General features: G+C 60.0%; 56 protein-coding genes and 1 pseudogene (1 of these 57 running past the window's edge). 29 read left to right on the top strand and 28 right to left on the bottom strand.

Going from position 1 to position 55,367, the window contains the following annotated elements; genetic code table 11:
- From putA to AC3IUA_RS28880, 8 genes are all read left to right on the top strand, one after another.
- On the top strand, positions 1 to 287 hold the 3' portion of the coding sequence (gene putA, locus AC3IUA_RS28845) for a trifunctional transcriptional regulator/proline dehydrogenase/L-glutamate gamma-semialdehyde dehydrogenase (RefSeq protein WP_489358166.1). It extends 3,667 nt beyond the left edge of the window; 287 of the gene's 3,954 nt are visible here — the last part of the coding sequence; the start codon falls outside the window, past its left edge; the stop codon is at positions 285 to 287.
- Between the two features lie 186 nt (positions 288 to 473).
- A complete protein-coding gene (locus AC3IUA_RS28850) occupies positions 474 to 2,276 on the top strand; it encodes an acyl-CoA dehydrogenase (RefSeq protein ID WP_489358167.1) in 1,803 nt (600 codons plus the stop codon).
- 132 nt (positions 2,277 to 2,408) lie between these two features.
- Positions 2,409 to 3,548 carry a homoserine O-succinyltransferase MetX gene (gene metX, locus AC3IUA_RS28855; RefSeq protein WP_489358168.1) on the top strand — a complete coding sequence of 380 codons (1,140 nt, stop codon included), beginning with the start codon at positions 2,409 to 2,411 and terminating at the stop codon, positions 3,546 to 3,548.
- Between the two features lie 7 nt (positions 3,549 to 3,555).
- On the top strand, positions 3,556 to 4,176 hold the full coding sequence (gene metW / locus AC3IUA_RS28860; RefSeq protein WP_489358170.1) for a methionine biosynthesis protein MetW: 621 nt from the start codon (positions 3,556 to 3,558) through the stop codon (positions 4,174 to 4,176).
- 25 nt (positions 4,177 to 4,201) lie between these two features.
- Positions 4,202 to 4,636: a DUF4426 domain-containing protein gene (locus AC3IUA_RS28865; protein WP_489358171.1), complete on the top strand. Its 435-nt coding sequence runs from the start codon at positions 4,202 to 4,204 to the stop codon at positions 4,634 to 4,636.
- Entirely contained in the window at positions 4,636 to 5,229 is a 594-nt protein-coding gene (gene rdgB / locus AC3IUA_RS28870) for an RdgB/HAM1 family non-canonical purine NTP pyrophosphatase (protein WP_489358172.1), read from the top strand. The genes AC3IUA_RS28865 and rdgB overlap by 1 nt, the downstream gene beginning before the upstream one ends.
- Positions 5,226 to 6,428: a radical SAM family heme chaperone HemW gene (gene hemW, locus AC3IUA_RS28875; RefSeq protein ID WP_489358173.1), complete on the top strand. Its 1,203-nt coding sequence runs from the start codon at positions 5,226 to 5,228 to the stop codon at positions 6,426 to 6,428. Before rdgB ends, hemW begins: the two co-directional genes overlap by 4 nt.
- 9 nt (positions 6,429 to 6,437) lie before the next feature.
- Positions 6,438 to 6,761 carry a DUF3392 domain-containing protein gene (locus tag AC3IUA_RS28880; RefSeq protein ID WP_489358174.1) on the top strand — a complete coding sequence of 108 codons (324 nt, stop codon included), beginning with the start codon at positions 6,438 to 6,440 and terminating at the stop codon, positions 6,759 to 6,761.
- A gap of 174 nt (positions 6,762 to 6,935) precedes the next feature.
- Here the strand turns inward: AC3IUA_RS28880 and trmB are convergent, their stop codons facing one another.
- The 4 genes from trmB to AC3IUA_RS28900 form a co-directional block, all read right to left on the bottom strand.
- Complete coding sequence (trmB, locus tag AC3IUA_RS28885; protein WP_489358175.1) at positions 6,936 to 7,661, bottom strand: tRNA (guanosine(46)-N7)-methyltransferase TrmB; 726 nt, start codon at positions 7,659 to 7,661, stop codon at positions 6,936 to 6,938.
- A 9-nt stretch (positions 7,662 to 7,670) separates the two neighbouring features.
- On the bottom strand, positions 7,671 to 8,465 hold the full coding sequence (locus tag AC3IUA_RS28890) for a thiazole synthase (protein ID WP_489358176.1): 795 nt from the start codon (positions 8,463 to 8,465) through the stop codon (positions 7,671 to 7,673).
- A gap of 61 nt (positions 8,466 to 8,526) precedes the next feature.
- Positions 8,527 to 8,727: a sulfur carrier protein ThiS gene (gene thiS / locus AC3IUA_RS28895; RefSeq protein WP_175645494.1), complete on the bottom strand. Its 201-nt coding sequence runs from the start codon at positions 8,725 to 8,727 to the stop codon at positions 8,527 to 8,529.
- A 77-nt stretch (positions 8,728 to 8,804) separates the two neighbouring features.
- On the bottom strand, positions 8,805 to 9,185 hold the full coding sequence (locus AC3IUA_RS28900; protein ID WP_489358177.1) for a DUF423 domain-containing protein: 381 nt from the start codon (positions 9,183 to 9,185) through the stop codon (positions 8,805 to 8,807).
- A gap of 74 nt (positions 9,186 to 9,259) precedes the next feature.
- Here AC3IUA_RS28900 and mtgA point away from each other — a divergent pair, with 74 nt between their 5' ends.
- Entirely contained in the window at positions 9,260 to 9,982 is a 723-nt protein-coding gene (gene mtgA / locus AC3IUA_RS28905; protein WP_489358178.1) for a monofunctional biosynthetic peptidoglycan transglycosylase, read from the top strand.
- A gap of 188 nt (positions 9,983 to 10,170) precedes the next feature.
- Here the strand turns inward: mtgA and rpoH are convergent, their stop codons facing one another.
- The 4 genes from rpoH to ftsY all read right to left on the bottom strand — a co-directional run bounded on the left by rpoH (position 10,171) and on the right by ftsY (position 14,385).
- A complete protein-coding gene (rpoH, locus tag AC3IUA_RS28910; RefSeq protein WP_489358179.1) occupies positions 10,171 to 11,025 on the bottom strand; it encodes an RNA polymerase sigma factor RpoH in 855 nt (284 codons plus the stop codon).
- Between the two features lie 113 nt (positions 11,026 to 11,138).
- Positions 11,139 to 12,161, bottom strand: a complete 1,023-nt coding sequence (gene ftsX, locus AC3IUA_RS28915) for a permease-like cell division protein FtsX (protein WP_489358180.1) — start codon at positions 12,159 to 12,161, stop codon at positions 11,139 to 11,141.
- Positions 12,158 to 12,829, bottom strand: a complete 672-nt coding sequence (gene ftsE / locus AC3IUA_RS28920) for a cell division ATP-binding protein FtsE (protein WP_150802976.1) — start codon at positions 12,827 to 12,829, stop codon at positions 12,158 to 12,160. The genes ftsX and ftsE overlap by 4 nt, the downstream gene beginning before the upstream one ends.
- Positions 12,826 to 14,385, bottom strand: a complete 1,560-nt coding sequence (gene ftsY, locus AC3IUA_RS28925) for a signal recognition particle-docking protein FtsY (RefSeq protein WP_489358181.1) — start codon at positions 14,383 to 14,385, stop codon at positions 12,826 to 12,828. The genes ftsE and ftsY overlap by 4 nt, the downstream gene beginning before the upstream one ends.
- On the opposite strand from ftsY, the gene AC3IUA_RS28930 reads away from it, so the two are divergent.
- The 8 genes from AC3IUA_RS28930 (at position 14,384) to AC3IUA_RS28965 (ending at position 21,367) form a co-directional block, all read left to right on the top strand.
- Positions 14,384 to 14,530 (top strand): hypothetical protein, encoded by a 147-nt coding sequence (locus tag AC3IUA_RS28930; protein ID WP_489358182.1) that lies wholly within the window; start codon positions 14,384 to 14,386, stop codon positions 14,528 to 14,530. The genes ftsY and AC3IUA_RS28930 overlap by 2 nt on opposite strands.
- Positions 14,531 to 14,731: 201 nt before the next feature.
- On the top strand, positions 14,732 to 16,087 hold the full coding sequence (locus AC3IUA_RS28935) for a M16 family metallopeptidase (RefSeq protein ID WP_489358183.1): 1,356 nt from the start codon (positions 14,732 to 14,734) through the stop codon (positions 16,085 to 16,087).
- Positions 16,080 to 17,570 carry a M16 family metallopeptidase gene (locus AC3IUA_RS28940; protein ID WP_489358185.1) on the top strand — a complete coding sequence of 497 codons (1,491 nt, stop codon included), beginning with the start codon at positions 16,080 to 16,082 and terminating at the stop codon, positions 17,568 to 17,570. The genes AC3IUA_RS28935 and AC3IUA_RS28940 overlap by 8 nt, the downstream gene beginning before the upstream one ends.
- The gene (gene rsmD, locus AC3IUA_RS28945) at positions 17,570 to 18,190 is read left to right on the top strand and encodes a 16S rRNA (guanine(966)-N(2))-methyltransferase RsmD (protein ID WP_489358186.1); all 621 of its coding nucleotides are present in this window, start codon (positions 17,570 to 17,572) and stop codon (positions 18,188 to 18,190) included. Before AC3IUA_RS28940 ends, rsmD begins: the two co-directional genes overlap by 1 nt.
- Positions 18,191 to 18,247: 57 nt before the next feature.
- Positions 18,248 to 19,246, top strand: coding sequence for a hydrolase (locus AC3IUA_RS28950; RefSeq protein ID WP_489358187.1), 999 nt, complete (start codon positions 18,248 to 18,250; stop codon positions 19,244 to 19,246).
- 5 nt (positions 19,247 to 19,251) lie between these two features.
- Entirely contained in the window at positions 19,252 to 20,082 is an 831-nt protein-coding gene (locus tag AC3IUA_RS28955; RefSeq protein ID WP_489358188.1) for an AraC family transcriptional regulator, read from the top strand.
- Between the two features lie 239 nt (positions 20,083 to 20,321).
- Entirely contained in the window at positions 20,322 to 21,041 is a 720-nt protein-coding gene (locus AC3IUA_RS28960; RefSeq protein ID WP_489358189.1) for an AzlC family ABC transporter permease, read from the top strand.
- Positions 21,038 to 21,367, top strand: a complete 330-nt coding sequence (locus AC3IUA_RS28965; protein WP_150802968.1) for an AzlD domain-containing protein — start codon at positions 21,038 to 21,040, stop codon at positions 21,365 to 21,367. Before AC3IUA_RS28960 ends, AC3IUA_RS28965 begins: the two co-directional genes overlap by 4 nt.
- Before the next feature lie 148 nt (positions 21,368 to 21,515).
- On the opposite strand, the gene AC3IUA_RS28970 is transcribed toward AC3IUA_RS28965, so the two are convergent.
- Together AC3IUA_RS28970 and AC3IUA_RS28975 are read right to left on the bottom strand one after the other, a co-directional pair.
- Positions 21,516 to 22,370, bottom strand: coding sequence for a sulfurtransferase (locus tag AC3IUA_RS28970; RefSeq protein ID WP_489358190.1), 855 nt, complete (start codon positions 22,368 to 22,370; stop codon positions 21,516 to 21,518).
- Between the two features lie 33 nt (positions 22,371 to 22,403).
- Positions 22,404 to 23,075, bottom strand: a complete 672-nt coding sequence (locus AC3IUA_RS28975) for a TetR/AcrR family transcriptional regulator (RefSeq protein ID WP_489358191.1) — start codon at positions 23,073 to 23,075, stop codon at positions 22,404 to 22,406.
- A gap of 145 nt (positions 23,076 to 23,220) precedes the next feature.
- Between AC3IUA_RS28975 and AC3IUA_RS28980 the strand changes: the two genes are divergently transcribed.
- The 5 genes from AC3IUA_RS28980 to AC3IUA_RS29000 all read left to right on the top strand — a co-directional run bounded on the left by AC3IUA_RS28980 (position 23,221) and on the right by AC3IUA_RS29000 (position 27,923).
- Complete coding sequence (locus AC3IUA_RS28980) at positions 23,221 to 24,651, top strand: coniferyl aldehyde dehydrogenase (RefSeq protein WP_489358193.1); 1,431 nt, start codon at positions 23,221 to 23,223, stop codon at positions 24,649 to 24,651.
- A gap of 27 nt (positions 24,652 to 24,678) precedes the next feature.
- Positions 24,679 to 25,224: a twin-arginine translocation pathway signal protein gene (locus AC3IUA_RS28985; RefSeq protein ID WP_489358194.1), complete on the top strand. Its 546-nt coding sequence runs from the start codon at positions 24,679 to 24,681 to the stop codon at positions 25,222 to 25,224.
- A gap of 110 nt (positions 25,225 to 25,334) precedes the next feature.
- The gene (locus AC3IUA_RS28990; protein ID WP_489358195.1) at positions 25,335 to 26,930 is read left to right on the top strand and encodes a GMC family oxidoreductase; all 1,596 of its coding nucleotides are present in this window, start codon (positions 25,335 to 25,337) and stop codon (positions 26,928 to 26,930) included.
- Between the two features lie 115 nt (positions 26,931 to 27,045).
- Positions 27,046 to 27,525: a pantetheine-phosphate adenylyltransferase gene (coaD, locus tag AC3IUA_RS28995; RefSeq protein ID WP_489358196.1), complete on the top strand. Its 480-nt coding sequence runs from the start codon at positions 27,046 to 27,048 to the stop codon at positions 27,523 to 27,525.
- Between the two features lie 146 nt (positions 27,526 to 27,671).
- Complete coding sequence (locus tag AC3IUA_RS29000; RefSeq protein WP_489358198.1) at positions 27,672 to 27,923, top strand: YfhL family 4Fe-4S dicluster ferredoxin; 252 nt, start codon at positions 27,672 to 27,674, stop codon at positions 27,921 to 27,923.
- Between the two features lie 45 nt (positions 27,924 to 27,968).
- Here AC3IUA_RS29000 and AC3IUA_RS29005 read toward each other — a convergent pair whose 3' ends face one another.
- Genes AC3IUA_RS29005 through AC3IUA_RS29015 form a run of 3 tightly spaced genes read right to left on the bottom strand, consistent with a single transcriptional unit; the run spans position 27,969 to position 30,016 of the window.
- On the bottom strand, positions 27,969 to 28,304 hold the full coding sequence (locus AC3IUA_RS29005; RefSeq protein ID WP_489358199.1) for a multidrug transporter: 336 nt from the start codon (positions 28,302 to 28,304) through the stop codon (positions 27,969 to 27,971).
- A 53-nt stretch (positions 28,305 to 28,357) separates the two neighbouring features.
- Entirely contained in the window at positions 28,358 to 29,170 is an 813-nt protein-coding gene (gene mutM / locus AC3IUA_RS29010; protein ID WP_489358201.1) for a bifunctional DNA-formamidopyrimidine glycosylase/DNA-(apurinic or apyrimidinic site) lyase, read from the bottom strand.
- Positions 29,171 to 29,200: 30 nt separating this feature from the next.
- Positions 29,201 to 30,016, bottom strand: a complete 816-nt coding sequence (locus tag AC3IUA_RS29015; protein ID WP_489362515.1) for an HDOD domain-containing protein — start codon at positions 30,014 to 30,016, stop codon at positions 29,201 to 29,203.
- 194 nt (positions 30,017 to 30,210) lie between these two features.
- Between AC3IUA_RS29015 and AC3IUA_RS29020 the strand changes: the two genes are divergently transcribed.
- The 3 genes from AC3IUA_RS29020 to ilvD all read left to right on the top strand — a co-directional run bounded on the left by AC3IUA_RS29020 (position 30,211) and on the right by ilvD (position 35,067).
- A complete protein-coding gene (locus AC3IUA_RS29020; RefSeq protein WP_489358202.1) occupies positions 30,211 to 31,407 on the top strand; it encodes a class I SAM-dependent rRNA methyltransferase in 1,197 nt (398 codons plus the stop codon).
- A gap of 136 nt (positions 31,408 to 31,543) precedes the next feature.
- Positions 31,544 to 32,773 carry an MFS transporter gene (locus AC3IUA_RS29025; protein WP_489358203.1) on the top strand — a complete coding sequence of 410 codons (1,230 nt, stop codon included), beginning with the start codon at positions 31,544 to 31,546 and terminating at the stop codon, positions 32,771 to 32,773.
- Between the two features lie 452 nt (positions 32,774 to 33,225).
- Entirely contained in the window at positions 33,226 to 35,067 is a 1,842-nt protein-coding gene (gene ilvD, locus AC3IUA_RS29030; protein ID WP_489358204.1) for a dihydroxy-acid dehydratase, read from the top strand.
- A gap of 352 nt (positions 35,068 to 35,419) precedes the next feature.
- Here the strand turns inward: ilvD and AC3IUA_RS29035 are convergent, their stop codons facing one another.
- Positions 35,420 to 36,475 (bottom strand): HAD family hydrolase, encoded by a 1,056-nt coding sequence (locus AC3IUA_RS29035; RefSeq protein ID WP_489358206.1) that lies wholly within the window; start codon positions 36,473 to 36,475, stop codon positions 35,420 to 35,422.
- 241 nt (positions 36,476 to 36,716) lie between these two features.
- Between AC3IUA_RS29035 and AC3IUA_RS29040 the strand changes: the two genes are divergently transcribed.
- Entirely contained in the window at positions 36,717 to 38,108 is a 1,392-nt protein-coding gene (locus AC3IUA_RS29040) for an L-cystine transporter (protein WP_489358207.1), read from the top strand.
- 109 nt (positions 38,109 to 38,217) lie between these two features.
- Here the strand turns inward: AC3IUA_RS29040 and AC3IUA_RS29045 are convergent, their stop codons facing one another.
- Positions 38,218 to 38,730 carry a dihydrofolate reductase gene (locus tag AC3IUA_RS29045; RefSeq protein WP_489358208.1) on the bottom strand — a complete coding sequence of 171 codons (513 nt, stop codon included), beginning with the start codon at positions 38,728 to 38,730 and terminating at the stop codon, positions 38,218 to 38,220.
- A gap of 95 nt (positions 38,731 to 38,825) precedes the next feature.
- On the opposite strand from AC3IUA_RS29045, the gene AC3IUA_RS29050 reads away from it, so the two are divergent.
- On the top strand, positions 38,826 to 40,205 hold the full coding sequence (locus AC3IUA_RS29050) for a DUF2868 domain-containing protein (RefSeq protein ID WP_489358209.1): 1,380 nt from the start codon (positions 38,826 to 38,828) through the stop codon (positions 40,203 to 40,205).
- Positions 40,198 to 41,571 carry a GTPase/DUF3482 domain-containing protein gene (locus AC3IUA_RS29055; RefSeq protein WP_489358210.1) on the top strand — a complete coding sequence of 458 codons (1,374 nt, stop codon included), beginning with the start codon at positions 40,198 to 40,200 and terminating at the stop codon, positions 41,569 to 41,571. The genes AC3IUA_RS29050 and AC3IUA_RS29055 overlap by 8 nt, the downstream gene beginning before the upstream one ends.
- Before the next feature lie 111 nt (positions 41,572 to 41,682).
- Here the strand turns inward: AC3IUA_RS29055 and AC3IUA_RS29060 are convergent, their stop codons facing one another.
- From AC3IUA_RS29060 to AC3IUA_RS29105, 10 genes and pseudogenes are all read right to left on the bottom strand, one after another.
- Positions 41,683 to 42,216 (bottom strand): hypothetical protein, encoded by a 534-nt coding sequence (locus AC3IUA_RS29060; RefSeq protein WP_489358211.1) that lies wholly within the window; start codon positions 42,214 to 42,216, stop codon positions 41,683 to 41,685.
- 57 nt (positions 42,217 to 42,273) lie between these two features.
- On the bottom strand, positions 42,274 to 42,417 hold the full coding sequence (locus AC3IUA_RS29065; RefSeq protein ID WP_489358212.1) for a hypothetical protein: 144 nt from the start codon (positions 42,415 to 42,417) through the stop codon (positions 42,274 to 42,276).
- Between the two features lie 255 nt (positions 42,418 to 42,672).
- A complete protein-coding gene (locus AC3IUA_RS29070; RefSeq protein ID WP_489358213.1) occupies positions 42,673 to 43,218 on the bottom strand; it encodes a hypothetical protein in 546 nt (181 codons plus the stop codon).
- Positions 43,187 to 43,405: pseudogene (locus AC3IUA_RS29075) on the bottom strand (phosphohydrolase); the annotation flags it as partial. The pseudogene AC3IUA_RS29075 and the gene AC3IUA_RS29070, both read right to left, overlap by 32 nt.
- Positions 43,402 to 44,538: a TIGR03364 family FAD-dependent oxidoreductase gene (locus tag AC3IUA_RS29080; protein ID WP_489358214.1), complete on the bottom strand. Its 1,137-nt coding sequence runs from the start codon at positions 44,536 to 44,538 to the stop codon at positions 43,402 to 43,404. The gene AC3IUA_RS29080 and the pseudogene AC3IUA_RS29075, both read right to left, overlap by 4 nt.
- 185 nt (positions 44,539 to 44,723) lie before the next feature.
- A complete protein-coding gene (locus AC3IUA_RS29085) occupies positions 44,724 to 45,749 on the bottom strand; it encodes a putative 2-aminoethylphosphonate ABC transporter substrate-binding protein (RefSeq protein ID WP_489358215.1) in 1,026 nt (341 codons plus the stop codon).
- A 47-nt stretch (positions 45,750 to 45,796) separates the two neighbouring features.
- Positions 45,797 to 47,521, bottom strand: a complete 1,725-nt coding sequence (locus AC3IUA_RS29090) for a putative 2-aminoethylphosphonate ABC transporter permease subunit (protein ID WP_489358217.1) — start codon at positions 47,519 to 47,521, stop codon at positions 45,797 to 45,799.
- On the bottom strand, positions 47,521 to 48,597 hold the full coding sequence (locus AC3IUA_RS29095) for a putative 2-aminoethylphosphonate ABC transporter ATP-binding protein (protein WP_489358219.1): 1,077 nt from the start codon (positions 48,595 to 48,597) through the stop codon (positions 47,521 to 47,523). Before AC3IUA_RS29095 ends, AC3IUA_RS29090 begins: the two co-directional genes overlap by 1 nt.
- A 199-nt stretch (positions 48,598 to 48,796) precedes the next feature.
- On the bottom strand, positions 48,797 to 49,660 hold the full coding sequence (locus tag AC3IUA_RS29100; protein WP_489358220.1) for a LysR family transcriptional regulator: 864 nt from the start codon (positions 49,658 to 49,660) through the stop codon (positions 48,797 to 48,799).
- Positions 49,661 to 49,676: 16 nt separating this feature from the next.
- On the bottom strand, positions 49,677 to 51,941 hold the full coding sequence (locus tag AC3IUA_RS29105) for a heavy metal translocating P-type ATPase (protein WP_489358221.1): 2,265 nt from the start codon (positions 51,939 to 51,941) through the stop codon (positions 49,677 to 49,679).
- Between the two features lie 85 nt (positions 51,942 to 52,026).
- On the opposite strand from AC3IUA_RS29105, the gene cadR reads away from it, so the two are divergent.
- Positions 52,027 to 52,476 (top strand): Cd(II)/Pb(II)-responsive transcriptional regulator, encoded by a 450-nt coding sequence (cadR, locus tag AC3IUA_RS29110; RefSeq protein ID WP_489358222.1) that lies wholly within the window; start codon positions 52,027 to 52,029, stop codon positions 52,474 to 52,476.
- 124 nt (positions 52,477 to 52,600) lie between these two features.
- Here cadR and AC3IUA_RS29115 read toward each other — a convergent pair whose 3' ends face one another.
- The 3 genes from AC3IUA_RS29115 to AC3IUA_RS29125 all read right to left on the bottom strand — a co-directional run bounded on the left by AC3IUA_RS29115 (position 52,601) and on the right by AC3IUA_RS29125 (position 55,299).
- Positions 52,601 to 53,572 carry a thymidylate synthase gene (locus AC3IUA_RS29115; protein ID WP_489358223.1) on the bottom strand — a complete coding sequence of 324 codons (972 nt, stop codon included), beginning with the start codon at positions 53,570 to 53,572 and terminating at the stop codon, positions 52,601 to 52,603.
- A 48-nt stretch (positions 53,573 to 53,620) separates the two neighbouring features.
- Positions 53,621 to 54,433: a prolipoprotein diacylglyceryl transferase gene (lgt, locus tag AC3IUA_RS29120; RefSeq protein ID WP_489358224.1), complete on the bottom strand. Its 813-nt coding sequence runs from the start codon at positions 54,431 to 54,433 to the stop codon at positions 53,621 to 53,623.
- A gap of 83 nt (positions 54,434 to 54,516) precedes the next feature.
- Positions 54,517 to 55,299 carry a sulfite exporter TauE/SafE family protein gene (locus AC3IUA_RS29125; RefSeq protein WP_489358225.1) on the bottom strand — a complete coding sequence of 261 codons (783 nt, stop codon included), beginning with the start codon at positions 55,297 to 55,299 and terminating at the stop codon, positions 54,517 to 54,519.
- Positions 55,300 to 55,367: the final 68 nt, after the last annotated feature.

Below are 55,367 nucleotides of genomic sequence, written 5' to 3' on the forward strand. Positions count from 1 at the left end.
AGGCGCTTTACACTCGCCTGCCGAAAGAAGTGCAAGCGCGCATCAAACTGGTCAACGACTGGAGCAAGGACGAAGTGGTCTTCGATGCAGTCCTGCATCACGGCCATTCCGACCAGCTGCGGGCGGTCTGCCAGCAAGTGGCCAAACGTGCCGGCGCTATCGTCGGGGTTCACGGCCTGTCCCAGGGCGAAACCGGCATTGCGCTGGAGCGCCTGGTGATCGAGCGTGCACTGAGCGTTAACACTGCTGCGGCGGGTGGTAATGCCAGCTTGATGACTATCGGTTAAACCGCAATAAGACCGGGCACCCGCAATGGGTGCCTGGTTGTTTTGAAGAGCAAAGTCAAAAGATCGCAGCCTGCGGCAGCTCCTACTCGCCTCGTTCTGCCCCTCCATCACGCTCATCAATCATCCTGTTCACCCTACCCTCCCCGCGCCTAGACTCGGCCCATCCCAAAAAGAAGGTAGGCCGCCATGTCCGAGACGTTGCTCAGTTCCCGCAATCTGGCTTTCGAGCTGTATGAAGTTCTTGATGCCGAGGGCCTGACTCAGCGTGAGCGGTTTGCCGAGCACAATCGCGAGACCTTCGATGCTGCTATCGGCACCGCCCGAAGCATTGCCGAGAAGTTTTTCGCCCCGCACAACCGCAAGGGTGACGAGAACGAGCCGCGCTACGAAGACGGCAAGGCGATCCTGATTCCAGAGGTGAAACCGGCAGTCGATGCTTTCCTCGAAGCCGGCTTTCTCAACGCCGCGCGCAGTTTCGAGGCTGGCGGCATGCAGTTGCCGACCCTGCTCTCGCAAGCCTGCTTCGCGCATTTCCAATCGGCCAATGCGGCATCGACCTCGTACCCGTTCCTGACCATGGGTGCCGCGAACCTGATCGAAAGCTTCGGTACCGAGGAGCAAAAACAGCGCTTCCTGCAGCCCATGATCGACGGCCGCTTCTTCGGCACCATGGCCTTGACTGAACCCCATGCCGGCTCGTCGCTGTCGGACATCCGCACCCGCGCCGAACCGGCCGCCGATGGCTCCTACCGGCTCAAGGGCAACAAGATCTTTATCTCTGGCGGCGACCATTCGTTGTCGGAAAACATTGTGCACATGGTCCTGGCCAAGTTGCCGGATGCGCCCGCGGGGGTAAAAGGCATTTCACTGTTTATCGTGCCCAAGTTCCTGGTCAACGATGACGGCAGTCTCGGCCCGCGCAACGACGTGCTGCTGGCCGGGCTGTTCCACAAGATGGGTTGGCGCGGCACCACCTCCACCGCACTGAACTTCGGCGATAACGGGGAATGTGTCGGCTATCTGGTGGGTAAGCCGCACCACGGCCTTGGCTACATGTTCCAGATGATGAACGAAGCACGGATCGGCGTCGGCATGGGTGCGGTGATGCTCGGCTACGCCGGTTACCTGTATTCCCTGGAGTACGCTCGCGAGCGTCCGCAAGGTCGCCTGCCGGACAGCAAGGACCCGAATACTGCACCGGTCTCGATCATCCAGCACGCCGATGTCAAACGCATGTTGCTGACCCAAAAGGCTTACGTCGAGGGCGCTTTCGACCTGGGTCTGTATGCAGCGAGATTGTTCGACGACACCACCACCCTCGAGACCGAAGCCGAACGTAAGCAGGCCCACGAGCTGCTGGACCTGCTGACCCCGATTGTCAAATCCTGGCCTTCAGAGTTCTGCCTGAAGGCCAACGAACTGGCGATCCAGATTCTCGGCGGTCACGGCTACACCCGCGAATACCCGGTGGAACAGTACTACCGCGACAATCGCCTGAACCCGATCCACGAAGGCACCCACGGCATCCAGTCACTGGACCTGCTGGGGCGTAAACTCGCGCAGAACGGCGGGGCCGGGCTCAAGCAGTTGATTCGGCTGATCGCCAACACCGCCGAGCGGGCACAGACCCATGAATCCTTGACGCCGCTGCGTCAACCGCTGGAGCAACTGGTCGCACGACTGCAAACCGTCACCCTCGGCCTGCTGACCGACCTGGGTCAAGGCAAGGTCAACAGCAGTCTGGCCAATTCGGCGTTGTACCTCAAAGCGTTCGGCCACACGGTGATCGGCTGGCGCTGGCTGGAACAGGCGATCCGCGCTGAAGAAGGACTGCTCAAGGGCAATGGGGCGGATGTCAGCTTCTACAAAGGCAAGCTGCAAGCCGCCCGCTACTTCCTGACCTGGGAAGTACCAGGCTGCCATCATGAGCTGGCGATTCTCGAAGCCCGCGACGATACGTGCCTGACCATGCGCGATGAGTGGTTTTGATCGCCTGAAACCACCCAGAGGCCGGTGCCGGAGTTTCTGGAAACAGACTAATTTCCAGATGCCCCGGCCTTTGCTTGCTGCTGGGGACAGCGCTCATTAGACTTACGCCTCATTTAAGCGAGAGCAGGGTCGATGTCCACTGTCTTTCCCCACGATTCTGTTGGTTTGGTGACGCCGAAAATGGCGCACTTCAGCGAGCCCCTGGCCCTTGCCTGCGGCCGCTCCTTGCCAGCCTATGATCTGATCTACGAAACCTATGGCGAGCTGAACGCCACGGCCAGCAACGCCGTGCTGATCTGCCATGCGTTGTCCGGCCACCATCACGCGGCAGGCTTTCATAGCCCCGACGACCGGAAACCCGGTTGGTGGGACAGCTGCATCGGCCCCGGAAAACCGATCGATACCAACAAGTTCTTCGTCGTCAGCCTGAACAACCTCGGCGGCTGCAACGGCTCCACCGGGCCGAGCAGCATCAATCCGGAAAGCGGCAAGCCCTTTGGCGCCGACTTCCCGGTATTGACCGTCGAAGACTGGGTCCACAGCCAGGCGCGCCTGGCAGACCTGCTGGGCATCAGCCAGTGGGCCGCGGTGATCGGCGGCAGCCTGGGCGGCATGCAGGCCTTGCAGTGGAGCATCAGCTACCCCGAGCGCATCCGTCACTGCCTGGCGATCGCCTCGGCCCCCAAGCTGTCGGCGCAGAATATCGCCTTCAACGAAGTGGCGCGTCAGGCCATCCTGACCGACCCCGACTTCCATGGCGGGTCGTTCCAGGAACAGGGCGTGATCCCCAAGCGCGGGCTGATGCTGGCGCGGATGGTCGGACACATCACGTACCTGTCGGATGACTCCATGGGCGAGAAATTCGGCCGTGGCCTGAAGAGCGAAAAGCTCAACTACGACTTTCACAGTGTCGAGTTCCAGGTCGAAAGCTATCTGCGTTATCAGGGTGAGGAGTTCTCCGGACGTTTCGACGCCAACACCTACCTGCTGATGACCAAGGCCCTGGACTACTTCGATCCAGCGGCGAGTTACGATGACGATCTGGCGAGAACCTTCGCCGGAGCCAAAGCCAGGTTCTGCGTGATGTCTTTCACCACCGACTGGCGCTTCTCCCCGGCCCGCTCGCGGGAGTTGGTGGACGCACTGATGGCGGCCAAGAAAGACGTTTGCTATCTGGAAATTGATGCTCCGCAAGGCCACGACGCCTTCCTGATTCCGATCCCGCGCTACTTGCAGGCTTTCAGCAACTACATGAACCGAATTTCGCTTTGAGGACGCCATGAGAGCCGACCTGGAAATCATCCAAGACTGGATCCCCGCCGGCAGCCGCGTGCTCGACCTCGGCTGTGGCAATGGCGAACTGCTCACCTGGTTGCGGGATCACAAGCAAGTCACCGGCTACGGCCTGGAAAACGACCCGGACAACATTGCCGAATGCGTCGCCAAAGGCATCAACGTCATCGAGCAGAATCTGGACAAGGGGCTGGGCAACTTTGCCAGCAACAGTTTCGATGTCGTGGTCATGACCCAAGCCCTGCAAGCCGTGCACTACCCGGACCGGATCCTCGACGAAATGTTGCGGGTCGGTCGTCAGTGCATCATTACCTTCCCCAACTTCGGTCACTGGCGCTGCCGCTGGTACCTGGCCAGCAAAGGCCGGATGCCCGTTTCGGACTTCCTCCCCTACACCTGGTACAACACGCCGAACATCCACTTCTGCACCTTTGAAGACTTCGAAGCCCTGTGCAGTGAGCGTAAAGCGCGGGTCATCGATCGGCTTGCCGTCGATCAACAACATCGACATGGGTGGGCCAGTAAGCTATGGCCTAATCTATTAGGTGAAATCGGTATCTATCGCGTCAGCAGCCCTGGCCTGCAGGATCACCAGGTCGCGGTATAACCACGCTACTTCGAGGAGAACGAACATGGGTCGCTTGGCTATTTTTCTACTCACTGCCTGCCTGAGCCTGACCGCCATGGCGGCCGATGCAATCAAAGGCGAACGCAAGGAAGTGTTCGGTGACATCACCGTGCACTACAACACCTTCAACTCGACGTTCATTCAGCCGGACATCGCCAAAGCCGCTGAACTGGTGCGCAGCAAGAATCAGGGCGTAATCAATGTCTCCGTGCTCAAGGACGGAAAACCGTTGGTTTCTGACGTCAGCGGCACGGTCAAAGACCTCATCAGCGCACCCATCCCGCTGAAGTTCAAGCAGATCACCGAGCAAGGCGCGATCTATTACATTGCGCAGTTCCCTGTGGACCAACAGGAAACCCGCACCTTCACGATCAATGTTAAAACTGGCGGCAAAACCAACAGCTTCAGTTTCAACCAAGAGCTATTCCCGGGCGAATAATGAATTTCACGCAACTCGTATTGGCCAGCCACAACGCCGGCAAACTCAAAGAACTCCAGGCCATGCTCGGCGAGTCCGTGCATTTGCGCTCGATTGGCGAGTTCAGCAGCGTCGAACCGGAAGAAACCGGCCTGTCGTTCGTCGAAAACGCCATCCTCAAGGCCCGTAATGCCGCGCGCATTTCCGGTCTGCCGGCATTGGCCGATGATTCCGGGCTGGCGGTGAACTTTCTCGGCGGCGCGCCCGGCATCTACTCCGCACGCTACGCCGAAGGCCAAGGCGACGCGGCCAACAACGCCAAGCTGCTGGAGGTCTTGAAGGATGTGCCTGAAGCCGAGCGCGGCGCGCAGTTCGTTTGCGTGCTGGCCCTGGTTCGACACGCCGATGATCCGCTACCGATTCTCTGCGAAGGGCTGTGGCATGGGCGTATCCTGCCTGCCGCCAGCGGGGCACACGGTTTCGGCTACGACCCGCTGTTCTGGGTCCCGGAGCGCAATTGCTCCAGCGCCGAACTCAGCCCGAGCGAGAAAAACCAATTGAGCCATCGCGCCCGCGCCATGGCCCTGCTGCGTCAGCGTCTGGGGCTGGCATGACTAAGGATTCATCCGCGCAGCCGCTGATCTTCGGCGGTGCGCAAACGCCTCGCGCGGCCCTGCCCCAGCTGCCGCCCCTGGCCCTGTACATCCACATTCCCTGGTGTGTACGCAAATGCCCGTATTGCGACTTCAACTCCCATACTGCAAGCCCCGTGCTGCCGGAACAGGAGTATGTCGACGCGCTGTTGGCCGATCTTGATCAGGACCTGCACGCCGTCTACGGCCGCGAACTGAGTTCGATCTTTTTCGGCGGCGGCACGCCCAGCCTGTTCAGCGCCGACGCTTTGGGCCGCCTGCTCAAAGGCGTGGAACAACGTATCCCGTTTGCCAGCGACATCGAGATCACCCTGGAAGCCAATCCCGGGACCTTCGAGCAGGAGAAGTTCGTCGCTTACCGCGCCCTGGGCATCAATCGCTTGTCGATCGGTATCCAGAGTTTCCAGGAAGAGAAACTCAAGGCGCTGGGCCGGATCCACAACGGAGACGAAGCCGTACGTGCCGCCGGCATGGCCCGTCAGGCGGGCTTCGACAACTTCAATCTGGACCTGATGCACGGCTTGCCCGATCAATCCCTGGATGATGCCCTGAGCGACCTGCGCCAGGCCATTGCGCTGAACCCGACCCATTTGTCCTGGTATCAGCTGACCCTGGAGCCCAACACAGTATTCTGGAACCAGCCGCCGACCCTGCCCGAAGACGACACCCTCTGGGACATTCAGGAAGCTGGCCAGGCACTGCTGGCCGAGCACGGTTACACCCAATACGAAGTCTCCGCTTATGCCCAGCCCGGACGCCCGGCGCGGCATAACCTCAACTACTGGAGCTTTGGCGACTTCATCGGCATCGGTGCGGGCGCCCATGGCAAACTCAGCCATCCCGACGGGCGTATCGTACGCACCTGGAAAACCCGACTGCCCAAGGACTACCTGAACCCGGCGAAAAGCTTTCAGGCCGGCGAGAAATCCCTGAGCAACGAAGAGTTGCCGTTCGAGTTCCTGATGAACGCCTTGCGCTTGACCGATGGCGTCGAATCCAGGCTTTATCCGGAGCGCACCGGGCTGCCCCTGGAAAGCCTCGCTGAAGGCCGTCGCGAAGCCGAACAAAGTGGCTTGTTGCAGGTCGAACCGTCACGTCTGGCAGCCACCGAGCGCGGACAACTCTTTCTCAATGACTTGCTGCAGAATTTTCTGACATAAGGAAATCGAATGGATTTGGTACTCGACCTGCTCGCCAGCGTGTCCCGCTGGAGCCGCAGCAACCTTTCGGAAATCTCTCTGGCGCTGGTCGGCTGCCTGCTGGTGCTGTTCGGCGCCGACATTAAAGGTTGGGTCGAACAACGCCTGGGTGGCATCGCCGGCGCCTTGCGCGTACCGCTGATGGCCCTGCTGTGCATGGTCGGCAGCGGCGTCGCACTGATCTATGCCACACCCTGGATCATCAAAGGCCTGAGCCAATTCAACAACTACAGCCTGGCGCCGGTGTTGTTGGTGGTACTGGTGTTGATTGGGGTGGTTGCAGATCGCCGCTGACCCGAACACAACCCAAAACAAATGTGGGAGCGCGCTTGCTGTGGCGAGCGGGCTTGCCCGCACTGGGTCGCGAAGCAGCCCCAAAACCAGCCACCGCGCTGGATCAGGTACACCGCGCGGAATGGTTTACGACTGCTACGCAGCCGAACGGGGGCAAGCCCCCTCGCCACAGACTTAAGCCAGCTTCTCGAACTTCAAATCCCAAACCCCATGCCCTAGACGCTCACCACGGCGTTCGAACTTGGTGATTGGGCGTTCGGTCGGGCGCGGCACGCATTTGCCGTCCTCGGCCAGGTTGCGGTAGCCCGGCGCGACATCCATGACTTCCAGCATGTACTCGGCATAGGGTTCCCAATCGGTCGCCATATGCAGCACACCGCCGACTTTCAACTTGCTGCGTACCAGTTCGGCGAAAGACGCCTGCACGATGCGACGCTTGTGGTGACGGCTCTTGTGCCAAGGGTCCGGGAAAAACAGCAGCAGACGATCAAGGCTGTTATCCGCAATACAGCGGTTGAGCACTTCGATTGCGTCGCAATCGTAGACCCGCAGGTTGGTCAGGCCCTGAGTCAACACGCCATTGAGCAGCGCGCCTACACCCGGACGGTGGACTTCAACACCGATGAAATCCTGTTCAGGTGAAGCGGCAGCCATTTCCAGCAACGAATGACCCATGCCGAAACCGATTTCCAGAGTGCGTGGCGCCGAGCGGCCGAACACCTGGTCGAAGTCCACCGGTGCATCGGCCAGCGGCAGAACGAACAGCGGCGTACCTTGCTCCAGACCTTTCTGCTGGCCTTCGGTCATACGCCCGGCGCGCATCACGAAACTCTTGATACGGCGGTGCTGGCGTTCTTCGCCTTCTTGCGGCTGGATAGGCGTGTCGTTTGATTCAGTCATCAATGGCTCTTACTTGATCAGACCATCCAGCGGCGAGGAGGCGCTGGCATAGAGTTTTTTCGGCATGCGCCCGGCGAGATAGGCCAGACGACCTGCAACAATGGCGTGCTTCATGGCTTCAGCCATCATGATCGGCTGTTGCGCATTGGCGATGGCCGAGTTCATCAGCACCGCTTCGCAACCCAGCTCCATGGCGATGGTGGCGTCGGAAGCGGTACCCACGCCGGCATCCACCAGCACCGGGATGTTGGCTTCTTCGAGGATGATCCGCAGGTTGTACGGGTTGCAGATCCCCAGCCCGGTACCGATCAGGCCGGCCAATGGCATCACGGCGATGCAGCCGATCTGCTCCAGTTGACGAGCAATGATCGGATCATCGCTGGTGTAGACCATCACGTCGAAACCATCCTTGACCAATATTTCTGCGGCCTTGAGGGTTTCGATGACGTTGGGAAACAGGGTCTTCTGATCCGCCAGGACTTCCAGCTTGACCAGGTTGTGGCCATCCAGCAGTTCACGGGCAAGACGGCAAGTACGCACGGCCTCGATCGCGTCATAGCAACCGGCGGTGTTCGGCAGGATGGTGTAACGATCCGGCGGCAGGATATCGAGCAGGTTCGGTTCACCCGGGTTCTGGCCGATATTGGTCCGGCGCACGGCAACGGTGACGATTTCCGCGCCCGAGGCTTCGATTGCCAGACGGGTTTCTTCCATGTCGCGGTACTTGCCGGTGCCGACCAGCAAACGCGACTGGTAAGTACGACCGGCCAGGACGAAGGGCTTATCGCTACGAACGTTGCTCATGGGAAATCCTCTGTAGGGGTGAGGTTCTGCAGAATTCTTTGCTGATGAATGACCGGGAGCCCTAGCCGCCGCCGATGGCGTGGACCACTTCGACCTGATCGCCCTCACTGAGCGCGGTCTCGGCATGCTGGCTGCGCGGGACGATATCCAGATTGAGTTCGACCGCCACCCGGCGTCCGGTCAGGTCCAGACGGGTCAGCAGGGCCGCGACGGTTTCGCCGTCGGGCAGTTCAAAGGATTCACCGTTCAACTGAATGCGCATGCCGGATGCCGTCATCATTTTTAGGGGTCAGCATTCTAGCCCGATCAGTCAGGCCGACCCAAGCCCTGTCGGTCGCCTCAAGCGGCGAGCTGCACGCGCCAGGCTGCAAACCCCAGGCAGAACCAGCCTGTCAGGAAGGCCAGACCCCCGAAGGGCGTTACAATACCGAGCTTGCTGATTCCGGTCAGGGTCAGCAGATAGAGGCTGCCGGAGAACAACAGGATGCCGATGACAAATGAGGCGCCGGCCCATGTAATCAGCCTCCCGGGTATTTGAGTGGCCAACAGCGCGACGCCCAGCAACGCCAAGGTATGCACCAACTGATAGGTGACCCCTGTATGAAAAATCGCCAGGTATTCCGCGCTCAGGCGATTTTTCAGGCCGTGGGCGGCAAACGCGCCGAGGGCAACGCCGGTAAAGCCGAAGAAGGCAGCCAGCATCAAAAAGCCACGCAGCATGTAGAACTCCAGTCAGACTCATTCAACAGGGTCTGTATAATGGCCCGCTCAACGGGTTCGGCCAAGCCATCTCTATGCTGCGTTTATTTTTTCGTCGATTCACCAAAGCCCTGCTCTGGTTCGCAGCTGGCAGCGTTCTGCTGGTGCTGGTGTTTCGCTTCGTGCCACCACCGGGAACGGCGCTGATGGTCGAGCGTAAGGTCGAATCCTGGTTCAACGGTGAGCCGATCGACCTGCAACGTAGCTGGCAGCCATGGGAGAAGATCTCGGACGACCTGAAAATCGCAGTGATTGCCGGCGAAGATCAGAAGTTCTCCGAGCACTGGGGTTTTGATTTCGGTGCGATTCAGGCGGCATTTGCCCATAACGAGCGCGGCGGTTCGATCCGCGGCGCCAGCACCCTGAGCCAGCAGGTGTCGAAGAACCTGTTTCTGTGGTCGGGTCGCAGCTGGTTGCGCAAAGGGCTGGAAGCCTGGTTTACCGGGCTGATCGAAATACTCTGGCCCAAGCAACGGATTCTTGAGGTCTACCTCAACAGCGTGGAATGGGATGCCGGGGTCTTCGGCGCCGAAGCAGCGGCCCGACATCACTTCGGTATTGGCGCAGGCTCACTGTCGCGCCAACAAGCCAGCCTGCTGGCGGCCGTATTGCCCAACCCGCGCGCGTGGAGCGCCAGCCATCCAAGCAGCTATGTGGCGCGCCGCGCCGGCTGGATTCGCCGACAGATGGGGCAATTGGGTGGCGAGGGTTATCTGGCAGGGCTGAACGATTCGCGCAGGGCGCCTTGGGCGCAGTGATCCGAGACTGCGTCGTTCTCTGGAAAAAGATCGCAGCCTATCGGCAGCTCCGACAGAATCCGGATGCACGTCGCATCGGCGCAGGAGCTGCCGAATGTTCGGGCCGCGCTCGAACGATCTTTGGATCTTGAGACCTAAACAAAAAAGCCCCGATCAGATCGGGGCGTTTTTTTGTGTTTTCGCTGCGATCAGGCGGCGATCGACAACTTGAGCTTGTTCATCGCGCTCTTCTCGAGCTGACGAATACGCTCGGCCGACACGTTGTACTTCTGCGCCAGGTCATGCAGCGTGGCTTTCTCTTCCGCCAGCCAGCGCTGGTAGAGGATGTCGCGGCTGCGATCGTCGAGCACTTCCAGCGCTTCGTGCAGGTTGTGGTTCGAGTTGTCGCTCCAGTCGGCTTCTTCCAGTTGACGGGCCGGGTCGTACCGGTGGTCTTCCAGATAGTTCGCCGGCGACTGGAAGGCGCTGTCGTCGTCCGCTTCTGCTGCCGGATCGAAGGCCATGTCATGTCCGGTCAGGCGACTTTCCATCTCGCGTACTTCCCGCGGCTCTACGCCGAGGCTTTCCGCCACACGATGGACTTCCTCATTGTTCAGCCAGGCCAGACGTTTTTTCTGGCTGCGCAGGTTGAAGAACAGCTTGCGCTGGGCCTTGGTCGTGGCGACCTTGACGATGCGCCAGTTGCGCAGGATGAACTCGTGGATTTCAGCCTTGATCCAGTGCACGGCGAACGACACCAGGCGCACACCCATTTCCGGGTTGAAGCGCTTTACTGCTTTCATCAGCCCGACGTTGCCTTCCTGGATCAGGTCAGCCTGGGCCAGGCCGTAGCCGGAATAGCTACGGGCAATATGCACAACAAAACGCAGGTGGGCGAGCACCATCTGCCGAGCCGCCCCCAAATCCTGCTCATAGTAGAGACTCTCGGCCAGTTCACGCTCCTGCTCCGGTGTCAGCAATGGAATGCTGTTCACCGTGTGCACATAAGCCTCCAGGTTTGCGCCCGGGACTAAAGCATATGCAGGTTGCAAAGAAGTGGTCATACGAAAAAACCTCCGACTCACATAACTCGTGCAGTTCAGCACTGCGAAAATTGACCGGAAACCGAAATACAAGTTCCCTAGAAAGCTGAAAAGTCAATACAAGCAAAAAGACATTATTTCGGCGCAAGCTCCCGAAGGTGGCGTGCTACCGCAATCCATGCACCGATATACCCCAACAGGACCGCGCCAAGCAAGAGTGACAGACCATCGGCGACCGGCACACCGGCCAGCGCAAAATCACTGCCATACAGCCCGGCCAGCCCGACCACCGCATCGTTCAGCCAGTCGAGGCCGAACGCCAGTACGCCCCAGGAAAAAATCCCCGCACCGAAGCCATACAGCGCACCCATATATAGAAAGGGCCTACGCACATAGCTGTCAGTGCCGCCGACCAGTTTAATCACTTCTATCTCGGTGCGACGGTTTTCAATATGAAGACGAATGGTATTGCCTATCACCAAAAGTAATGCAGAAACCAGAAGCACGGTCAAACCGAAGACAAAACGGTCGCCCAGCTTGAGGATCGCTGCCAGACGCTCGACCCAGACTAGATCAAGTTGCGCCTGTTGCACCTTCGGCAGCTCGGAAAGTCTTTGTCTTAATGCTTCAAGAGCCGGCTTGTCGACTTCGTTCGGCGTCACCAGCACCACTCCCGGCAACGGATTGTGCGGCAATTCCTTGAGCGCCTCGCCCAGCCCGGACTGCTGCTGGAACTCTTCCAGGGCCTGGTCACGGCTGATGTATTCGGCTTGCGCGACACCCGGCAGGCCCATGATCTGTTCACGCAACTGCTCGCCTTCGGTGGTGCTGGCGTCGAGTTGCAGGTACAGGGAAATCTGCGCCGCACGCTGCCACGAACCGCCGAGACGTTCGACGTTGTTCAGCAAAAGTGACAGCCCCATCGGCAAGCTCAGGGCAACCGCCATTACCAGGCAGGTGAAAAAGCTGCCGATCGGCTGTTTGCCCAGGCGACGCAGGCTGTCCAGCAAGCTGGCGCGGTGACTTTCAATCCAGGCGTGCAGCAAGGTGCTGAAATCCGGGCCGTCGTCTTCGTCGCGTTTTTTCTTCTGCGGTTGCGGGTCGGCGGCTTTGGGCGCCACACGTTCGGAAACTTTCGGACTGCGTGTCGCACTCATACCCCGGCCTCCCCGTCGCCGATCAACCGGCCACGCTGCAGCGTCAGCATGCGATGGCGCATGCGGGCAATCAGCGCCAGGTCGTGGCTGGCAATCAGCACACTGGTGCCCAGCCGGTTGATGTCTTCGAATACGCCCATGATTTCTGCCGCCAGACGCGGATCGAGGTTACCGGTCGGTTCGTCCGCCAGCAGCAACGCCGGGCGGTGAACGATGGCACGGGCAATGCCGACGCGCTGCTGTTGACCGGTGGACAGATCGCCAGGGTACAGATCGGTCTTGTCCGAAAGCGCCACGCGTTCCAGGGCCGAATCAACGCGCTTGGTAATCTCGGCCTTGGACAGACCGAGAATCTGCAACGGCAAGGCGATGTTGTTGAATATAGTACGGTCGAACAGCAACTGGTGGTTCTGGAACACCACGCCGATCTGCCGCCGCAGGAAAGGAATCTGTGCGTTGCTGATCTGACCCAGATCCTGACCGGCCAGCAGCAGTTTGCCGGTGGTCGGACGTTCCATGGCCAGCAACAATCGCAGCAAGGTGCTTTTACCGGCGCCGGAATGGCCTGTGACAAACAAGAATTCGCCCCGACGGACTCGAAAGCTCAGCTCATGCAAGCCGACGTGACCGTTCGGATAGCGCTTACCGACCTGTTCGAAACGAATCATGAACGCTCCCGTTCGGCAAACAGTGCCTGGACAAAGGGTTCAGCTTCAAAAGTACGCAAATCATCGATGCTTTCACCGACACCGATGTAGCGAATGGGCAGGCCAAATTGCTTGGCCAGGGCAAAGATCACCCCGCCTTTGGCCGTACCGTCGAGCTTAGTCAAGGCTAGACCGGTCAGCTCGACTGTCTGATGGAATTGCTTGGCCTGGCTGATCGCGTTCTGACCCGTACCGGCGTCGAGCACCAGCAGCACTTCATGCGGCGCATCAGCATCGAGTTTGCTGATGACCCGGCGAACCTTTTTCAGTTCTTCCATCAGGTTGTCTTTGGTGTGCAGGCGACCGGCGGTGTCGGCGATCAATACGTCGATGCCACGGGCTTTGGCGGCCTGCACCGCGTCGAAGATCACCGAGGCGGAATCAGCCCCAGTGTGCTGGGCAATCACCGGAATCTTGTTGCGCTCGCCCCAGACCTGCAACTGCTCGACTGCCGCCGCGCGGAAGGTATCACCAGCCGCGAGCATGACTTTCTTGCCTTCGAGCTGCAGCTTCTTCGCCAGTTTGCCGATGGTGGTGGTTTTACCGGCGCCGTTGACGCCGACCACCAGAATCACGAACGGCTTGTTCTGCGAGCTGATGTTTAGCGGCTTCTCGACTGGTTTGAGCATGGCCGCGAGCTCGACCTGCAGGGATTTGTACAGCGCATCGGCGTCGGCCAGCTGTTTGCGCGCGACTTTCTGAGTCAGGCTCTGGATGATCACCGAGGTCGCTTCGACGCCGACGTCAGCCGTCAGCAGACGGGTTTCGATGTCCTCGAGCAGCTCGTCATCGATCAGCTTCTTGCCGAGGAACAGGCTGGCCATGCCCTCGCCGATGCTGGCGCTGGTCTTGGACAGGCCTTGCTTGAGGCGGGCAAAGAAACCGACTTTTTCTTCGCTGCTGGCGCGGGCTGGTTCGACGGTTACGGACGATGCGAGCGGTGTAGGGGGCGCTGGCACAACAGTAGCAACAACAGCAGGAGCAACAGATGCAGCAACAACCGCTGCAGGAGCTGGTGCAGGGACAGGTTCTGGAACCAAAAATGCCGCAATTACTGCCTCTGGAACATCGGGCTCGGCAATTATCGGTTCCGCTGTCACCGGCTCGACCACTGCAACCGGCTCGCTAACCAGCAGCTGTACCGCTTGCTGAATCTCTGTCGGCGCAGGAATCGGCGGGGTGATATGCGGTGCCAACACATCCTCGACCAACCCGACCGGCTCTTCTGCCACGGGCAGAACCGGCCACGGCTTATGCTCGGTGTGCGCAGTCGGTGCAGGTGCGACAGCCGCAGACTCCGCCACCGGCTGAGAGACCGGTTCGGCGACAGGCGAAACGATCGCAGCGGACACGTCTACAACCGGTGCAGCATCTACAACCGGTTCAGGGGTAGGCTCAGGATTGGCTTGCGGCTGTTCGACGACGGTTTCCTGCGGCTTTTTGCGCAGCCATCCGAACAGGCCTTTTTTCTCGCCAGCCGCAGCTGGGGTCTTCTTGTCGTCGTTGGAACCAAACATGGATGACGGCTATCTCAAGGTAGCGACGCGCCAATGTGGCGCCTCGGCAAATAAATATTCGATGCAGAACAGACTGCTTTTTACCCAGCTTGTTCACGCGCAACATTTTGTCGAGGTGCTGATCGGCACCTCAAAGGTCGACTAATACGAAGGACTGGAACGGCATCGTCGGCGAAAACCCAGAGTTTAGCTGACAAACTCAAAGCTTCTGCCGGAAACTCATACAACCTGCTGACCGATCAAAGGCCTGATAGGCGTGGCCGCCAGTAAAACGGATCAGTATCCTAGCACCCTCTCGCCCGCCGACGCTAAGACCAAGCGGGCAGCCCAACAGGTTTAAAAACGAATGAATGCTCTAGCCCGCCGCGCCGCAGGCCTGCTGTTCAGTACAGTTTGTCTGCCCCTTTCAGCATTGGCTGCCGATCCACAACCCACCCATGAGTTCACCCTCGACAACGGCCTTAAAGTGGTCGTGCGCGAAGACCATCGCGCGCCTGTGGTGGTTTCGCAGGTTTGGTACAAGGTCGGCTCCAGCTATGAAACCCCGGGCCAGACCGGTTTGTCCCACGCCCTGGAGCACATGATGTTCAAGGGCAGCGAGAAAGTCGGCCCCGGCGAAGCCTCGTTGATCCTGCGCGATCTGGGCGCCGAAGAGAATGCCTTCACCAGCGACGACTTCACCGCTTATTACCAGGTACTGGCCCGCGACCGCCTGGCCGTGGCCTTCGAGCTGGAAGCCGACCGCATGGCCAATCTGCGCCTGCCGGCCGACGAGTTCAGTCGCGAGATCGAAGTGATCAAGGAAGAGCGCCGCCTGCGCACCGACGACAAACCCATGTCCAAGGCCTACGAGCGCTTCAAGGCAATGGCCTACCCGGCGAGCGGCTACCACACGCCGACCATCGGCTGGATGGCTGACCTGGACCGGATGAAGGTCGAGGAACTGCGTAACTGGTACACGTCCTGGTATGTGCCGAACAACGCCACCCTGGTGGTGGTCGGCGACGTGACCCCGGATGAGGTCAAGGCTCTGGCCCAGCGCTACTTCGGTCCGATTGCCAGGCGCGACGTACCGCCGGCGAAGATCCCGCGAGAACTGGCCGAACCCGGCGAACGCCAGATTACCCTGCACGTGAAGACTCAACTACCGAGCCTGATGCTGGGCTTCAACGTGCCGAGCATCGCCACTGCAGTGGACAAGCGCTCGGTGAATGCCCTGCGGCTGATCTCGGCGCTGCTCGACGGCGGTTATAGCGCACGCATCCCGACCCAACTGGAGCGCGGTGAAGAACTGGTCTCCGGCGGTTCGTCGGATTATGACGCCTACACCCGCGGTGACAGCCTGTTCACGCTTTCCGCGACGCCCAACTCGCAGAAAAACAAAACCATGGCCCAGGCCGAAGCCGGTCTGTGGCGCCTGCTCGATCAGTTGAAAACCACCGCACCAACGGCTGAAGAGTTGGAACGCGTCCGCGCCCAGGTGATCGCCGGCCTCGTCTACGAACGCGATTCGATCACCAGCCAGGCCACCGCCATCGGCCAGCTGGAAACCGTCGGCCTGTCCTGGAAACTGATGGACAGCGAGCTCGACGAGCTGCAAAGCGTGACCCCGCAAGATATCCAGAACGCCGCCCGCACCTATTTCACCCGCGAACGTCTCAGCGTTGCGCATGTCCTGCCCGAGGAGACCGCCCATGAGTGAGCGCAAAAAATCACGCCTGGCCTTGATCGGCCTGGTACTCGTCGCACTGGTTGGCTCGCTGGGCTTCTACCTCAGCCGCCCGAGCGAGTCCGATGCCAGCCAGGCGCTGGATAAGGCCAAAGCCAGCAAGAAGCTGCAATCATTGGCGGAACTGGACGGCAAGGCGCCGGGGCGTCGTGCGCTGGATGTACAAACCTGGCAAACCGCCGAAGGCGCCAAGGTGCTGTTCGTTGAAGCCCGCGAACTGCCAATGTTCGACATGCGCCTGACGTTCGCCGCTGGCAGCAGCCAGGATGGCAGCGCGCCCGGCCTGGCATTGCTGACCAACGCCATGCTCAATGAAGGCGTCGCCGGCAAAGACGTCGGCGGGATTGCCGAAGGCTTCGAAGGTCTGGGGGCCGATTTTGGCAACGGCGCTTACAAAGACATGGCCGTTGCTTCGCTGCGCAGCCTGAGCGCTGTGGATAAACGCACACCTGCCTTGAAGCTGTTTGCCGAAGTGGTGGGTAAACCGACCTTCCCGGCCGACTCGCTGGCGCGAATCAAGAACCAGATGCTCGCCGGTTTCGAATACCAGAAGCAGAGTCCCGGCAAACTGGCGAGCCTTGAGCTGATGAGTCGTCTGTACGGCGATCATCCTTACGCCCACTCCAGCGATGGCACAGCGAAAAGCGTTCCGCTCATCAGCCTCGCTCAGCTGGAGGCATTTCACGCCAAGGCCTATGCCGCTGGCAATGTGGTGATCGCGTTGGTCGGTGATCTGTCGCGCGCCGAAGCCGAGGTCATTGCCGCACAAGTCTCCAGCGCACTGCCCAAAGGCCCGGCGCTGGCCAAGATCGAACCACCGATTGAGCCAAAGGCCAGTACCGGTCATATCGAGTTCCCGTCCAACCAGACGAACCTGATGCTCGCGCAATTGGGCATCAACCGTGACGATCCGGACTACGCAGCACTGTCGATGGGCAATCAGATCCTCGGCGGTGGCGGTTTTGGCACGCGACTGATGAGTGAAGTACGCGAGAAGCGCGGCCTGACTTACGGCGTATACTCCGGTTTCACCCCGATGCAGGCTCGCGGGCCGTTCATGATCAACCTGCAGACCCGCGCCGAGATGAGCGAAGGCACGTTGAAACTGGTCCAGGACGTTCTCGCCGATTACCTGAAAACCGGTCCGACCCAGAAAGAACTGGACGACGCCAAGCGTGAACTGGCCGGCAGCTTTCCGCTGTCCACCGCCAGCAACGCCGATATCGTCGGGCAACTGGGTGCCATGGGTTTCTATAACCTGCCGCTCAGCTATCTTGAAGACTTCATGCAGCAGTCCCAGAGTTTGACTGTCGAGCAGGTCAGGACCGCACTGAACAACCATCTGAGCACCGACAAGATGGTCATTGTCAGCGCTGGTCCGACCGTGCCACAAAAGCCGTTACCGGCCCCTACTGATAAACCCGCCGAGCAGCCGCTCGGGGTTCCGGAGCATTAATGGCCAGCCCATCGCGTCCCAGCAAAAAACCGCTTCACAACGTCCATAACGGCGTTAACCAATTGCGCATCATCGGCGGCGAATGGCGTAGCCGTCGCTTGAGCTTCCCCGACGCTCCGGGCCTGCGCCCGACGCCGGACCGGGTCCGTGAAACCCTGTTCAACTGGCTCGCGCCGTACGTGGCCGGGGCCAAAGTGCTCGACCCGTTCGCTGGCAGTGGCGCGCTTTTCCTCGAAGCCCTGTCCCGTGGCGCCGCCATGGGCCAGGCGCTGGACAGCAGCAACATCGCCGTGTCCAGCCTGCGCGAGCACCTGGGCACCCTGCGCTGCACCACCGGCCAGGTGCAGACCGCCGACGCCTTGCGTTATCTGGAAAGCCAGCCGGCGATGGCGTTCGACCTGGTATTTCTCGATCCGCCGTTCAACCAGAACTTGTTGCCTGTCGTCTGCGCACTGCTCGAAGAGCGCCAGTGGCTGGCCGCCGACGCCTGGATCTATACCGAAAGCGAAACCGCACCCTCGACCCTCGGCCTTCCGGCCAGCTGGCGCCTGCATCGGGAGCAAAAATCCGGACGGGTCTACTATGCATTGTGGCAACGTATGGTAAAGACAGTCGGTTAATCGACCGTCCTGAAAAAGGTGCGTACCCAGGTACGCACCGCTGCATCGAGAACAACCGTGCCCACACCGCCAGATCGTTTCACCCCTGCCCTGGGCTTGGGCAATCCGCACCTGCAAACCTTGTGGGGCCCGCTGTGGCGCAAAACCACCCATCTCGATCGACAACGTGAACGGCTGTGGCTTGAGGACGGAGACTTCCTCGACCTCGACTGGCATGCCCCTCATAGCCTTGATGCGCCTTTGGTGCTGGTATTGCACGGGCTGACCGGTTCTTCGAATTCGCCCTATGTGGCCGGCCTGCAAAAAGCCCTGGCAGCTCAAGGCTGGGGCAGTGTGGCGCTGAATTGGCGCGGCTGCTCCGGGGAACCCAATCTGCTGGCGCGCAGTTATCACTCCGGCGCCAGTGAAGACCTGGCGGCAGCCATCAGCCATCTGCGAGCCCAGCGACCCTTGGCACCGTTGTATGCAGTCGGCTATTCGCTGGGCGGCAACGTGCTGCTCAAGTATTTGGGGGAAACCGGCGACAACAGCCAACTGCTGGGCGCGGTGGCGGTTTCAGTGCCCTTTCGTCTCGACCACTGCGCCGACCGTATTGGCCTGGGATTTTCCAAGGTGTATCAGGCGCACTTCATGCGCCAGATGCTCGCCTATATCAAAAACAAACAGCGGCAATTCCAGCATGACGGTCGCCACGAAGGCCTGGCGACTCTGGCGCAGCTGGGCGCGCTGGACAATATGCGAACCTTCTGGGATTTCGACGGGCGGGTCACCGCACCATTAAACGGGTTTGTCGATGCAGAGGACTATTACCGTCGCGCTTCCAGTTGCTACTTTCTCGGTGCCATCCGCACGCCGACCCTGATCATTCAGGCCGCTGACGATCCTTTCGTCTTCCCCCACAGCCTGCCGCAAACCAGCGAGCTGTCGCCGACCACACAATTCGAATTGCAGGCTCGGGGTGGGCATGTCGGTTTTGTCGATGGAACCTTGCGCACTCCCGGTTACTACCTGGAGCGCAGGATCCCGCAATGGCTGACTGGCACAGGTCACAGGTAGCGCTTATGAACCTTGAGGGTGAGTCGGTCCGTTTCTGGCAGACCGCGCCGCTGGCAGGCGTCGAGTTATTGGCCGCCCGCTACATCGAGCAGCGTTTTGTGCCCCATGTGCATGACGGCTATGTCATCGGCCTGATCATGGCCGGCGCCCAACGTTATCGCTACCGCGGTGCAGACCACCTGGCGGGTAGCGGAACCCTGGTGCTGATCAACCCCGACGAATTGCACACGGGCCATAAAGGCACGGATGACGGGTGGTTGTATCGGGCGTTTTATCCCGACAACGAGCAGATCCTTTCGCTACTGGCCGAGCTCGAACTCCCGGCCAACAACCTTCCGGCATTTGGTGCCACGCTCTATCGCGATCCGGATCTGGTCAGCGGTTTCTGCCAATTGCACCGGTTGCTGGAAAGCCCGGCCTCGGCGCTGCAACAGCAAACGGTCTGGCGGGAAATGATGTTGTCGTTGCTGCAACGCTACGCTGGCGTGTCGACGCCCGATAACCCCGGGCTGGAACATCGCGCAGTCGCCCGGGCCAAGGAACTGCTGCAGTCTCGGCTGGCTGCACCGCCGTCCCTCGAAGAACTGGCCACAGCGGTCAACCTGTCACCTTTTCATTTCGCCCGAGTGTTCCGCCGCGCCACGGGCATGCCGCCACATACCTGGCTGATGCAGCAACGGATCGCTCGAGCGCGGGCATTATTGCGCGACGGCTGCCTGCCGCTGGAAGTGGCGACGCAATTGGGCTTCGCCGACCAGAGCCATCTGAGCCGGCAGTTCAAAAAAGTCTATGGCGTCGGCCCGGGGGCCTATCGCAGTGCCCGGCAATTACCCTAAGTCTGGCGAGGGAGCAAGCTCGCGCTCGGGCGCGAAGCGACCGTAAAGCCGACCGCTGAGTCTTACCAGACAAAACGCGATTGCAGATTTCAGGACTGCTACGCAGCCCGGCGGGAGCAAGCTCCCTCGCCACGGGTATGTTCTTGGCATAAGGGCTGCGATCGTTTGGCAACAGCGCAAGATCGTTCAAGACGGACTCAATCCGACTGCCTAAGATGCGGGCAATAAGGAGAGTCTTGATGACCCGTAAGCAGCTTTTTTCCCGAGGTATCCGCGACAGCTTTGCCATGGCCGTGGGCATTCTGCCGTTCGGGCTGATCTTCGGCACACTGGCTGGCGCCGCCGGCCTGACGTTATGGCAGGCGGTCGGCATGTCGCTGTTCGTCTATGCCGGTTCTGCGCAATTCATTGTCATCAGCCTGTTCGGGGTGGGCGCCAGCGCCGTGGTAATTCTGCTGACGACCTTTATCGTCAACCTGCGACACGTACTCTACAGCGCCACTTTACAGCCCCACGCCAGCCAACTACCGCAGCGCTGGCGGGTGTTGCTGGCGTTCTGGCTGACTGATGAAACCTTTGCCGTGGTCCAGCGTTTTTATCTGCTGCACGCAGACCCGCCGCTGGCGCACTGGTATTGGGTGGGCGTGGCCTGCTCACTGTACGTCTGCTGGGTACTCAGCTCGCTGGTCGGGGTGTTGTTCGGTCAGGCGGTACCTGACCTGGCCAGCTGGGGCCTTGAGTTCGCCATGCTGGCGACCTTTATCGGCATCGTCGTGCCATTGCTGCGCAACAAACCGCAAGTGGCAGCAGCCTTGGCGGCGGGTGCCGTGGCGTTGATGACTTACAACTGGCCCTACAAACTCGGGTTGATGGCCGCCGCGTTCAGCGGAATTGCGGTGGGCGTCGTGCTGGAGCGCCGGCAATTGGCGATGCGGTCGGAAAAGGAGCTGCGCCCATGAGTTACTGGTGGCTGATTTTCGGCATGGCAACCATCACTTTCGTCCTGCGCTACAGCTTGTTTGCCTGGCCAAACCTGAGTTTCCCACCGCTGGTTCGCCAAGGTTTGCACTACGTGCCGACTGCAGTGCTCACTGCCATTGTGGTGCCAGGCATGTTGCTGCCCGATGGCGAGCATTGGGCGCTGAACCTGAGCAATGCGTATTTGCTGGCGGGGCTGGCGGCGATTGCCATTGCCGCGTTGACCCGGCATTTGCTGGCGACCATTGGCGGCGGGTTGCTGGTGTTCTTTTTGTTGCGCTGGATGATGGGGCAGTTGCCCATTTGATCCGGTGATGGCCGAAAAGATCGCAGCCTATCGGCAGCTCCTACAGGATTGCGTACACCCGCTTATCACGGGTGTATACGGTCGGTGTAGGGGCTGCCGCAGGCTGCGATCTTTTCACTGCACACTCGATATGGAAGCGGACCTGGCTTTAATCGCCCTTCGCAACCGCCCGCTTTGGATCGGTAATCCACTCGCTCCACGATCCCGCGTACAAGCTGGCCAACGGATACCCCGCCAGACACAACGCGAACAGGTTATGGCACGCCGTTACACCGGAACCGCAATACGCCACCAGCTCTGTGGGTGAGCGATCACCCAGCTTCGCAGCGAAACGTTGTTTGAGCTGGTCCGCCGCCAGGAACCGCCCGTCGCTGCCCAGGTTTTCGCTGAATGCCGCGCATTGTGCGCCGGGGATATGCCCGGCCACGGGGTCGATCGGCTCCACCTCGCCACGGAATCGCGGCTCGGCACGAGCATCGAGCAAAGTCAGGGATGGCCGGCCGAGGCGCTTTTGCAGCTGTTCGGTGCTCAACAGCAGCGAGGTGTCAGGAGTACCGGTAAAGCTGCCTGGCGAGTTGCCAGGCGCGTCCAGACTCAATGGCAAACCGGCCGCATGCCAAGCCTTCAAACCGCCGTCGAGGATAAAAACTCCGTCGCGCTTGCCCAGCCAGGCCAGCAGCCACCAGGCGCGCGCGGCAAAGGCGCCAGGGCCGTCGTCATAAAGCACGACTTCACTGTCGGCATTGATTCCCCAGTCTTGCAAGCGCTGAACCAGCTGCGCCGGATCCGGCAGCGGATGGCGTCCGGTCACACCTTTGACCATCCGACCACTGAGATCACGCTCCAGATCGGCGAAAGAAGCACCGGCAATATGTCCTTCGGCATAACTGCGCTGTCCGTAGTCCGGGTCTTCGAGGGCAAAACGGCAATCCAGAATCACCAGCCCTTCCTGCTCCTTTTTCAGATCCAGAGCTTGAGGGCTGATCAATTGCGCAATGGGCATAGCGGGCTCCTGTGATGACGTCATAGGTTTATCCTACTGCACTTCTTCCAGTGCCTGCGCCAGCGGCACATAAAACTCCTCAAATAGCGCATTTACCGCTTCCCGCGCCTGGTCCGTGACAAATCCGGCTTCCAGCACCAGCACCTGATAGACCCCGCGCTTGATTGCTTCTTCACTCAGATGCGTGGAATTTTCCCGCGTGGTACAGAGAAAACGCACCCAGGAGGTCAGGATGATCCAGGCGTTGAGGGTCAGAGATTCGATCTGGACCTTGTCCATTCGCAGAATGCCGGCCTCAACGAAGCCCTCGTAAATGGCCCCGCCCTGAATCAGACAACGCTGGGAAAATCGTCGATAACGGTCGGCCAGTTCCGCATCGCTGTCGAGCAGGTGTTCGAGATCCCGGTGCAGGAAGCGGTAGCGCCACATGGCGGCGAGCAGCGCTTGCAGGTAATACCGCTTGTCTTCGACCGTGGCTGCGCGGCCTTGGGGTGGGCGCAAAAAACTGTCGACCAGATTTTCGTATTCACTGAACAGCACGGCGATGATCGCCTGCTTGTTGGGGAAGTGGTAGTACAGGTTGCCCGGAGAAATCTCCATGTGCGCGGCGATATGGTTAGTGCTGATGCTGCGCTCGCCCTGCTGATTGAACAACTCCAGGCTGTTCTGGACGATGCGCTCGCTGGTTTTTATCCGTGGGGCCATGGGCTTGGGCTTTAATTCAGAGTGCGTTGCCGAACATCTTACGACCTATCCCGCATCGGATAAATCAAAGCTGTCGAGGGATGTCACTTGACGCTTTAGAGTATAGACTCTAAAACTCGCTCACTAAAATAAAAAGGAGCCGTCCATGTCTGCCGACATCGCCTACCTGCAAGACTCCCAACCGCAACTGGACGAGCTCCACAGCCTGTTTACCGCCCAGCGCCAGGCCTACGCAGCCAACCCGATGCCGTCGGCAGCGCAACGCCAGCAGTGGCTCAAGGCCCTGCGCGAAGTGTTGAGCGACGAACGCCAGGCATTGATCGATGCCATCAGCCAGGACTTCAGCCATCGCAGCGCCGATGAAACCTTGCTCGCCGAGCTGATGCCCAGCCTGCACGGCATCCACTATGCCAGCAAACACCTCAAAGACTGGATGAAAGCGTCCCGACGCTCGGTGGGTGTCGCCTTCCAGCCAGCCTCGGCCAAGGTCGTCTATCAACCGCTGGGCGTGGTCGGGGTGATCGTGCCGTGGAACTATCCGCTTTACCTCGCCGTCGGGCCTTTGGTCGGTGCGTTGTCCGCCGGTAACCGGGTGATGCTCAAGCTCAGCGAGTCGACGCCGGCCACCGGGCAATTGCTCAAGCAATTGTTGGCCCGGGTCTTCCCAGAAGACCTGGTCTGCGTGGTGTTGGGGGAAGCCGAGATCGGCATGGCCTTTTCCAGACTGCGCTTCGATCACCTGCTGTTCACCGGCGCCACCAGCATCGGCAAACATGTCATGCGCGCGGCGGCGGAACATCTGACTCCGGTGACCCTGGAACTGGGCGGCAAGTCCCCGGCCATCGTCTCCACCGACGTGCCGCTCGAGGATGCGGCTGAACGCATTGCCTTCGGCAAGACCCTGAACGCCGGACAAACCTGCGTCGCTCCGGATTACGTGCTGGTGCCAGAAGACCGCGTGGGTAGCTTCATCGAAGCCTATCGCAAGGCCGTTCGCGGGTTCTATCCGAAACTCGCCGATAACCCGGACTACACCGCCATTATCAATGACCGGCAACTGGCGCGGCTTAACGGCTACCTCAGTGACGCCACAAGCAAGGGTGCGCTGCTGATCCCGCTGTTCGAGCAGAATCAGGGCCGGCGCATGGGCCACAGCCTGCTGCTGAACGTCAACGACGAAATGACCGTGATGCAGGACGAGATCTTCGGCCCGCTACTGCCCATCGTGCCCTACAAGGGCCTGGATCAGGCCTTTGCCTACATCAACCAACGGCCGCGTCCGCTGGCGCTTTACTACTTCGGCTACAACAAGGCCGAGCAACGTCGCGTGCTCGACGAGACTCACTCCGGTGGCGTTTGCATCAACGACACCCTGCTGCATGTCGCTCAGGACGACCTGCCGTTCGGCGGCATCGGCGCATCGGGAATGGGCCATTACCACGGTCATGAAGGCTTCCTGACGTTCAGCAAGGCCAAGGGCGTACTGACCAAGCAGCGGCTGAACGCGGCGAAGTTGATTTATCCGCCCTACGGTAAATCCATCCAGAAGCTGATTCAGAAGCTGTTTGTTCGCTAACCCTACTGCCGTCGGGTAATAACAATAATGACCCCAAGCCTGTCCGAATCACCCGAGTTGTCTCGCCGCGGCCTATTGAAATTCAGCCTCTGCGCCAGCGCCTTCCTGGCCACCACCGGGCTTGGCGCCAGCCTCAGCGGTTGCTCGGCCAGCACTGCGGCCAGCGGTTTTACGATTCTGCGTAGCAGTGACCTGGCATTTCTGCGGGCGCTGATTCCGGTGATGCTCGAGGGCGCCGTGGCTGCCGAGAAGATGCCCGCCGCCATCGACGGCACTCTGCAAGGCCTGGATCGCGGCCTTGATTACCTGTCGCCGGCAATGCTCAAGCTGACCCGGCAGCTGTTTGACGTGCTCGGCATGCCCGTCACCCGCGGGCCGCTGACCGGAGTCTGGGGCAGTTGGGAGAACGCCAGCGCCGATGATATCCAGCACTTTCTCAAGCGTTGGGAAAACAGCTCACTGAGCCTGCTGCGCATGGGCCACAGCTCGATTTTGCAGTTGGTGATGATGGCTTGGTACGGTCGCGCGCAATCGTGGACGCATTGCGGATATCCGGGGCCGCCCAGGATTTGAGACTTGCGCTGCTCCATTCGCGGGCAAGCCCGCTCCAAGGAGCGAGCTTGCTCGCGATTGGCCGCGTTGCGGTCATCTGCGTTTAAACCATAAAAACAAGAGAACCCGACATGCCCGTACCTGATCTGTTTCGCGAGGGCCTGGCCCGTGGCTGGAAAACCCGGGACGGCTCGCAACTCGAGCAGGACCTGACGCTGGAAGCGGACGTGGCAATCATCGGCAGCGGTGCCGGTGGCGGGACCACGGCGGAAATTCTCAGCGCCGCCGGTTACAAGGTGCTGTTGATCGAAGAAGGCCCGCTAAAGACCAGCAGCGATTTCAAGATGCTCGAAGACCAGGCCTACGCCAGCCTCTATCAGGAAGGCATCGGCCGCATGAGCAAGGACGGCGCTATCACCATCCTGCAAGGCCGTGCGGTCGGCGGCACAACGCTGATCAACTGGACCTCGAGCTTTCGAACCCCGGAGCCGACGCTCGAACACTGGGCCAAGGAACACCAGGTCAAAGGCCACAGCCCCGCCGAGATGGCGCCCTGGTTCGAAAAAATGGAGCAACGTCTCGGCATCGCACCCTGGATCATGCCGCCCAACGCCAACAACGATGTGATCAAGAAGGGTTGCGAAAAGCTCGGCTATGGCTGGCATATGATCCCACGCAATGTTCGCGGTTGCTGGAACCTCGGCTACTGCGGCTTGGGCTGCCCGACCAATGCCAAACAGTCGATGCTGGTGACCACCATTCCGGCGACACTGGAAAAAGGCGGCGAGCTGCTGTATCTGGCCCGCGCCGAGCGCCTGCTGATCAAGAACGACAAGGTCAGCAGCCTGCACTGCGTGGCCATGGATGCGCGTTGCGTCGCGCCAACCGGGCGCAGCATTACCATCAAGGCGCGGCACTATGTGCTGGCCGGTGGCGGTATCAACAGCCCGGCCTTGCTGTTGCGCTCCGAGGCGCCCGACCCTCATCGGCGGCTCGGCAAGCGGACCTTCCTGCACCTGGTGAACATGTCCGCCGGACATTTCGACGAAGTGATCAATCCGTTCTACGGCGCGCCTCAATCGATTTATTCCGACCACTTTCAATGGCAGGACGGCACCACTGGCAAAATGTCCTACAAACTCGAGGTGCCGCCACTGCACCCGGCGCTGGCCAGCACCTTGTTCGGCGGGTTCGGCACAGACAACGCCCTGCGCATGGAACAGCTGCCCCATACCCACGCCATGCTCGCGCTGCTGCGAGACGGTTTCCACCCGGACAGCCCCGGCGGCAGTGTCGAGCTGCGCGGCGACGGTACACCGGTGCTCGACTATCAGGTTTCAGCCTATGCCTGGGACGGTTTACGCCGGGCCTTTCACAGCATGGCCGAAATCCAGTTTGCTGGAGGCGCCGGACAAGTCATGCCCCTGCACAGCGATGCCCGTTTTGTGAAAACCCCGGCCGAAGCCCGTACGCTGATCGACGGTCTGAGCCTTGAGTTGTATCGCACGCGCCTGGGCAGTGCTCATGTCATGGGCGGCTGTGCCATGGGCGAAGATCCGAAAAATGCCGTCTGCGACAGCCTCGGCCGGCATCATCAGCTGAGCAATCTTTCGATCCATGATGGCTCGCTGTTTCCCACCAGTATTGGCGCCAACCCGCAGTTGTCGGTCTACGGGCTGACAGCGAAACTGGCGACTTCACTGGTCGAGCGTTTAAAAAACTCGTGAAAAAGCACACTATTCGTACTGTCTATATCGCTTTCTTACTCTAAAGGCGACTTGGCCGACCGGGACGGCTGCGATACCATCCGATTCCCCAACGGACTCCCGCCAGGACGACGCGATGAACCGAGTGTTGTACCCAGGAACCTTCGACCCTATTACCAAGGGCCATGGCGATCTGGTCGAACGCGCCGCACGCCTGTTCGACCACGTGATCATTGCCGTCGCCGCCAGCCCGAAGAAAAACCCGCTGTTTCCCCTGGACCAGCGAGTGGCGATGGCCCGAGAGGTCACCAAACATTTGCCGAACGTCGAAGTCGTCGGTTTCTCCACGCTGCTTGCGCACTTCGCCAAGGAGAAGGACGCCAATATCTTTCTGCGAGGCCTGCGGGCGGTATCGGACTTCGAATACGAGTTTCAGCTGGCCAACATGAATCGCCAGTTGGCGCCGGATGTGGAAAGCCTTTTCCTCACCCCATCGGAGCGTTATTCGTACATTTCATCGACGCTGGTTCGGGAAATCGCGGCCTTGGGCGGTGATATTGCCAAGTTCGTCCATCCTTCCGTCGCTGACGCCCTGACACTGCGGTTCAAGAAGTAACGCAGATAGGCTGCAGAAGGTTCGGGCCGCGTTCGGACGATCTTTTGCAGTCCATCGCGCCCGCGTGCACTCCGGGCGCCAATGCGGCACAATTGTGTGCATTAGTTTTCAGATGCCTGGGCCAGCCGCCCCGGCAGGAGCGCCCCATGTCCCTTATCATCACCGACGATTGCATCAATTGCGACGTCTGCGAACCCGAGTGCCCGAACGCTGCCATCTCTCAAGGCGAAGAGATCTACGTGATCGACCCGAACCTGTGCACCCAATGCGTCGGCCATTACGACGAACCACAGTGCCAGCAGGTTTGCCCGGTCGACTGCATCCCGCTGGATGAAGCGCATCCGGAAACCGAAGAACAGCTGATGGCCAAATACAAGCTCATTACTGGCAAGGTGTAAGACTGAAGTTATTGGATGTCTTCCAGGACAGGGCCAGCAGATCTATCACTCCCGCTGGCCATACTCCTCCCCGGTACACCCCAGGCAGCGCGCAAACGCCGCTTTGCCCGGATCGAGCACCAGCGCCTGGCCGGCCTCGCCGATCCCGCCGCCAAAAGCGGTGAACGGCAACGACACCACAAACACTCCCGCCCCGATGACGGTCGCCACCACCAACAATGGCCGGGCGATCAACAGGTCGCCGATCATGGCGAAGGCCGGCGGGTTCTGAATGGTGTAGCTCGGGTCGCCACTGCCGTTGCCAGAAGAGGCCAAGGCCGGCGATGTCTGCAGGCCCAGGTTCAAGGCCAGCGCAACGACGAGGGTAGGAAACAGCTTCATGACACGGTCCTTCAGCAAACAAACAAAGGCTCACTATAGACCCTGAGGTCTACTCAGCTCTGGCAACGTGGGCAATAGACGCTGGCGCGCTGCCCCAGGCGAACCTCTCGCAGGCCCGTACCGCAGACTTTGCAGTGCTCATTGCCACGGCCGTAGACGAACAATTCCTGCTGGAAGTAGCCGGGCTGACCGTCGCCACCGATAAAGTCGCGCAAGGTCGTACCTCCGCGCTCAATGGCATGGGCGAGGATGCGTTTGATCTCGATAGCCAGCTTCAGATAACGCATCCGGGAAATACCCTTGGCCTCGCGACGCGGATCGATACCGGCTGCGAACAATGCTTCAGTCGCGTAGATGTTGCCTACGCCGACCACCACGGCGTTATCCATGATGAAGGGTTTCACCGCCATCGAACGCCCGCGGGAAAGCTGGAACAACCGCTCGCCGTCAAACAGATCGGTCAGCGGCTCGGGGCCCAGGCGGATCAACAGTTCGTGATTGAGTGGATCGAGGCTCCAGAGCATCGCCCCGAACCGCCGAGGGTCGGTGTAGCGCAACGCCAGGCCCGACTCCAGTTCGATATCCACATGTTCGTGCTTGGCCGCCGGCATGCCGACTTCCACCAGGCGCAAATTCCCCGACATGCCCAAATGGCTGATCAGCGTCCCGACCTCGGCATTGATCAGCAGGTACTTGGCCCGCCGATCGACCTTCACGATGCGCTGCCCGGACAGGCGCACATCGAGGTCTTCCGGGATCGGCCAGCGCAAGCGCCGGTCACGGACGATCACCCGGCTGACGCGCTGGCCTTCCAGGTGCGGGGCGATTCCGCGCCGAGTGGTTTCGACTTCCGGTAATTCAGGCATGACGCTCTCAGGTCAGGAAATAACCGACGCTCAACGGTGAACGCCCAATTCGCGAATCGACTCTTTGAGGTTCTCGAAGTCGTAGTCCGAGAGACCGACATAATCGAGCACCAGATGGCCGATGCTGTTCCACTCATGGTCATCGATCTGATTGCCCAACACCCGGTACGAGGCACAGATATGTTCGGCCATCTTCAGAATCGCCAACAGGTTCTTCAACTGGTTGTTGCGCGACGATTCATCGCTGAAGATCGCCAGCGCATTGTGGTGATTGGCAATGGCATCGCTCACGTGATCCGGCAAACGCCACGACTTCGCGGTGTAGTAGCCGACCACCGCATGATTGGTGTTGAACGCGCGATTTTCGGTGTCCACCACGCGGCATTGCGGGCCGGCACACGCATAAGACTCTTCAAGAACGCTCATGTAGTTGGGGAAGCGCTTGAGCATCAGCGGCACTCCACAATCATGAAACAAACCCAGAGCATAGGCTTCATCGACCGCTTGCGAGCCAATGCGCTTGGCCAGCGTCAGGGAGGTCATCGCCACATCCTGGGCGGTATCCCAGAAACGGTTCAGCGTAAGAATAGTGTCGTCGTTCATCTCGCCCTTGATCGACTGGGCGTTGATCAAATTGATAATCGAGCGACTGCCCAACAGGTTCACTGCGCGTTGTATCGACGCGATCTTGTTGCTCAGCCCGTAATACGGCGAGTTGACGATCTTGAGCAGCGCACCGGAGAGGCCTGGATCCTGGGCAATCAACCGAGAGATTACTTCCAGATCCGGGTCCGGCATGTACTGCTCCATCTGCAAATCCACCATGATTTGCGGTTGAGGCGGCACGCTGATGCCTTGCAGGGCCTGTTGAATCTGTTCGGGGGAAAGCTCTTGGGACATAGGTACACACTCTGGACTAGACGGCGATTCTAACCTTTATAAAGTCCGATCTGACACATCGTGTTTTACAGCCCATCCGGCAGCGCGGCCAATTGCCAAGCAACACGCTATACTCCCGCTCTTTTTTCCGGAGCGACGTCATGTCCCTGCCAAGCCTGCGCCTCAAAGCCAACGCCGACCGTCGCCTGCGCAACGGCCACCTGTGGGTTTACAGCAATGAAATCGATGTAGCAGCCACCCCACTGCACGGCTTCAAGGCGGGCGATCAAGCGATTCTGGAAGCTGCCGGCGGCAAGCCGCTGGGCATCGTCGCCATGAGCCCGAATAACCTGATCTGCGCACGCTTGCTGTCCCGGGACATCAAGTTGCCGCTGGACAAGTCGCTGCTGGTGCACCGCCTCAACGTAGCCCTGTCCCTGCGCGACCGGCTGTTCGACAAGCCGTTCTATCGCCTGGTCTATGGTGACTCCGACCTGCTGCCGGGCCTGGTGGTCGACCGTTTCGGCGACATCCTGGTGGTCCAGATCGCTTCGGCGACCATGGAAGCCCATAAAGACGACGTGATCGCCGCGTTGACTCAGGTCATCAAGCCAAGCGGCATTCTGTTCAAGAACGACTCTGCCGCCCGTGATGCCGAAGGTCTGAATCGCTACGTCGAAACCGTCTTTGGCCTGGTGCCGGAGTGGGTGGCCCTGGAAGAGAACGGCGTGAAATTCGAAGCGCCGGTCATGGAAGGCCAGAAAACCGGTTGGTTCTACGACCACCGCATGAACCGCGCCCGCCTCGCCCCGTACGCCAAGGGCAAACGTGTGCTCGACCTGTTCAGCTACATCGGCGGTTGGGGCGTGCAAGCTGCAGCCTTCGGCGCCAGTGAAGTGTTCTGCGTCGATGCTTCGTCCTTCGCCCTGGACGGCGTCGAGCGCAACGCCGCGTTGAACGGTTTTGCCGAGAAAGTCACCTGCATCGAAGGCGACGTCTTCGAAGCCTTGAAAGAACTGAAAGCCAGCGAAGAACGCTTCGACGTCATCGTCGCCGACCCACCGGCGTTCATCAAACGCAAGAAAGACCTGAAGAATGGTGAAGGCGCTTACCGTCGCCTGAACGAGCAAGCCATGCGCCTGCTCAGCAAAGACGGCATCCTGGTCAGCGCTTCGTGCTCCATGCACTTGCCCGAGGACGATCTGCAAAACATCCTGCTGACCAGCGCCCGTCACCTGGACCGTAATATCCAGCTGCTCGAACGCGGCGGCCAGGGTCCGGACCATCCAGTACATCCGGCCATCGCCGAAACGCGCTACATCAAGAGCATTACCTGCCGGTTGCTGCCTAACAGCTAAGGCAGCGCCCTACTGTAGGAGCGTCGACCGACTGCTCCTACAGTACTCTCGGAATCTTCCCTCGCACCTCCACATTGACTTCCTCCGCCATCAATTCAATCCTCGTCCACCCCTCATGGACTGAGCGCACTGATTGATGATCCGCCCTAGTCACCCCACGAAAAAATTGTCTGTCATCCTGCTATTGATGACCATGACGTTGCTAGGCGTTTTCCCTCTGGATGTGGTTCTCCCGTCCTTTCCCGCCCTGTCCGACTACTTCCAGACCTCGTCCTCCGACATTGCCCTGTCCGTAAGCGTGTTTGCCATCGGCCTGGCGTTGTCCGTGGCGCTGATTGGACCGCTGTCCGATTTGCTGGGGCGCAAGAAGCTGCTTCTGTGCGGCATTGCCGTCGCGGTGGTCGGCGCAACGGGCTGCCTGTTTTCCGGCGAGTACCACTGGTTTCTGGGCTTTCGCGTGATTCAGGCCGTGGGCTGCGGGTCTTTTGTGTTGTCTCAGGCACTGGTCCAGGACCTGTTCGCCGGCAGGGAACAGGAACAAATCAGGATCTGGATGGTGACTGGCGGCGGGGTTTTCATTTCGATTTCGCCCCTGCTCGGGACCTGGCTGCAATTACATCTGGGCTGGCAGGGCAGCTTTTTTGTTTTTATCACACTGGCGGTCATCGTCTGGCTGAAAGCCTGGTTCCTGCTGGAAGAAACCCGGCGCAGTAGCGCAGCATCGCCCCACAGTTTTTTCAGTGCTTACTGGCTGGTTTGTTCGGATATCCGTTTCATCGGCAATTGGCTGATTTCCGCCCTGGCCTTTGCCTGCCATTTCTCGTTTATCGTCATTTCGCCGATCATTTTCATGGAGCGGCTAAAGTTCTCGGCCTACGAGTTTGCATGGGCTTTGTTGCTGTATGGCGTGGCCTATGTGTTCGGCGGGATTGTCGCCAGTGTTATGCATCGGCGGCTGCAAGCAGACACCCAGATTACTATTGGCCTGCTGCTGATCGCCTTGTCAGGCCTGGTGATGTTGTGGCTCGCCAGTCAGCTCGGCACCAGCGCTGCCACGGTATTGATCCCCATGCTGATTTGCACGGCCGGCACCACCATTGCCAGGCCCATTGCGAACTCCAGGGCCATGAGCCTCTACCCGCAAAACGCCGGAACCTCTACTTCGGCCGGCGGCGTGCTGATTTTCATGTGCGGCGGCTTGATAAGCGTTGTGATCAATCTGGTGTCCGAGGACCTGACCACCGCCCTGGCGCTGTGTTTTTTGATGCTGAGCACCCTAAGTCTTGGCTTGAATGCGCTGATCAGTCGGCGTAACAGACACATCCAGATCCACTGTCAAAAAGACAATCCTGTCCGTCCAACTTAACGTGGAGCGTCCAATTGCAGAGAGGACAATGGAATGTCCACAACACCTCACGCCCATCACTTTCTCGGAATCCGGGTGTATGTATCTGCTCATCGCCGTTACTCATCAGGAGTGAGCTTGCTCGCGAAAAATTAACAGGCGCCACGACATATCAGGCACACCGCATCATCGTTAACGTTTATCGCGAGCAATCAGCGTCGACCGGCTGTGCCTGCAGGGACGTGGAGTACGCGCGTCCCGTCATCGCACCATTCCTTCCTGGCGCCAGCGGTGTAGAATCGGCGGATTCATCGCCAGTCATCCCCCGGCGGGTTTATGAGCTCAAGCCCAGACACGCGGCGATCCCGCAGTGTTAACGGCATCTTCCGGGCACACGGCCATTTCTGTGTGTTCCAGACGTCAATAGAAGCTCACTTCCCTTTTGATACCTGATTAGCCGCCCGGAGTGCTTCATGCCTGATTACCGCTCGAAAACATCCACCCATGGCCGCAACATGGCCGGCGCTCGCGCACTGTGGCGCGCCACGGGGATGAAGGATGACGACTTCAAAAAGCCGATCATCGCCGTTGCCAACTCGTTCACTCAATTCGTACCGGGCCACGTCCACCTCAAGGACATGGGCCAACTGGTCGCCCGCGAGATCGAGCGCGCCGGTGGTGTCGCCAAGGAATTCAACACCATTGCGGTGGATGACGGCATCGCCATGGGCCATGACGGCATGCTCTATTCGCTGCCGAGCCGCGAGATCATCGCCGACTCCGTCGAGTACATGGTCAACGCTCACTGCGCCGATGCGATCGTCTGCATCTCCAACTGCGACAAGATCACCCCCGGCATGCTGATGGCGGCCTTGCGCCTGAACATCCCGGTGATCTTCGTTTCCGGCGGGCCGATGGAAGCGGGTAAAACCAAGCTCGCCAGCCACGGTCTGGACCTGGTCGACGCCATGGTGATCGCCGCCGACTCAAGCGCTTCTGACGAGAAAGTCGCTGAATACGAGCGCAGCGCCTGCCCGACTTGTGGTTCGTGCTCCGGCATGTTTACCGCCAACTCGATGAACTGCCTGACCGAAGCTCTTGGTCTGGCCTTGCCAGGCAACGGCTCGGCACTTGCCACCCACAGCGATCGCGAGCAGCTGTTCCTGCAAGCCGGCCGCACCATTGTCGATCTGTGCCGTCAGTACTACGGCGACAACGATGACTCCGTATTGCCGCGCAACATCGCCAACTTCAAGGCGTTCGAGAACGCCATGACGCTGGACATCGCCATGGGTGGCTCGACCAACACCATCCTGCACTTGCTGGCTTCGGCTCAGGAAGCCGAGATCGACTTCAACCTGCAGGACATCGATCGCCTGTCGCGTAAAGTCCCGCAACTGTGCAAGGTCGCGCCGAACATCCAGAAGTACCACATGGAAGACGTGCATCGCGCCGGCGGGATCTTCAGTATCCTCGGCGAACTGGCCCGTGGCGGCTTGCTGCACACCGACCTGCCGACCGTGCACAGCAAGACCCTGGCCGACGGCATCGCCAAATGGGACATCACCCAGACTGACGATGAAGCCGTTCACACTTTCTTTAAAGCAGGCCCGGCCGGCATCCCGACCCAGACCGCATTCAGCCAGTCGACACGTTGGGAAACCCTGGATGACGACCGTGAAAACGGCTGCATCCGCAGTGTCGAGCACGCTTACTCGCAAGAAGGCGGCCTGGCTGTGTTGTACGGCAACATCGCCCTGGACGGCTGCGTGGTGAAAACCGCCGGTGTCGACGAGTCGGTTCATGTGTTCGAAGGCAACGCAAAAATCTTTGAAAGCCAGGACAGCGCCGTACGCGGCATCCTCGCTGACGAAGTAAAGGCCGGCGACATCGTGATCATTCGTTACGAAGGCCCGAAAGGCGGTCCGGGCATGCAGGAAATGCTCTACCCGACTTCCTATCTGAAATCCAAAGGACTGGGCAAAGCCTGCGCTTTGCTCACCGACGGCCGCTTCTCCGGCGGTACCTCGGGCCTGTCCATCGGTCACGCTTCGCCTGAAGCAGCAGCCGGCGGCGCCATTGGCCTGGTGCGCGATGGCGACAAGGTGCTGATCGACATTCCAAACCGCTCGATCAACCTGTTGATCAGCGATGAAGAGATGGCTGGTCGCCGTGCCGAGCAGGATCAGAAAGGCTGGAAACCGGTGGAAGTGCGTCCACGCAAAGTGACTACCGCGCTAAAGGCCTACGCCTTGCTGGCGACCAGCGCCGACAAAGGCGCTGTGCGTAACAAGGCGATGCTCGACGGTCTGTAAGCGTCAATCTCAGCAATACAAACGCCCCGGTAGGAGCTGCCGCAGGCTGCGATCTTTTCCGGGGCGGCACCCATCCCCAGGATCAAAAGATCGCAGGCTTCGCCAGCTCCTACGCCGACCGGGTACACCCGTGAAACTCTGGCTACACGCGATCCCGTAGGAGCTGCCGCAGGCTGCGATCTTTTCCGGGGCGGCGCCCATCCCCAGGATCAAAAGATCGCAGGCTTCGCCAGCTCCTACGCCGACCGGGTACACCCGTGAAACTCTGGCTATACGCGCAGGCTGCGATCTTTTTCGGGGCGGCACCAATCCCAGAAGATCAAGATCAAAAGATCGCAGGCTTCGCCAGCTCCTACAGGATATCTTCCGGCTTGACGATCACCCAGTTCTTGTCCGCTGTCACCTCCAGGCCCTCTTTGGCCTGAGCCGCGGCGTGCTTGGCCATCATGCCGTTAATCTGGGTCATGTATTTGTCTTTGCGATTGATCCACAGGTGGATGCCGCCCTTGGCCACGTCGACGCTGTGAAACAACATGTAGCCGTCGCTGGTCGGGGTATCGCCGCCCACCAGAACCGGTTTTTTCCATTCATCGATGTAGGTCAGGATCGCCGCCTGCTTGCCAGCCATCCAGGTTGCAGGAGTCCACAGGTACGGCGTCAACTCGAGACCGAGGTTGGCCTTCTCGTCATATTTTCCGGCGGTGATCTGCTTGCGCGCGGTGGTCAGGTCGCCGGTCTTGGGGTCCTTGAGCAGCAGGGTCACGCCAATCACGTTCTGCGGTTTGACGTTGTAGCCGTACTTCGGATCGGAAGCGACCATCCGGACCAGTTCTTCGGAAGCGGCGGTCATTACGTAGACCTCGATGCCGTTCTCCATCAGCTTGTTGTAGAGTTCTTTCTGCCCAGTGAAGATCTTCGGTGGATTCACTTCGATGGTCTTGACCACGTCGCCTTCGTAGTAAGTGCTCGACACCGGCTTGCCGGAGGCCATCAGCTCGTCGACGTAGCCCTTGAGTTCCTTGAGGGTAAAACCGGAGAAGACTTGCGCGACCCATGGGTAGCAGACCATGTCGTCAAGTTCGCAAAGGCGGTAGTAGTAACTGAACAGGCTTTCCTTATGGTCGGCGGTGTCCTTGAACGGGATCAGCTTCAGGGAGGGATCGAGTTTCTCGCGAGTGATCAGGCCCTTGTTTTCCATGAACGGCAACAAAGACTCTTCCAGATCGTAGCGGTAACTGGTGTTGTCCATGTCGAACACCGCGTAGTTACCTTTGTTGGCGTTGGCCGCGATCATCGCGTCCAGTTGCCTGGCCTGATCCTGCGGCCAATGCTTCAAGTCGGTGGCGAACGCCTGACCGACAAGGCCCAGGCACAGCGCAACGGCAAACAACCTCGGAGCGAGCTTCATGTGCGTTTTCTCCCTGAATTGAAGCTATCGACGCTAACAAATCCGCATGACAGCTCTCTCCTGCGCGCGACCGCTTGCGTCCTGATCACGTCATCGGCATTCGCCTGAGCGTCAGCGGCTTATTCCAAAAACGACAGCAACCATTCCATTCGGGTATTAATTCGTTAGATATCAAACTGTTAGGATTCGCGGTTCGCAATCGCAACCAAAGGCGATTGGCTCAAGTCTTTATGGAGCTTCAATGAATCTGCCGCTGATCCTCAATCTGCTGGTATTCCTCGCCCTGTTGCTGGGCCTGGCACAAACCCGCCACACCACCTGGAGTCTGGCCAGGAAGGTCCTGCTGGCGTTGGTGCTGGGCGTAGTCTTCGGTGTCGCGTTGCACAGCATTTATGGTGCCGGCAACCCGGTCCTGAAAGCCTCAATCGGCTGGTTCGATCTGGTGGGCAACGGCTACGTGCAGTTACTGCAAATGATCGTGATCCCGCTGGTGTTCGCCTCGATCCTCAGCGCCGTGGCCCGTCTGCACAACGCTTCGTCGCTGGGCAAGATCAGCTTCCTGACCATCGGCACCCTGCTGTTCACCACCGCCGTCGCCGCGCTGATCGGCATCGGCTTGACCAACCTGTTTGGCCTGACCGCTGAAGGTCTGGTGGCCGGCACTCAGGAACTGGCACGCCTGCAATCCATTCAGACCGACTACGCCGGCAAGGTTGCCGATCTGAATATCCCGCAATTGCTGCTGTCGTTCATCCCGCAGAACCCGTTCGCCGACCTGGCCCGGGCCAAGCCGACGTCGATCATCAGTGTGGTGATCTTCGCCGCGTTCCTTGGAGTCGCCGCGCTGCAACTGCTCAAGGATGATGTCGAAAAAGGCCAGAAAGTGCTTAGCGCTATCGACACCCTGCAAGCCTGGGTCATGCGCCTGGTTCGCCTGGTGATGAAGCTCACACCCTATGGTGTGCTGGCGCTGATGACCAAAGTGGTCGCCGGCTCCAACCTGCAAGACATCATCAAGCTCGGCAGTTTCGTGGTGGTGTCGTACATCGGCCTGGGTCTGATGTTCGTGGTTCACGGCCTGCTGGTATCGGTGGCCGGGATCAACCCGCTGCGCTTCTTCCGTAAAATCTGGCCGGTGCTGACCTTTGCCTTCACTAGCCGCTCCAGCGCCGCGAGCATTCCGCTGAGCATCGAAGCACAGACTCGTCGCCTGGGCGTTCCGCAATCGATCGCCAGCTTTGCCGCCTCCTTTGGCGCGACTATTGGCCAGAACGGTTGTGCCGGACTCTACCCGGCGATGTTGGCGGTGATGGTCGCACCGACCGTCGGCATCAACCCGCTGGATCCGCTGTGGATCGCGACGCTGGTGGCGATTGTGACCTTGAGTTCGGCCGGGGTTGCCGGTGTCGGCGGTGGTGCGACTTTTGCCGCGCTGATCGTGCTGCCGGCCATGGGATTACCGGTGTCACTGGTGGCGCTGCTGATCTCGGTCGAACCGCTGATCGACATGGGCCGTACCGCGTTGAACGTCAGCGGCTCGATGACCGCCGGCGCAATCACCAGCCAGATCATGCAGCAGACTGATAAAGAGCTGCTGGATACAGACGAACATGGGGAACTGGTGCAGGCGTAGGAGCTGCCGCAGGCTGCGATCTTTTGATCTTTGTGCCCGCTAAAAGATCGCAGCCTGCGGCAGCTCCTACGGGGGCGGGCCGGGCGGGGTTCCAATGCCCGCGAAGCTTTTAGGCTTTCTCCCACACCTCGAAGCTGTACGCCGGCTTGTCATCCACTGCCGGATTCGGGGTCTCGGACACCAGCTTCCACTGCCCCGAATCAAACTCCGGAAACCACGCATCGCCCTGCGGGCTTAGTGCCACGCGAGTCAGGTACAGCCGATCGGCCTGCGCCAACCCTTGCGCATACAGCTGCGCGCCGCCTATCAGCATCACCTCATCGACGCCTTGCTCGCGGGCCCATTCCTGTGCGCGGACCACGGCGGCCTCCAATGACGGATAAACCTCCGCGCCTTCCAGACGCAAATCCGCCTGACGACTGACCACGATGTTCAGCCGGCCCGGCAGCGGACGACCGAGGGAATCCCAGGTCTTGCGCCCCATGATGATCGGCTTGCCGAGGGTGGTGGCCTTGAAGTATTTGAAATCCCCCGGCAAGTGCCAGGGCATGCTGTTGTCGACGCCGATCACGCGGTTTTCACCGAGGGCTGCGATCAGGCTGAGGGGGAGAGTTTTATTCATGCCGGCGAGGATACCAGAGGCTCACTCGCCCGCAACGTACCCCGATCAGCGCACAGCGGTTATGCTCTTGGCTCACTTGAGCAATGGGATGCCGCGTGACTGCACTGACCCCGCTGGAAAACCTCTGGCTGACTGAAACCGTACGCCTGCGTGAAGAACACGCAGGGCCCTTGGAAGACCTCGAAGCCAATCGCCTGGCCCGCAACGCCGGGGGCGACCTGCCGAGCCGAATCCAGTCCCGCGCCAGGTGGCTGGCCGACCGCGATGGGCTCACCGACGCGCTACGCCATTGGCTGCAGGGCGCACGGCTGGCCTTGATCGTACTGGCGCTGCTGGCGATAGTCAGCGGCGCCGGACTGGCGTTTGCCGCGCTGGGTAACGGCCAGGCTCCGGTCAATGTGTTCTGGGCACTGGGCAGCCTGCTCGGGTTGAACGTGCTACTGCTGCTCGGCTGGGCCCTGGGCCTGCTGTTCGCCGCAGAACAAGGCGCCAGCCTGGGGCGCTTATGGTTGTGGCTCAGCGAAAAACTCGCCCGGGATGCCAAAGCCGCACAACTGGCACCCGCGCTGTTGCTGTTACTACGACGCAAAAAGCTCAATCGCTGGGCCGTTGGTGTGCTGGTCAATAGCTTGTGGCTGTTGGCACTGCTCAGCGCCCTCGCGATTGTGCTGATGCTGCTGGCGACCCGGCGCTATGGTTTTGTCTGGGAGACCACCATTCTCGGTGGCGAGACCTTTGTCGCCATGACCCAGGCGTTGGGTGCCCTGCCCGCCCTGTTGGGTTTCAGTGTGCCGACCGAGGACATGATCCGCGCCAGCGGCGATGCCGCGCTGAATATCGAAAGCGCCCGCCAAGCCTGGGCCGCGTGGCTGGTCGGGGTACTGCTGGTCTATGGGGTATTGCCGCGTCTGCTGCTGACGCTGTTGTGTTTATGGCGCTGGAAGCACGGCCGTTCGACCTTGCACCTCGACCTGAACCTGCCTGGCTATAGCCAATTGCGCGAACGCTTGATGCCCAGCAGTGAACGGCTCGGTATCAACGATGCCGCACCCGAGCAATTGCCGGTGATCCAGAGTGGCGTCAGCGCACAGGAAAGTGATGGTGCATTGCTGGTCGCCATCGAGCTGGACGATCAACGCCCATGGCCGCCGCAACTGCCAAAAACCGTTAAAGACGCCGGCATCCTCGACAGCCGTGAATCCCGGCAAAAGCTCCTGGAGCAAATGAGCCGCTTTCCCCCGGCACGTCTGGCGATTGCTTGCGACCCGCGTCGCTCGCCGGATCGCGGCAGCCTGGCGCTGATCGCCGAACTGGCCCGCAGTGCCACGGCGACCCGCGTCTGGCTGCTGCAGGCGCCGCCGGGCCAGGCACTGGATGCCGAGCGCCTTGGCGACTGGCACGTTGCTCTGCAGCAGCTGGAGTTGCCGTTCGCCGATTGCGCCCCGTTGAACTGGTTGGAGCACGGACATGACTAAGCCACTGAAACTGGCCGTGGTCGGTCACACCAATGTCGGCAAAACTTCGCTGCTGCGCACCCTGACCCGGGATGTCGGCTTCGGCGAAGTCTCCCATCGCCCAAGCACGACCCGCCACGTCGAAGGTGCGCGGTTGTCGGTGGACGGCGAAGCCTTGCTCGAGCTTTACGACACTCCGGGCCTGGAAGATGCCATCGCTCTGCTCGACTATCTGGAGCGCCTGGAACACCCCGGCGAACGCCTCGACGGCCCGGCGCGCCTAGCGCGGTTTCTCGATGGCAGCGAGGCGCGCCAGCGTTTCGAACAGGAAGCCAAAGTCCTGCGCCAATTGCTGGCCTCGGATGCCGGCTTGTATGTGATCGACGCCCGCGAGCCAGTGCTGGCCAAGTACCGCGATGAACTGGCAGTGCTCTCCAGCTGCGGCAAGCCACTATTACCGGTGCTGAATTTCGTCAGCAGTGCCAACCACCGCGAACCCGATTGGCGCGAAGCCCTGGCCCGCCTGGGGTTGCATGCACTGGTACGTTTCGACAGCGTGGCACCGCCGCAGGACGGCGAGCGACGACTCTACGAGAGCCTCTCCCTGCTGCTGGAAAGCTCTCGCGGCCAGCTGGAGCGGTTAATTGCCGACCAGCACAAGCAACGCCTGGCTCGTCAGCAAAGTGCCGCGCGCTTGATCGCCGAACTGTTGATTGACTGCGCGGCCTGTCGCCGTAGCGTGGTCAGCCAGGCCGAGCAAGAACAGCAAGCCATCAGCGAATTGCGCAAAGCCGTTCGCCAGCGCGAACAACGCTGCGTCGAAGCGTTGCTCAAGCTCTATGCCTTCCGCCCGCAGGACGCTGCCGCCAGTGATTTACCCCTGCTCGATGGCCGCTGGGGCGATGACTTGTTCAACCCGGAAACCCTCAAGCAACTTGGCGTTCGGGTCGGTGGCGGGATCGCCGCGGGCGCGGCGGCCGGCGCCGGGGTGGACTTGCTGGTCGGCGGCCTGACCCTGGGTGCCGCCGCGCTGGCCGGGGCCATTGCTGGAGGCGCACTGCAAACCGCCCGCAGCTATGGCAGCCGCTTGCTCGACAAGATCAAGGGCCAGCGTGAGTTGACCGTCGACGATAGCGTGCTGCGGTTGTTGGCCCTGCGCCAACGGCAATTACTGCAAGCGCTGGACCTGCGCGGGCATGCGGCGATGGACAGCATTCAGGTCGCCACCCCGCAAGACAAAACCTGGCGTGAAGGGAAATTGCCCGAGGCTCTGAACAAGGCACGGGCGCATCCGCAGTGGTCGTCGCTTAATTCTCATGCGCGGTTGAGTCAGGCGGAACGGCAGGAGCAGGTCGAAGCATTGGCGCAACAGCTCAACCAACGCTAGACAGGTCTGCCCGGCCCTAAGGTGTGTCAAAAAAACTTTCGGCGCATAAGCGATCCCTCTGACGAGCAATTATCGCCAATTGAATTTCATAGCCGTCAGGTCGACTGGCGATTAGTACCATTTGAATGCCAAGAAGCTGCTACTCATCAACTTGATCAGCTTCTTGTCCGCTTTATCGATCACTCCATTTCTATCGATATCGTTATTGGTAAAGGATTCCAGCATACTGTCATCATCACTATCATACGCAGCAGCGCTATAAACCAATGTTAGCCGGCCCCCTGCACAACCGTCTTCATAGAAATTCAGTTTGACGGCTTGAGGAGCCCCTTCCCTGGAATAAGATTCAACCGCAACAGTGAGATAGCGGTGCCAGTTATCATGCTGATTGAACCAGTTCAATGCCAGAAACGTGTTGGCAAACATCCTTAACCACTGCTTGTCTGCAACATTGTATTTACCATCATTATTGACATCTCCAGAGAACTCGAAATCGATCTGTTCATCGGCGTTGATATCTATCGCGACAGCTTCATGAATCAACTCATCAGGGGTATATGATTTTTTACGATAGAAGTGAAGCCACACTGTATCAGCCATCCCATTGCCGCTTCTATCCTGAGCAGTGACTTTTAAGTAGCGCATATTGAACCCCTATAAAAAACCGCCACACCGTTAGAGTGACGGCCATAAGACAGCCTCTCAAAAACTCGCCCACAATATAGTTTTTGCCTCATGTATCATTTCATCAGGGCAGCGGGAATATTTTTGATAGAAATTAAATATTACAGTATCGGCTTTATCGTTATTGCTACGATCCTGGGCAGCCGCTCTGAAATAACGCATGGTATTCACTCCTTCGACTTATGAGACAAACACCTTAATTTGAGCATTGCACCTTCACAAGCCGACGCGTCTTCGTTTACCGTAAGAATACTTCTCCGTTCACTATAAGACTAGTGACGCTAGAGTCAGTCCCAGTGAAGCGCCAGCGTGTTGAGGCGTGGCCGACTGAGCCAAAGACATCGACCACTTTGCGAACCGCTTGTTCGTACTACACCAACAGCACCCGATTTGCCTTGGCCTTCAGCAGCCGAGCGGTTATTTCCATCTAAACTTCAGGAAAGTATCAGCCAGCCGCCGGACCAGCGCCTCGTCCACTTCGTCGATAATGCCGTCATGGTTCACATCAAAATGGATGTTCCACTCCAGCGTCCCATTGTTGTCAAAGTCGTAGGCAGCATGCCAGGAGGCCAGCGTTCGCTCGCTTGCCTCGCCAGTACCTTCGTGCAACTGCAAACGTACGGTGTCGGGCGTACCATCGGCATAGAAGTCTTCAGCGAATATTTTGAGGTAGCGCTTCCAGACCGCCCCACGATTGAACCAGTTCAGCTGCAGATAGGCGTTGGCGAACGTCTCCAGTAATCGCTCATCGACGACGTTTTCCCGACCATTGTTTGTCACATCGCCCATTTTGTAGTCGACCTTGCCATCAGCTGTCAGGTCCAGAGCAAAAGCCGTATTGACCAGAATATCTTCAGCCTCACCTCCCGACTGCTCATAAAACTGAAGAAGTACCGTTTCTGCTTTGCCATTTCGAAGACGATCTTGAGCGGTAACTTTTAAAGTTCTCGATGCCCTGCCCACAAAGATGCCCGATGTCGTGAAAGAACGCTGCCAGCACCACCTCATCGTCGAAGCCTTCGGCCAGCGCCAGCTGTGCGGCCTGGGACATGTGCTCGAGCTGCGACACCGGTTCACCGATGTAATCGCTGTCACCGAATTGCTCATACAAGCCGAAGACCTCGGCGATGACCTGCTCACTGCTATTCATCCAGTTTCTCCCAACAAGGTCGCGACATTTCGCTCAGCCATTGCCGGCCCGACACTCATGCCCACACCGGTGTGCATCAGCGCGATACTCACCCCCGGTGCCGGGCGCAGGAACGAAAATGGACCCGGCCCGCGAGAACCATAGACGCCCTGCCAGCGCTCGACCACCTGCACCTTGCAACCCAGTGTCTGCTCGGCCAGTTCGATCAACCAGTTGTCCACCTGCTCACCGTTGAACGGTGATGGATCACGGGCGTAATCGTGGGAGTCACCGATGATCAGCTCGCCGTAAGGTGTAGGGCTGATCAATAGATGAATCCCGTGTTCGTGCAGATGTGGCGCCTGGCGCAGGATCTGCGCTTGCACCGCCGCGGCTTCAGGCAGATCGGCAAACGCGCCGTAATGCACGCAACTCAGACCGGTCAACAATGCATGTTGCAGATTCAGGTTGAGCTGCGGTCGAGCGCGGAGCATTTGCAGACGACAGATTTGCGGGTTCAGTTCAGCGATCTGCTCGGCCAGCAACGTCTGATAATCATGACCGGAACAGACCACGATTTGCTTGCCACCGAAGGTCCCCGCAGTGCTGTGCAACTGGCCTGGTTCGATGTCACGAACCAGCGTCGAGAAATGAAACTCCACACTCAGCTCGCGGCGCAGGTAGTCGATCAGTTTAGGTATCGCTTCGCGGGAGTACAGTTGCTGATCATCCAGACCGTGCAATGCCGCGCGATGATGACTGAACTGGCCAGCATACAAGTCGCGCAATGCCGCACCGCGCAGCAGCTCGACTCGGTAGCCGTGCTCCACCGCGCGACCGGCGCAGAACGCTTCGAGCACGTGTTCTTCGGCTTCGTTGCGGGCAAACAGGTACGAACCGTTGCGCTTGAGTTGCAGACCCGCCAGTTGTGCCCATTGGCCCCAGATATCGCGACTGGCCCGCGCCAGATCAAGCATCGGCCCAGGCGGTTGGCCAGTGACCAGTGCCTGGCCGAAATTACGCACCGAAGCGCCCAAGGGCGTTTCGCTGCGTTCGAAAACTTTGACCTTGAGACCGCGTTTGGCCGCGGCATAAGCGTGGGACAGGCCGAGAATGCCCGCGCCGACGATCAGCATGTCGCTGTGATTAGCCATGTTTTATGCCCTGAGTAATTCTTGCGCACAACGGAGATCCCCTGTGGCGAGGGAGCTTGCTCCCGCTCGGCCGCGAAGCGGTCGTAAACCCGGTGAACGCATTCCTTCTGAAGGACTACGGTTGCTGGTTTGGGACTGCTTCGCACTCCAGCGCGAGCAAGCTCCCTCGCCACAGGGGGGTTGTGTTACTTGGCAGCCACTTTCTCCGACTTGCCGTCATAGCGCTTGCGCCATTCAGTGAGAATCTCGTCACGGTTCTTCGAGGCCCAGGCGAAGTCGTTCTTGATCAGGCGCTGCTCGTAGTCGGCCGGCAGTTCGGTCTGCGGCTTGGCGATGCCGGGTTGCGCGAGTACCGCGAAGTTCTCTTTGTACAATTCCATCGCCGCCGGGCTGGCGGAGAAGTCGGCGAGTTTCTTCGCCGCGTCTTCATGTGGAGTGCCCTTGATCACCGCAGTCGCTTCGATTTCCCAGCCCAGGCCTTCTTTTGGCAGGACAATATCCAGCGGTGCGCCCTGGCGCTTGAGCTGTACCGCCGGGTATTCGAAGGAGATGCCGATCGGGAACTCACCCGCTGCCGCCAGCTTGCAAGGCTTGGAACCGGAGTGAACGTACTGGCCGATGTTCTGGTGCAGGTCATCCATGTACTGCCAGCCCTGCTTCTCGCCGAAGGTCTGCAGCCAGGCGCTGACGTCGAGGAAACCGGTACCGGACGACGCCGGGTTGGGCATGACGATCTTGCCTTTGTACTCAGGCTTGGTCAGGTCCTGCCAGCTCACCGGCTTGGTCAGGCCCTGCTTCTCGGCTTCGACGGTGTTGAAACAAATGGTCGCGGCCCAGACGTCCATGCCGACCCAGGCTGGAGGGTTGGCCGCGTCGCGGTAGTTGCTGCCGATCTTGCCCAGGTCCTTCGGCGCATAGCTTTGCAGCATGCCTTGCTGATCGAGGATCGCCAGGCTCGACGCCGCCAGGCCCCAGACCGCGTCAGCCTGCGGACGGGCTTTTTCAGCCAGCAGTTTAGCGGTGATGATCCCGGTGGAGTCGCGCACCCACTTGATCTCGACGTCCGGATTAGCTGCTTCGAAGGCCTGTTTGTAAGTCTTCAGTTGCTCGGCCTCGAGGGCGGTGTAGACCGTCAGCTCGGTTGTCGCCGCAAAGGCATTCAGGCTGAAAGCGGAGAGGACAGCAGCGGCAAGAGCCAGGGGCTTGAACATGGTGCGGTTCCTTTGTGAGTGCGGATCAGAGTGAGTGGTGCAGCAGATCAGTTGCCGGGCGCGGTCTGCCGCCAGGCCTGGGAGCGACGCAGCAAGCCGCGCGAGGCCCAGGCCAGCAGCAGCGAGACGCCCGCCGAGGTGAACAGAATCAGGGTCGACATGGCCGCCGCGCCGCCGACGTTACCGGCGTCGTCCATGTTCAGCACCGCCACCGCCGCGAGGATGGTGTCGGGGCTGTAGAGAAAGATCGCGGCCGAAACCGTGGTCATCGCCGAGACGAACAGGTAACGGACGATATCCAGCAGCGCCGGCAGGCAGATCGGCACCGTGACCCGCAGGTAGTGGCGGTACAACGGCGCCTTGAGCGACAGCGCGGCGGCTTCGAACTCGGCATCGAGCTGGCGCAGCGCCGTGGTGGCGGTCATTTGCGCGGTGGTCAAATAGTGAGCAATGGTGCAGACCACCAGCAGGGTCATGGTCCCGTAGAACACATGCAGCGGGTTGCCGTTGAGATTGAAGAAAAACACGTAGCCCAGGCCGAGCACCAACCCCGGGACCGCCATCGGCACAAAACCGAGCATCCGCAGAAGTAGATTCAAACCGCGCTGGCCGTTGGTTTTCTCCATCAGGTAGGCACCGGTGAAGATCAATACGCTGCCGATCAATGCCGTGCACAAGGCCATTTTCACGCTGTTGCCATAGGCCAGCCAACCGCCGCCCGCAGTGTCATTGAACTGGTAATGGTTGAGCGACAGCGACAGGTTGTACGGCCAGAATTTGACCAGCGACGAGTACACCGCCATGCCGAACACCAGCAACAGCACCGCGCAGATCAGCAACACGATGGCCAGGAAGCAGGCATCGCGCAGCCGCGAGGGCGCTGGCTGAAAAACCTGGGCCCGACCGCTCATGGAGTCGCCATGACGACGCCGCAACCAGGCATCGACGCCGAAGCTGAACAGTGCCGGCAGCAGCAACACTATGCCGATCAGGGCGCCGCGACCGAATTGCTGCTGGCCGACCACCGCCTTGTAGGCTTCCAGCGCCAATACCTGATAGTCGCCGCCGACCACCACGGGTACGCCAAAGTCGGTGATGGTCAGGGTGAACACCAGGCAAAACGCGGCGAACACGGCCTGACGAGTCGCCGGCCAGGTGATGCTGCGAAAGGCCTTGGCCGGACTTGCGCCCATGCTGGAGGCGGCATCGAAGAGTCGTGCATCTGCTAAAGACAACGCCGACAGCAGAATCATCAGGGCGTGTGGGAAGGTGTAGATGACCTCACCGAGCACAATGCCCCAGAAGCCGTAGATATTGTCCGAGAGCAAACCGCGCAACATACCCTGGTTGCCGAACAGATAAACCAAAGCGATCCCCGGCAGCATCGACGGCGCCATCAATGGTAGCAGCGACATGCCGCGCCAGATGCCCTTGCCGGGAATCAAGGTGCGTTGCAGGGCATAGGCAAACAGATAAGCCAGTGGTACGACGATGGCCGCAACGCTGAGAGAGACTTTCAAACTGTTGCCCAGCAGCCAGTGGAAGTTGGCGCTGTTCAGCAGTTCGCGAGCAGCCACCAGTCCACCGCCCTGCCCGGCTTCGGCACTGAAGCCGCGCCAGAAGATCGCCAGCAGCGGCATCAACACCGCGACGCTGAGCAGACACAGCAGTAAGACCTTGCCGCCGACCACGAACACCCGGTCACCGATTTCGGCGCGGGAGGTCTGCCGTACCTGCTTGCGCGAAATCGGCAGGGCGATCTGCGCGCTCATCAGGCAAACACCTGCAGGCTGCGTGGTGGCAAGGCGACCATGATGTCCTGCGCGCCGAGGCGCGTCATGGCTTCTGGTGCCAGTTCGGCAAGCAGCGGATGACCTGGCAGCTGGTTGAGTTCGAAGCTCATGCGGCAGCGGTTGCCGAGGAAGGTAATTTCCCGGACCCGCCCCGGGAACAGGTTTTCTTCATGTACCGGCGGGTTGACGTTGATGGCTTCCGGGCGACAGAACAAGCGTCCGGAGGTTGCCCGGCCAGCGTTTTCAGACAAACGAACATTCATCCCGCCAACCTGAGCGTGACTGTCGCTGTTGCGCTGGAACGGCAGCCAGTTGCCCTGGCCGACGAACTCGGCCACGAACGGCGTTGCCGGTTTGTCGTAGATTTCCTGCGGCGTGGCGTATTGCTCGACCTTGCCGTTGTTCATCACCGCAATCCGGTCGGCCATCAGCATTGCCTCATCCTGATTGTGGGTGACCATCAAGGTAGTGATGCCCAGGTTGCGCTGCAGCTGACGCAACTCGGTGCACAAATGCTCGCGAACCCGGGCGTCGAGGGCTGACATCGGTTCGTCGAGCAACAACAACGACGGCGCCGGGGCCAAGGCCCGAGCCAGTGCTACACGCTGTTGCTGACCGCCGGACAATTGGCCGGGGTATTTCTTTTCGCTGCCAGTCAGCCCGACCAGCTCAAGCATCTGTGCGACGCGCTTGCGCACTTCATCGCGGCCACTATCGGCGAGACCGTAGGCGATGTTGGCTTCGACTGTGAGATTGGGGAACAGCGCGTAGGACTGGAACAGAATGCCGTAGTCCCTGGCCTGCGGCGCCAGGTGCGAGACATCCCGATCACCCAGGTACAACTCGCCGCTGTCCTGTCGCTCCAGTCCGGCGATGCAGCGTAGCAAGGTGGTCTTGCCGCAGCCGGAGGGCCCGAGCAGACACACCAGTTCGCCAGCAGCGACGTCCAGGGAAACGTTATCCAGCGCGGTGAAGGCGCCGAAGCGTTTCTGCACACCGCGCACCTTCATGGGCGCACCGGGGTTGGTCAGGGCAGTAGCGATCGAGTGGTTCATGGACAGACCTCATCAAGCAGATGAAGGCCATCCTAGGGACCCAATGCGTAGGTCATGTGGCAACGAGGCAAAAGTTACCGATAGTGGTATTGGTGGATTTGGGTTGGCTGGCGTTCTTCAGCGCAACTCAGATCGCTAAAGATCGCAGCCTTCGGCAGCTCCTACGGGATTGATGTACATCCACAATGGCTATACCTGTTCAGCAGCCCGCCATCTCCTGCGCCAACCCCAAAAACGCCGCCGGCAAGCGCGCGCCTTTTCGTTCTTTGAGGCAATACAGATACTCGGCGATCTGCGGCGCGCCTTCGAAGGTCAGCACCCGCAGTTGCGGATCGTGGGGCACTTCGTGACGGGCGATGATGCTGATGCCGATATTACGCAGCACACCTTCGCGAATAGACTCGCGGCTGCCGATTTCCAGCAATGGGCCAAAGCTGACGTTGGCGTGCTTGAGCAGGTCTTCGGTCAACTGGCGGGTAGTGGAGCCCGGCTCGCGCATCAACAAGGTATGCCCGGCCAACGCACTCAGCGGAACATGATCATGCCCCGCCAGCGGATGAGTGCGATGCACCGCCAGTACCAGCGGGTCAGTGCCCAGCACCCGGCGAACCAGCCGCGAGTCTTCGAGCAATTGCGACGAAGCGGCAATATCGACCCGGTACTCCTCCAGCGACTCCAGCACCTGTTGCGAATTGCCGATCTCCACCGACACCTCAACCTGGGGCAAGCGCTCACGAAAATTCTTCACCAGATCGAGGATGTAATACGGTGCCGTGGCGGCGATGCGTAGCGCACCCTGGACCTGGCCGCTGTTGCGCAGGAAAAACTCGATATCGGCTTCCTGCTGCAGCAGCGTCTTGACCATCGGCAGCAATCGCGCGCCTTCGTCGCTGACACTCATGCGACGGCCGCCACGATAGAACAGCTCAACCGAATACTGGCTTTCCAGCTGGCGAATCTGCGTCGTCACCGTCGGTTGGCTCAGGCCGAGCTTTTTCGCCGCCTGGGTAATGCTGCCCAGGCGGGCGACCATGTAAAAAGCCTTCAGCTCGGCACTCAGCACTGCACCCTCTCATCGTCTATTTGCGCAACAGGCGCAAACCATTGAACACCACCAACAAGCTCACGCCCATGTCGGCAAACACCGCCATCCACATGGTGGCGAGACCGGCGAAGGTTACCCCAAGAAAGATCGCCTTGATGACCAGTGCCAAGGCGATATTTTGCTTGAGAATACTCGAGGTCCGCCGCGATAGCCGAACAAACTCCGGGATCTTGCGCAGATCGTCGTCCATCAGGGCGACATCGGCAGTCTCGATGGCGGTATCGGTGCCGGCGGCGGCCATGGCAAAACCTATCTCGGCGCGGGCCAGCGCCGGAGCGTCGTTGATGCCATCTCCGACCATCCCGACCCGATGGCCTTGCGCATACAAGGCTTCAATGGCCTGCAGTTTGTCGGTCGGCAGCAAATCACCCCGGGCCTGATCAATGCCGACTTGCGCAGCAATCGCCTGAGCAGTGTGGACGTTGTCGCCGGTCAACATCAGGGTCTTGATGCCCAGCTCGTGCAGCTGGCGGATCGCCTCGCGGCTGGACTCCTTGACCGTGTCGGCCACCGCGAACAGCGCCAAGGGGCCTGAGGTATCGAGCAGTAGCACCACCGACTTGCCTTGTTTCTCCAGGGTGAATAGCTTCTCTTCCAGCGCTGGCGAGCATAGACCCAGCTCTTCTACCAGGCGATGGTTGCCCAAGTGATAGAGCTGACCACCGATTTCCCCGCGCACACCGCGACCGGCCAGCGCTTCGAAGTTATTCACAGTGTGCAACGGCGATTGTTTATTCACAGCCGCATTGGCGATGGCCAGCGACACCGGGTGATCCGAGCGTCCGGCCAGGCTGGCGGCGATGCCCGGTGCGATCTGTTCGCAAAGCGGATCAAGGGCCAGATAATCGGTCTGCACCGGTTTGCCGTGGGTGAGGGTGCCGGTCTTGTCCAGGGCCAGGTAATCGAGCTTGTAACCCCCTTCCAGATAGACCCCGCCCTTGATCAGCATGCCTTTGCGCGCCGCGGCCGCGAGGCCGCTGACGATGGTCACCGGGGTAGAAATCACCAGGGCGCATGGGCAAGCAACCACCAGCAGCACCAGTGCGCGGTAGATCCAGTCAAACCAGGCACCGCCCATGAACAGCGGCGCAATGACCGCCACGGCCAGGGCGAGGATGAACACCACCGGCGTGTAGACCTTGGCGAAGGTGTCGACGAAACGTTGAGTCGGTGCCCGCGAACCCTGTGCCTGCTCGACGGCATGTATAATCCGCGCCAGGGTCGAGTGGTTGGCGGCCGCCGTCACTTTATATTCCAGGGAACCGGACTGGTTGATGGTCCCGGCAAAGACTTTATCGCCCACGGTTTTCTCGATCGGCAGGCTTTCGCCGGTGATCGGCGCCTGATCGATGGTCGAGTTGCCGGACACCACTTCACCGTCCAGGCCGATACGTTCGCCGGGACGGACCCGCACCAACGCTCCCGGCTCGATGCTTTTCACCTCCTGCTCAAGCCAACTGCCGTCAGCCTGCTGCACAGTGGCCCGTTCCGGGGTCATCTGCATCAAACCGCTGATGGCGTTACGCGCACGATCGAGGGATTTGGCTTCGATCAACTCGGCCACGGTGAACAGGAACATCACCATCGCCGCTTCTGGCCACTGGCCGATCAATAACGCGCCGGTCACGGCGATGCTCATCAGTGCGTTGATGTTAAGGTTGAAGTTTTTCAGGGCGATCCAGCCCTTCTTATAAGTGCCAAGACCTCCGCTGAGGATCGACACCAGCGCGACCAACGCGACCACCCAGGTCGGTGCCGCGCTGGTGAAGTGGATCACTTCGGCTGCCAAGGCGCTGACGCCGGACAGGGCCAGCGGCCACCAGGGCTTTTTCACGGGAGTCGGGATGGTTATCTCGGCATCGGTACCCTGCTCGATCGGCTCGGCCTGCATACCGAGAGATTTGATCGCCTCAATGATTGGCGCAGTGGACGGCAGATCATGAGTAACCTCCAGCACCCGATTGATCAGGTTGAATTGCAGTTGCTGCACACCCGCAAGCTTGCCGAGCTTGTTCTGGATCAGCATCTGCTCGGTCGGACAGTCCATGGCTTCGATGCGAAAGCTGCTCAGCCGCGCGCCGGCGGTCAGGGTTTCGCTCAGCAAGATTCGCGCTGGCGCAGCGTTGGCTGAACAGCAGGAATCACCGTGACTGCCATGCTCGTGCTTCTGCACGGGCTGCAGCTTGTGGCTGTGATCGTGCCCTGCCTCGGGTTTGTGGGTATGAAGGGAATCGCTCATGAGGGTCCGTCCAGAAAAGTGCCTGTTGCCAAGTAAAGACCCTGTAGCCACTATAGGGTCAAGCACCTATTCGGAGATTGCCGTTATGAAGATCGGCGAACTGGCGAAACTCACCGACTGCCCAGTCGAAACCATCCGCTACTACGAACGCGAAGGCCTGCTGCCGGAGCCGGTGCGCAGTGAAGGCAATTACCGCCTGTACACCCATGCCCATAGCGAGCGGCTGACCTTTATCCGCAACTGCCGCACCCTGGACATGACCCTCGAGGAAATCCGCAGCCTGCTGGGCCTGCGCGACAGCCCACAAGGCCAATGCCAAAGCGTCAACGCCTTGATCGACGAACACATCCACCACGTCAAGGCGCGGATCGACGGGCTGCTGGCCTTGCAGGAACAACTGCTCGACCTGCGCCAACGCTGCAGCGAAGGGCCGGAAATCGATCAGTGCGGGATCTTGCAGCGGTTGGAAGTGAGTGGCTCGGTAGTGGCGAGCGAGGCCGAGCATTCGCATGTCGGCCGTAGCCACGGGCATTAAAAGGCTCGTACACGGACCGCTTTTGTAGGAGCCGCCGTAGGCTGCGATCTTTTGGCGCCTGCGGGAGCGCCGAAGATCAAAAGATCGCAGCCTGCGGCAGCGCCTACAGGTCGGTGTTGCAGCTTTAGACCGCCATCGGCGCGGTCATCGGCGCATGGTGTTCGTAGCCTTCAAGCGAGAAGTCGCTCGGCTCGATCTGCTCCAGCCATTCCGGTTGGTAGACACCGGTCTTGGCAAACTCCGGCACGCGGTCGGAAATCACCAGTTTCGGCATCGGGAACGGCTCGCGGGTGAGCTGTTCGTTGAGCATGTCCAGGTGGTTTTCGTAGACGTGGGCATCACCGATGAAATAGGTGAACCAGCGCGGCGTGTAGCCGGTCAGGCGGCCGATCAGGCTCAACAACGCTGCGCCTTCGGTCAGGTTGAACGGCGTGCCCAACCCCAGGTCGTTGGAACGGATGTAGAGCGTCAACGAGATTTCTCTGGTTTCGACATTCGGGTGGAACTGGTACAGCAGGTGGCACGGCGGCAAGGCCATTTCATCAAGCTGGGCGCAGTTCCAGCCGTGGAACAGAATCCGACGGCTACCTGGATCCTTGATGATGGTGTCGACGCACTGGCGAACCTGATCGATGGCCTTGTACAGCACCACATAGGCCTGGCCGTCTTCTTCACCTTCGGCGATCTGCCGATAGCCCTGGCTTAGCGTTTGTTCGATGGCAGCCTGATTACTAACCGGGATCTGCTTGTACGCTGGCCATTTACGCCATTGCACGCCATAAATCTCGCCCAGGTCGTCATCGCCCTGGCGGAACGGATTGGCCAGCCACTGGGCGTTTTCGTTGGCGTTCTGGTCCCAGACCTTGCAGCCCAGGGCACGGAATTCGGCGGCGTTGTTCACGCCCCGCAAGAAACCGACCATCTCGCCGATCGCCGATTTGAAGGCCATCTTGCGGGTGGTGATGGCCGGAAAACCTTCCTTCAGGTCATAGCGCAGCATGGCGCCAGGGAAGCTGATGGTGTTCACGCCAGTGCGGTTGGCCTGTTTGGTGCCGTTCTTGATGACGTGGGCGACCAGTTCGAGATATTGCTTCATGAGTTACCTGTGTCCTTGAATGCAGGGCTCGGGCCCTGCGATTCGAATTTAAAGCGCGGCGCTTTTGCTCGCCGGAGCGCGGTGATACGCCAGCCAGATCAAGGCCAGGCCGCCGATGATCATCGGCAGGCACAGCACCTGCCCCATGGTCAGCCAGTTCCACGCCAGATAGCCGAGCTGCGCGTCAGGTACCCGGACGAACTCGACGATGAAACGGAAGATTCCGTAGAACAACGCGAACATCCCGGACACTGCCATGGTCGGCCGCGGCTTGCGCGAGAACAGCCAGAGGATAGCGAACAGTGCGACGCCTTCCAGTGCGAACTGGTAGAGCTGCGAAGGATGGCGCGCCAGTTGCGAAGGATCGCTGAACGGTGGAAACACCATCGCCCATGGTACGTCAGTCGGCTTGCCCCACAGCTCGGCGTTGATGAAGTTGCCGATCCGCCCGGCACCCAGACCAATCGGTACCATTGGCGCGACGAAGTCCATCAGTTCGAAGAATGACTTGCCATTGCGCTTGCCGAACCACCAGGCCGCCAGCATGACCCCGATAAAGCCGCCGTGGAACGACATGCCACCTTTCCACACTTCGAAGATCAGCGTCGGATTGGCCAGGTAGGCATGCAGATCATAGAACAGCACATAACCCAATCGACCGCCGAGAATAACCCCCATCGACATCCAGAAGACCATGTCGGAGAGCTTCTCCTTGGTCCAGGTCGGGTCGAAACGGTTCATCCGGCGCGATGCCAGCCACCAGGCGCCGCCAATGCCGATCAGGTACATCAGACCGTACCAGTGGATTTTCAGCGGGCCGATGGCCAGGGCCACCGGGTCAATCTGCGGGTAAGGCAGCATTGCGACTCCTCGTTAGAGTTGAAACCTTCAAAATTCCCGGGGGATGATGCCACCTCAGGATTAAGCCAGGATTGTGCCGGGCATCAGAGCAGGAAATTGAGCCCCACGCAGAACAGCAAAGCGGCGAACAGTCTTTTGAGCAAACGTGGTGACAAATTGTGGGCCAGTCGCGCGCCAAATCGGGCGAAGAACATGCTGGTCAGGGCGATCCCCAGCAACGCCGGCAAATAAACAAAACCGAGACTATGGGCCGGCAACAATGGATCGTGCCAGCCCAGAATCATGAAAAACAATGCACTGGACAAAGCAATCGGCAAGCCGCAGGCAGATGAAGTCGCCACGGCTTGTTGCATCGGTATGCTGCGCCAGGTCAGGAACGGCACGGTCAGCGAACCACCGCCAATCCCGAAAATCGCCGAAGCCCAGCCAATCACACTGCCCGCCAAGGTCAGACCGACTTTGCCTGGCACCGTTCGGCTGGCCTTGGGTTTGAAGTCCAACGCGAGCTGAACAGCGATGATCAACGCGAATACGCCAATGATCTTCTGCAAATGTGGGCCGGAGATCGCCTCAGCGGTCAGCGCGCCGAAACCGGCACCAATGAGAATGCCGAGGGTCATCCAGGCAAAAATCGGCCAACGCACGGCGCCGCGACGATGATGCTCGCGGATCGCATTCACCGAAGTAAAAATGATCGTCGCCAGGGACGTGCCGACCGCCAGGTGGGTCAGAATCGACGGATCGAAGCCCTGCAGTTTGAAACTGAACACCAGCACAGGGACGATAATTATCCCGCCACCCACCCCGAACAGCCCGGCCAGCACGCCTGCACAGGCGCCCAGCGCCAGATAGAGCAGAAATTCCATGGCCGTATCCCCAGGCATCCCAAAAACAGGAGCGGCATGGTAACGGATGCATGGCCCCGGGCTCCACT

Source organism: Pseudomonas sp. KH_050 (genome assembly GCF_057838875.1).

Coding starts and splice junctions, on each gene's coding strand:
- AC3IUA_RS28850 (WP_489358167.1), top strand. CDS start 474: ATGTCCGAGACGTTGCTCAGTTCCCGCAATCTGGCTTTCGAGCTGTAT.
- metX (WP_489358168.1), top strand. CDS start 2,409: ATGTCCACTGTCTTTCCCCACGATTCTGTTGGTTTGGTGACGCCGAAA.
- metW (WP_489358170.1), top strand. CDS start 3,556: ATGAGAGCCGACCTGGAAATCATCCAAGACTGGATCCCCGCCGGCAGC.
- AC3IUA_RS28865 (WP_489358171.1), top strand. CDS start 4,202: ATGGGTCGCTTGGCTATTTTTCTACTCACTGCCTGCCTGAGCCTGACC.
- rdgB (WP_489358172.1), top strand. CDS start 4,636: ATGAATTTCACGCAACTCGTATTGGCCAGCCACAACGCCGGCAAACTC.
- hemW (WP_489358173.1), top strand. CDS start 5,226: ATGACTAAGGATTCATCCGCGCAGCCGCTGATCTTCGGCGGTGCGCAA.
- AC3IUA_RS28880 (WP_489358174.1), top strand. CDS start 6,438: ATGGATTTGGTACTCGACCTGCTCGCCAGCGTGTCCCGCTGGAGCCGC.
- trmB (WP_489358175.1), bottom strand. CDS start 7,661: ATGACTGAATCAAACGACACGCCTATCCAGCCGCAAGAAGGCGAAGAA.
- AC3IUA_RS28890 (WP_489358176.1), bottom strand. CDS start 8,465: ATGAGCAACGTTCGTAGCGATAAGCCCTTCGTCCTGGCCGGTCGTACT.
- thiS (WP_175645494.1), bottom strand. CDS start 8,727: ATGCGCATTCAGTTGAACGGTGAATCCTTTGAACTGCCCGACGGCGAA.
- AC3IUA_RS28900 (WP_489358177.1), bottom strand. CDS start 9,185: ATGCTGCGTGGCTTTTTGATGCTGGCTGCCTTCTTCGGCTTTACCGGC.
- mtgA (WP_489358178.1), top strand. CDS start 9,260: ATGCTGCGTTTATTTTTTCGTCGATTCACCAAAGCCCTGCTCTGGTTC.
- rpoH (WP_489358179.1), bottom strand. CDS start 11,025: ATGACCACTTCTTTGCAACCTGCATATGCTTTAGTCCCGGGCGCAAAC.
- ftsX (WP_489358180.1), bottom strand. CDS start 12,161: ATGAGTGCGACACGCAGTCCGAAAGTTTCCGAACGTGTGGCGCCCAAA.
- ftsE (WP_150802976.1), bottom strand. CDS start 12,829: ATGATTCGTTTCGAACAGGTCGGTAAGCGCTATCCGAACGGTCACGTC.
- AC3IUA_RS28930 (WP_489358182.1), top strand. CDS start 14,384: ATGGATGACGGCTATCTCAAGGTAGCGACGCGCCAATGTGGCGCCTCG.
- ftsY (WP_489358181.1), bottom strand. CDS start 14,385: ATGTTTGGTTCCAACGACGACAAGAAGACCCCAGCTGCGGCTGGCGAG.
- AC3IUA_RS28935 (WP_489358183.1), top strand. CDS start 14,732: ATGAATGCTCTAGCCCGCCGCGCCGCAGGCCTGCTGTTCAGTACAGTT.
- AC3IUA_RS28940 (WP_489358185.1), top strand. CDS start 16,080: ATGAGTGAGCGCAAAAAATCACGCCTGGCCTTGATCGGCCTGGTACTC.
- rsmD (WP_489358186.1), top strand. CDS start 17,570: ATGGCCAGCCCATCGCGTCCCAGCAAAAAACCGCTTCACAACGTCCAT.
- AC3IUA_RS28955 (WP_489358188.1), top strand. CDS start 19,252: ATGAACCTTGAGGGTGAGTCGGTCCGTTTCTGGCAGACCGCGCCGCTG.
- AC3IUA_RS28960 (WP_489358189.1), top strand. CDS start 20,322: ATGACCCGTAAGCAGCTTTTTTCCCGAGGTATCCGCGACAGCTTTGCC.
- AC3IUA_RS28965 (WP_150802968.1), top strand. CDS start 21,038: ATGAGTTACTGGTGGCTGATTTTCGGCATGGCAACCATCACTTTCGTC.
- AC3IUA_RS28970 (WP_489358190.1), bottom strand. CDS start 22,370: ATGCCCATTGCGCAATTGATCAGCCCTCAAGCTCTGGATCTGAAAAAG.
- AC3IUA_RS28975 (WP_489358191.1), bottom strand. CDS start 23,075: ATGGCCCCACGGATAAAAACCAGCGAGCGCATCGTCCAGAACAGCCTG.
- AC3IUA_RS28980 (WP_489358193.1), top strand. CDS start 23,221: ATGTCTGCCGACATCGCCTACCTGCAAGACTCCCAACCGCAACTGGAC.
- AC3IUA_RS28985 (WP_489358194.1), top strand. CDS start 24,679: ATGACCCCAAGCCTGTCCGAATCACCCGAGTTGTCTCGCCGCGGCCTA.
- AC3IUA_RS28990 (WP_489358195.1), top strand. CDS start 25,335: ATGCCCGTACCTGATCTGTTTCGCGAGGGCCTGGCCCGTGGCTGGAAA.
- coaD (WP_489358196.1), top strand. CDS start 27,046: ATGAACCGAGTGTTGTACCCAGGAACCTTCGACCCTATTACCAAGGGC.
- AC3IUA_RS29000 (WP_489358198.1), top strand. CDS start 27,672: ATGTCCCTTATCATCACCGACGATTGCATCAATTGCGACGTCTGCGAA.
- AC3IUA_RS29005 (WP_489358199.1), bottom strand. CDS start 28,304: ATGAAGCTGTTTCCTACCCTCGTCGTTGCGCTGGCCTTGAACCTGGGC.
- mutM (WP_489358201.1), bottom strand. CDS start 29,170: ATGCCTGAATTACCGGAAGTCGAAACCACTCGGCGCGGAATCGCCCCG.
- AC3IUA_RS29020 (WP_489358202.1), top strand. CDS start 30,211: ATGTCCCTGCCAAGCCTGCGCCTCAAAGCCAACGCCGACCGTCGCCTG.
- AC3IUA_RS29025 (WP_489358203.1), top strand. CDS start 31,544: ATGATCCGCCCTAGTCACCCCACGAAAAAATTGTCTGTCATCCTGCTA.
- ilvD (WP_489358204.1), top strand. CDS start 33,226: ATGCCTGATTACCGCTCGAAAACATCCACCCATGGCCGCAACATGGCC.
- AC3IUA_RS29035 (WP_489358206.1), bottom strand. CDS start 36,475: ATGAAGCTCGCTCCGAGGTTGTTTGCCGTTGCGCTGTGCCTGGGCCTT.
- AC3IUA_RS29040 (WP_489358207.1), top strand. CDS start 36,717: ATGAATCTGCCGCTGATCCTCAATCTGCTGGTATTCCTCGCCCTGTTG.
- AC3IUA_RS29045 (WP_489358208.1), bottom strand. CDS start 38,730: ATGAATAAAACTCTCCCCCTCAGCCTGATCGCAGCCCTCGGTGAAAAC.
- AC3IUA_RS29055 (WP_489358210.1), top strand. CDS start 40,198: ATGACTAAGCCACTGAAACTGGCCGTGGTCGGTCACACCAATGTCGGC.
- AC3IUA_RS29060 (WP_489358211.1), bottom strand. CDS start 42,216: ATGCGCTACTTAAAAGTCACTGCTCAGGATAGAAGCGGCAATGGGATG.
- AC3IUA_RS29065 (WP_489358212.1), bottom strand. CDS start 42,417: ATGCGTTATTTCAGAGCGGCTGCCCAGGATCGTAGCAATAACGATAAA.
- AC3IUA_RS29080 (WP_489358214.1), bottom strand. CDS start 44,538: ATGGCTAATCACAGCGACATGCTGATCGTCGGCGCGGGCATTCTCGGC.
- AC3IUA_RS29085 (WP_489358215.1), bottom strand. CDS start 45,749: ATGTTCAAGCCCCTGGCTCTTGCCGCTGCTGTCCTCTCCGCTTTCAGC.
- AC3IUA_RS29090 (WP_489358217.1), bottom strand. CDS start 47,521: ATGAGCGCGCAGATCGCCCTGCCGATTTCGCGCAAGCAGGTACGGCAG.
- AC3IUA_RS29095 (WP_489358219.1), bottom strand. CDS start 48,597: ATGAACCACTCGATCGCTACTGCCCTGACCAACCCCGGTGCGCCCATG.
- AC3IUA_RS29105 (WP_489358221.1), bottom strand. CDS start 51,941: ATGAGCGATTCCCTTCATACCCACAAACCCGAGGCAGGGCACGATCAC.
- cadR (WP_489358222.1), top strand. CDS start 52,027: ATGAAGATCGGCGAACTGGCGAAACTCACCGACTGCCCAGTCGAAACC.
- AC3IUA_RS29115 (WP_489358223.1), bottom strand. CDS start 53,572: ATGAAGCAATATCTCGAACTGGTCGCCCACGTCATCAAGAACGGCACC.
- lgt (WP_489358224.1), bottom strand. CDS start 54,433: ATGCTGCCTTACCCGCAGATTGACCCGGTGGCCCTGGCCATCGGCCCG.
- AC3IUA_RS29125 (WP_489358225.1), bottom strand. CDS start 55,299: ATGGAATTTCTGCTCTATCTGGCGCTGGGCGCCTGTGCAGGCGTGCTG.